Source organism: Secundilactobacillus pentosiphilus (genome assembly GCF_002217985.1).
GTDB classification, from domain to species: domain Bacteria; phylum Bacillota; class Bacilli; order Lactobacillales; family Lactobacillaceae; genus Secundilactobacillus; species Secundilactobacillus pentosiphilus.
Window position 1 is genome coordinate 1 of the sequence record NZ_BCMI01000002.1, and the last position, 57,671, is coordinate 57,671.

51 protein-coding genes, 1 riboswitch and 1 other annotated feature (1 of these 53 running past the window's edge) are annotated in these 57,671 nt (G+C 45.8%); of the genes, 19 read left to right on the forward strand and 32 right to left on the reverse strand.

The window, feature by feature from the left end; all coding sequences use genetic code 11:
* Positions 1 to 246: 246 nt before the first annotated feature.
* The gene (locus CES81_RS01150) at positions 247 to 693 is read right to left on the reverse strand and encodes a hypothetical protein (RefSeq protein WP_089120352.1); all 447 of its coding nucleotides are present in this window, start codon (positions 691 to 693) and stop codon (positions 247 to 249) included.
* Positions 694 to 972: 279 nt separating this feature from the next.
* On the opposite strand from CES81_RS01150, the gene CES81_RS01155 reads away from it, so the two are divergent.
* Entirely contained in the window at positions 973 to 1,632 is a 660-nt protein-coding gene (locus tag CES81_RS01155; RefSeq protein ID WP_089120461.1) for a DUF6198 family protein, read from the forward strand.
* Positions 1,633 to 1,667: 35 nt separating this feature from the next.
* Here CES81_RS01155 and CES81_RS01160 read toward each other — a convergent pair whose 3' ends face one another.
* Genes CES81_RS01160 through CES81_RS01170 form a run of 3 tightly spaced genes read right to left on the reverse strand, consistent with a single transcriptional unit; the run spans position 1,668 to position 4,858 of the window.
* Positions 1,668 to 2,315, reverse strand: coding sequence for a TetR/AcrR family transcriptional regulator (locus CES81_RS01160; protein ID WP_089120353.1), 648 nt, complete (start codon positions 2,313 to 2,315; stop codon positions 1,668 to 1,670).
* Between the two features lie 16 nt (positions 2,316 to 2,331).
* The gene (locus CES81_RS01165; RefSeq protein ID WP_089120354.1) at positions 2,332 to 3,951 is read right to left on the reverse strand and encodes an ABC transporter permease; all 1,620 of its coding nucleotides are present in this window, start codon (positions 3,949 to 3,951) and stop codon (positions 2,332 to 2,334) included.
* Positions 3,938 to 4,858 carry an ABC transporter ATP-binding protein gene (locus tag CES81_RS01170; RefSeq protein WP_089120355.1) on the reverse strand — a complete coding sequence of 307 codons (921 nt, stop codon included), beginning with the start codon at positions 4,856 to 4,858 and terminating at the stop codon, positions 3,938 to 3,940. The genes CES81_RS01165 and CES81_RS01170 overlap by 14 nt, the downstream gene beginning before the upstream one ends.
* A 197-nt stretch (positions 4,859 to 5,055) precedes the next feature.
* On the opposite strand from CES81_RS01170, the gene CES81_RS01175 reads away from it, so the two are divergent.
* Positions 5,056 to 5,895 (forward strand): aldo/keto reductase, encoded by an 840-nt coding sequence (locus CES81_RS01175; protein WP_089120462.1) that lies wholly within the window; start codon positions 5,056 to 5,058, stop codon positions 5,893 to 5,895.
* Positions 5,896 to 6,828: 933 nt separating this feature from the next.
* Entirely contained in the window at positions 6,829 to 8,196 is a 1,368-nt protein-coding gene (locus tag CES81_RS01180) for a uracil-xanthine permease family protein (RefSeq protein WP_089120356.1), read from the forward strand.
* A gap of 32 nt (positions 8,197 to 8,228) precedes the next feature.
* On the opposite strand, the gene CES81_RS01185 is transcribed toward CES81_RS01180, so the two are convergent.
* Together CES81_RS01185 and CES81_RS01190 are read right to left on the reverse strand one after the other, a co-directional pair.
* The gene (locus tag CES81_RS01185; protein WP_089120357.1) at positions 8,229 to 9,146 is read right to left on the reverse strand and encodes a DMT family transporter; all 918 of its coding nucleotides are present in this window, start codon (positions 9,144 to 9,146) and stop codon (positions 8,229 to 8,231) included.
* 517 nt (positions 9,147 to 9,663) lie between these two features.
* Complete coding sequence (locus tag CES81_RS01190) at positions 9,664 to 10,836, reverse strand: hypothetical protein (protein ID WP_089120358.1); 1,173 nt, start codon at positions 10,834 to 10,836, stop codon at positions 9,664 to 9,666.
* A 160-nt stretch (positions 10,837 to 10,996) separates the two neighbouring features.
* On the opposite strand from CES81_RS01190, the gene CES81_RS01195 reads away from it, so the two are divergent.
* The 6 genes from CES81_RS01195 (at position 10,997) to CES81_RS01220 (ending at position 18,039) form a co-directional block, all read left to right on the forward strand.
* A complete protein-coding gene (locus CES81_RS01195) occupies positions 10,997 to 12,913 on the forward strand; it encodes a heavy metal translocating P-type ATPase (protein WP_089120359.1) in 1,917 nt (638 codons plus the stop codon).
* 81 nt (positions 12,914 to 12,994) lie between these two features.
* Positions 12,995 to 13,240, forward strand: a complete 246-nt coding sequence (locus CES81_RS01200) for a heavy-metal-associated domain-containing protein (RefSeq protein WP_089088681.1) — start codon at positions 12,995 to 12,997, stop codon at positions 13,238 to 13,240.
* Between the two features lie 13 nt (positions 13,241 to 13,253).
* Positions 13,254 to 13,820, forward strand: coding sequence for a ferritin-like domain-containing protein (locus CES81_RS01205; RefSeq protein ID WP_089120360.1), 567 nt, complete (start codon positions 13,254 to 13,256; stop codon positions 13,818 to 13,820).
* A 536-nt stretch (positions 13,821 to 14,356) separates the two neighbouring features.
* On the forward strand, positions 14,357 to 15,538 hold the full coding sequence (locus CES81_RS01210) for an MFS transporter (RefSeq protein WP_089120361.1): 1,182 nt from the start codon (positions 14,357 to 14,359) through the stop codon (positions 15,536 to 15,538).
* 260 nt (positions 15,539 to 15,798) lie between these two features.
* Positions 15,799 to 16,161, forward strand: coding sequence for a helix-turn-helix domain-containing protein (locus CES81_RS01215; RefSeq protein WP_225356319.1), 363 nt, complete (start codon positions 15,799 to 15,801; stop codon positions 16,159 to 16,161).
* Between the two features lie 489 nt (positions 16,162 to 16,650).
* A complete protein-coding gene (locus CES81_RS01220; protein ID WP_089120363.1) occupies positions 16,651 to 18,039 on the forward strand; it encodes an amino acid permease in 1,389 nt (462 codons plus the stop codon).
* A gap of 454 nt (positions 18,040 to 18,493) precedes the next feature.
* On the opposite strand, the gene CES81_RS01225 is transcribed toward CES81_RS01220, so the two are convergent.
* The 7 genes from CES81_RS01225 to CES81_RS01255 all read right to left on the reverse strand — a co-directional run bounded on the left by CES81_RS01225 (position 18,494) and on the right by CES81_RS01255 (position 26,474).
* Positions 18,494 to 18,793, reverse strand: coding sequence for a hypothetical protein (locus CES81_RS01225; protein ID WP_089120364.1), 300 nt, complete (start codon positions 18,791 to 18,793; stop codon positions 18,494 to 18,496).
* A 125-nt stretch (positions 18,794 to 18,918) separates the two neighbouring features.
* Positions 18,919 to 20,244 carry a replication-associated recombination protein A gene (locus CES81_RS01230; protein WP_089120365.1) on the reverse strand — a complete coding sequence of 442 codons (1,326 nt, stop codon included), beginning with the start codon at positions 20,242 to 20,244 and terminating at the stop codon, positions 18,919 to 18,921.
* A 150-nt stretch (positions 20,245 to 20,394) separates the two neighbouring features.
* On the reverse strand, positions 20,395 to 21,801 hold the full coding sequence (gene brnQ, locus CES81_RS01235) for a branched-chain amino acid transport system II carrier protein (protein ID WP_089120366.1): 1,407 nt from the start codon (positions 21,799 to 21,801) through the stop codon (positions 20,395 to 20,397).
* A gap of 160 nt (positions 21,802 to 21,961) precedes the next feature.
* Positions 21,962 to 22,199 (reverse strand) — a binding site (T-box leader).
* Between the two features lie 103 nt (positions 22,200 to 22,302).
* Positions 22,303 to 22,884 carry a 3-isopropylmalate dehydratase small subunit gene (gene leuD, locus CES81_RS01240; RefSeq protein ID WP_089088009.1) on the reverse strand — a complete coding sequence of 194 codons (582 nt, stop codon included), beginning with the start codon at positions 22,882 to 22,884 and terminating at the stop codon, positions 22,303 to 22,305.
* On the reverse strand, positions 22,884 to 24,260 hold the full coding sequence (leuC, locus tag CES81_RS01245; RefSeq protein WP_089120367.1) for a 3-isopropylmalate dehydratase large subunit: 1,377 nt from the start codon (positions 24,258 to 24,260) through the stop codon (positions 22,884 to 22,886). Before leuC ends, leuD begins: the two co-directional genes overlap by 1 nt.
* Positions 24,241 to 25,311 (reverse strand): 3-isopropylmalate dehydrogenase, encoded by a 1,071-nt coding sequence (gene leuB, locus CES81_RS01250; protein WP_089120368.1) that lies wholly within the window; start codon positions 25,309 to 25,311, stop codon positions 24,241 to 24,243. Before leuB ends, leuC begins: the two co-directional genes overlap by 20 nt.
* A complete protein-coding gene (locus CES81_RS01255; protein WP_089120369.1) occupies positions 25,308 to 26,474 on the reverse strand; it encodes a 2-isopropylmalate synthase in 1,167 nt (388 codons plus the stop codon). The genes leuB and CES81_RS01255 overlap by 4 nt, the downstream gene beginning before the upstream one ends.
* Positions 26,475 to 26,986: 512 nt before the next feature.
* Between CES81_RS01255 and CES81_RS01260 the strand changes: the two genes are divergently transcribed.
* Both CES81_RS01260 and CES81_RS01265 read left to right on the forward strand, forming a co-directional pair.
* Positions 26,987 to 27,208, forward strand: coding sequence for an AbrB/MazE/SpoVT family DNA-binding domain-containing protein (locus tag CES81_RS01260; protein WP_089120370.1), 222 nt, complete (start codon positions 26,987 to 26,989; stop codon positions 27,206 to 27,208).
* Positions 27,208 to 27,591, forward strand: a complete 384-nt coding sequence (locus CES81_RS01265) for a type II toxin-antitoxin system death-on-curing family toxin (RefSeq protein WP_089120371.1) — start codon at positions 27,208 to 27,210, stop codon at positions 27,589 to 27,591. The genes CES81_RS01260 and CES81_RS01265 overlap by 1 nt, the downstream gene beginning before the upstream one ends.
* Before the next feature lie 96 nt (positions 27,592 to 27,687).
* Here the strand turns inward: CES81_RS01265 and CES81_RS01270 are convergent, their stop codons facing one another.
* Both CES81_RS01270 and CES81_RS01275 read right to left on the reverse strand, forming a co-directional pair.
* On the reverse strand, positions 27,688 to 29,721 hold the full coding sequence (locus CES81_RS01270) for a glycoside hydrolase family 31 protein (RefSeq protein WP_089120372.1): 2,034 nt from the start codon (positions 29,719 to 29,721) through the stop codon (positions 27,688 to 27,690).
* 2 nt (positions 29,722 to 29,723) lie between these two features.
* Positions 29,724 to 31,100, reverse strand: coding sequence for a glycoside-pentoside-hexuronide (GPH):cation symporter (locus CES81_RS01275; RefSeq protein ID WP_439951263.1), 1,377 nt, complete (start codon positions 31,098 to 31,100; stop codon positions 29,724 to 29,726).
* A gap of 198 nt (positions 31,101 to 31,298) precedes the next feature.
* On the opposite strand from CES81_RS01275, the gene CES81_RS01280 reads away from it, so the two are divergent.
* Together CES81_RS01280 and CES81_RS01285 are read left to right on the forward strand one after the other, a co-directional pair.
* Positions 31,299 to 31,607, forward strand: a complete 309-nt coding sequence (locus CES81_RS01280; RefSeq protein ID WP_089120374.1) for an AraC family ligand binding domain-containing protein — start codon at positions 31,299 to 31,301, stop codon at positions 31,605 to 31,607.
* A gap of 23 nt (positions 31,608 to 31,630) precedes the next feature.
* Complete coding sequence (locus CES81_RS01285; protein ID WP_089120375.1) at positions 31,631 to 32,209, forward strand: helix-turn-helix domain-containing protein; 579 nt, start codon at positions 31,631 to 31,633, stop codon at positions 32,207 to 32,209.
* Between the two features lie 51 nt (positions 32,210 to 32,260).
* On the opposite strand, the gene CES81_RS01290 is transcribed toward CES81_RS01285, so the two are convergent.
* Both CES81_RS01290 and CES81_RS01295 read right to left on the reverse strand, forming a co-directional pair.
* Positions 32,261 to 33,694, reverse strand: a complete 1,434-nt coding sequence (locus tag CES81_RS01290; RefSeq protein ID WP_089120376.1) for a flavocytochrome c — start codon at positions 33,692 to 33,694, stop codon at positions 32,261 to 32,263.
* Positions 33,695 to 33,727: 33 nt separating this feature from the next.
* Complete coding sequence (locus CES81_RS01295) at positions 33,728 to 35,116, reverse strand: class II fumarate hydratase (protein WP_089120377.1); 1,389 nt, start codon at positions 35,114 to 35,116, stop codon at positions 33,728 to 33,730.
* Between the two features lie 271 nt (positions 35,117 to 35,387).
* Between CES81_RS01295 and CES81_RS01300 the strand changes: the two genes are divergently transcribed.
* Entirely contained in the window at positions 35,388 to 36,209 is an 822-nt protein-coding gene (locus CES81_RS01300; protein WP_089120378.1) for a hypothetical protein, read from the forward strand.
* 85 nt (positions 36,210 to 36,294) lie between these two features.
* Here CES81_RS01300 and CES81_RS01305 read toward each other — a convergent pair whose 3' ends face one another.
* Together CES81_RS01305 and CES81_RS01310 are read right to left on the reverse strand one after the other, a co-directional pair.
* Complete coding sequence (locus CES81_RS01305; protein WP_089088021.1) at positions 36,295 to 36,897, reverse strand: hypothetical protein; 603 nt, start codon at positions 36,895 to 36,897, stop codon at positions 36,295 to 36,297.
* A gap of 214 nt (positions 36,898 to 37,111) precedes the next feature.
* A complete protein-coding gene (locus CES81_RS01310) occupies positions 37,112 to 37,546 on the reverse strand; it encodes a GNAT family N-acetyltransferase (protein WP_089120379.1) in 435 nt (144 codons plus the stop codon).
* Between the two features lie 516 nt (positions 37,547 to 38,062).
* Here CES81_RS01310 and CES81_RS01315 point away from each other — a divergent pair.
* Complete coding sequence (locus CES81_RS01315) at positions 38,063 to 39,007, forward strand: FAD:protein FMN transferase (RefSeq protein ID WP_089120380.1); 945 nt, start codon at positions 38,063 to 38,065, stop codon at positions 39,005 to 39,007.
* A gap of 93 nt (positions 39,008 to 39,100) precedes the next feature.
* Here the strand turns inward: CES81_RS01315 and cytX are convergent, their stop codons facing one another.
* The gene (gene cytX / locus CES81_RS01320) at positions 39,101 to 40,285 is read right to left on the reverse strand and encodes a putative hydroxymethylpyrimidine transporter CytX (RefSeq protein ID WP_089088024.1); all 1,185 of its coding nucleotides are present in this window, start codon (positions 40,283 to 40,285) and stop codon (positions 39,101 to 39,103) included.
* Between the two features lie 392 nt (positions 40,286 to 40,677).
* Here cytX and rpsN point away from each other — a divergent pair, with 392 nt between their 5' ends.
* The gene (gene rpsN, locus CES81_RS01325) at positions 40,678 to 40,947 is read left to right on the forward strand and encodes a 30S ribosomal protein S14 (protein ID WP_089088025.1); all 270 of its coding nucleotides are present in this window, start codon (positions 40,678 to 40,680) and stop codon (positions 40,945 to 40,947) included.
* A gap of 98 nt (positions 40,948 to 41,045) precedes the next feature.
* On the opposite strand, the gene CES81_RS01330 is transcribed toward rpsN, so the two are convergent.
* From CES81_RS01330 to CES81_RS13430, 3 genes are all read right to left on the reverse strand, one after another.
* Positions 41,046 to 41,870: a hypothetical protein gene (locus CES81_RS01330; RefSeq protein ID WP_089120381.1), complete on the reverse strand. Its 825-nt coding sequence runs from the start codon at positions 41,868 to 41,870 to the stop codon at positions 41,046 to 41,048.
* A gap of 197 nt (positions 41,871 to 42,067) precedes the next feature.
* The gene (locus tag CES81_RS01335; protein ID WP_089120382.1) at positions 42,068 to 43,270 is read right to left on the reverse strand and encodes an SAM-dependent methyltransferase; all 1,203 of its coding nucleotides are present in this window, start codon (positions 43,268 to 43,270) and stop codon (positions 42,068 to 42,070) included.
* Between the two features lie 384 nt (positions 43,271 to 43,654).
* Complete coding sequence (locus tag CES81_RS13430) at positions 43,655 to 43,822, reverse strand: hypothetical protein (RefSeq protein WP_179211598.1); 168 nt, start codon at positions 43,820 to 43,822, stop codon at positions 43,655 to 43,657.
* A 227-nt stretch (positions 43,823 to 44,049) separates the two neighbouring features.
* Here CES81_RS13430 and CES81_RS01340 point away from each other — a divergent pair, with 227 nt between their 5' ends.
* The gene (locus CES81_RS01340; protein ID WP_089120383.1) at positions 44,050 to 44,739 is read left to right on the forward strand and encodes a GTP pyrophosphokinase; all 690 of its coding nucleotides are present in this window, start codon (positions 44,050 to 44,052) and stop codon (positions 44,737 to 44,739) included.
* A gap of 304 nt (positions 44,740 to 45,043) precedes the next feature.
* Here CES81_RS01340 and ribH read toward each other — a convergent pair whose 3' ends face one another.
* From ribH to CES81_RS01375, 7 genes are all read right to left on the reverse strand, one after another.
* Positions 45,044 to 45,505, reverse strand: a complete 462-nt coding sequence (ribH, locus tag CES81_RS01345; RefSeq protein ID WP_089120384.1) for a 6,7-dimethyl-8-ribityllumazine synthase — start codon at positions 45,503 to 45,505, stop codon at positions 45,044 to 45,046.
* Entirely contained in the window at positions 45,506 to 46,714 is a 1,209-nt protein-coding gene (ribA, locus tag CES81_RS01350) for a GTP cyclohydrolase II (protein WP_089120385.1), read from the reverse strand.
* Positions 46,711 to 47,313, reverse strand: coding sequence for a riboflavin synthase (gene ribE, locus CES81_RS01355; RefSeq protein ID WP_089120386.1), 603 nt, complete (start codon positions 47,311 to 47,313; stop codon positions 46,711 to 46,713). Before ribE ends, ribA begins: the two co-directional genes overlap by 4 nt.
* Before the next feature lie 2 nt (positions 47,314 to 47,315).
* A complete protein-coding gene (gene ribD, locus CES81_RS01360) occupies positions 47,316 to 48,362 on the reverse strand; it encodes a bifunctional diaminohydroxyphosphoribosylaminopyrimidine deaminase/5-amino-6-(5-phosphoribosylamino)uracil reductase RibD (protein WP_089120387.1) in 1,047 nt (348 codons plus the stop codon).
* Positions 48,363 to 48,485: 123 nt separating this feature from the next.
* A riboswitch (FMN riboswitch) is annotated at positions 48,486 to 48,642 on the reverse strand.
* A gap of 71 nt (positions 48,643 to 48,713) precedes the next feature.
* The gene (locus CES81_RS01365; protein WP_089120388.1) at positions 48,714 to 50,519 is read right to left on the reverse strand and encodes a heavy metal translocating P-type ATPase; all 1,806 of its coding nucleotides are present in this window, start codon (positions 50,517 to 50,519) and stop codon (positions 48,714 to 48,716) included.
* Positions 50,520 to 50,694: 175 nt separating this feature from the next.
* Complete coding sequence (locus CES81_RS01370) at positions 50,695 to 51,132, reverse strand: universal stress protein (RefSeq protein WP_089120389.1); 438 nt, start codon at positions 51,130 to 51,132, stop codon at positions 50,695 to 50,697.
* Between the two features lie 13 nt (positions 51,133 to 51,145).
* Positions 51,146 to 52,717 (reverse strand): Nramp family divalent metal transporter, encoded by a 1,572-nt coding sequence (locus tag CES81_RS01375; protein ID WP_089120390.1) that lies wholly within the window; start codon positions 52,715 to 52,717, stop codon positions 51,146 to 51,148.
* 344 nt (positions 52,718 to 53,061) lie between these two features.
* Between CES81_RS01375 and CES81_RS01380 the strand changes: the two genes are divergently transcribed.
* On the forward strand, positions 53,062 to 55,803 hold the full coding sequence (locus tag CES81_RS01380; protein WP_089120391.1) for an HAD-IC family P-type ATPase: 2,742 nt from the start codon (positions 53,062 to 53,064) through the stop codon (positions 55,801 to 55,803).
* Between the two features lie 153 nt (positions 55,804 to 55,956).
* On the opposite strand, the gene CES81_RS01385 is transcribed toward CES81_RS01380, so the two are convergent.
* Both CES81_RS01385 and CES81_RS01390 read right to left on the reverse strand, forming a co-directional pair.
* Positions 55,957 to 56,187 (reverse strand): hypothetical protein, encoded by a 231-nt coding sequence (locus CES81_RS01385; RefSeq protein WP_089088036.1) that lies wholly within the window; start codon positions 56,185 to 56,187, stop codon positions 55,957 to 55,959.
* Between the two features lie 248 nt (positions 56,188 to 56,435).
* Complete coding sequence (locus CES81_RS01390) at positions 56,436 to 57,287, reverse strand: YitT family protein (RefSeq protein ID WP_089120392.1); 852 nt, start codon at positions 57,285 to 57,287, stop codon at positions 56,436 to 56,438.
* Between the two features lie 187 nt (positions 57,288 to 57,474).
* Here CES81_RS01390 and CES81_RS01395 point away from each other — a divergent pair, with 187 nt between their 5' ends.
* Positions 57,475 to 57,671, forward strand: partial view of a C69 family dipeptidase gene (locus tag CES81_RS01395; protein WP_089120393.1) — the start only. Its footprint extends 1,210 nt past the window's final position; 197 of the gene's 1,407 nt are visible here — the first part of the coding sequence; its start codon is at positions 57,475 to 57,477; the stop codon falls past the right edge of the window.

Sequence of the window (57,671 nt, forward strand, 5' to 3'; positions counted from 1 at the left end):
TCCCTGTTAAATATGCTTTAATAGCTATAATTTTAGTATCCCAGGAAATTTTAGTCATAGAAATACCCCCAAAGTTGTTTCCAACTTTGGGGGTACACGTCAATCAGCGCTCTTTTACTGTTCTCTTCTAACCGTGTCCGACAAGGCAGGGCCCTGCGTGTAAGGCGCTTATGCCACAAATCCAAGCCCACAATTTATGGCATAAGCGCCTTACACTCCGGTCCCTAAACGCCTTGTTTCACACTCTCAATACAAATTATCATTATGGTCATTATTATGATATGCCCACGAATCAAACCAGCCAGCGTCGTAGCTATCATCATACGAATCACCCGAGTAGCCACCGCCCCCACCAGTTTTATTATCCAGCCAGACAAAGAATTCAAGCATGAGCACTAGACCCAATATCATGAACAGTATCAGCCCGATGTCGATGACCCACCACTTGACGTATGGCCAGACCCACTTGATCACGTTAATCATCAGTATCGCCGTCCCAAGTGTGGTGAACCATGAACGCTTTTGCTTACGCCGAGTCCGGCGCCTCTCTTCTTGCTGCGCCTGCGGTTCAACCAGTGGGTGCTTAACTTTGGTGGTCGCACCAATGACGTATTTATAGTGAGACTGTGGATGAGACTCTGTTTTGGCATACATCTGTGGTGCTGGTTTTGCTGCTTTCAATTGAACGGTCATTCGTCCCGCTTCCTTTTACGTCTGTTCTGCCACTTCTAAGTTTACCCGCTAATTAAACTTATCACAACAGAATTCAACAGATGAATATGCTAAGCTTCACCTTAACGTTATCGCTTGTGATGATCAGCGAGAAAATCAAGCTGTCCTTCACAAAGAAAAGCCTGCTGTATGAATGATGCCGTCCGCAAAATCAAGAAATTAATTCGCACTGCGTATTACATGTGTCGTCTAAAAATGCTAAACTAATCAAGAAGTGAGGCGGAGAATGTGAAAAATACGATGAAAGAACGGTGGATTGGCTTAATTGCCGGTCTGATTTGCAATGCTTTTGGAAATGCACTATCGATTGCCGGTAATATGGGGAGTGGCGTTTGGTCAGCTTCCGCGGTGAACTTACATAACTGGACGAGCATCAGTTTGGGCGTCCTGCTTTTTGGTATTGGTGTAATTAACGCCCTGACCAACCAGCTTCTGATCCATCACTGGGATGGCAAGCGGTTCTTTGGCGAGGTCCTGTTCGTCATGTTTTTCGGGACCTTCGTGCAGTACTTCGTGCGCTGGTTCGATTCAATCGGTGTCAATACTGCGCCCATCATCTTGCGTTTGCTCTTAAGCTGTACGGGGATTGCGCTGTTTTGTGTCGGTATTTCACTTTACCAACGTGCTAATATCGTGATGCACCCCAACGATGATACGACAAATATCCTGCGCTTTATGTACCTTAAGGGAAACGCTACGGCGTCGCAGCTGCTAGACTTCATGCCACCGCTGATCGTTTGTGCCATCGCCTATTTCCCAACGGGCCGGATTGATTCAATCAACTTGGCAACCCTGTTTTCCATTATTTGCAACGGATTTATCATTGCTGCGTCCGACCGGCATATTTGGCCGCATCTCAAACACAACTTTAAAACTAAAACCGCAACCGCTACAGAGTGAAAAAAGACCGAAAGCAACTTGCTTTCGGTCTTTTTTTACTCTGCTTCAAATCCGTGTTCCAAGATTTCGTACTCTTCCCGAATTTCATTAATGATCGGTTCAAAATCCTCAATTTTCGCATCGGGGTACTGCTTCATAAACCCTTCAGCCTCCGTGAAAACCGATGTGCCGATCGCGTTTAGCAACTTCTTTAAGACGGCTTTATCAACACCTGGCCGGAGTTTCATCCGGTCAAGCACGGGTTCTTCTAATGTCGCCAAAGAAGTGGTGGTCTGCTTTTGCCAAAGGGCACTCATGGCTGGCCGAATCTCCTCGGGCAGCACGTTCATTTCACCAAAGGATTGGATGGACAGCCGAAATTCAGCTGGATATTCCAGTTGAAGCTGGATCTTATAGCGAACCGCCCGTTCGATCATGTCGCCGAGATCCTTGGCGTCGGTCCAGACGGTAAAGTCAGCTCGCTCTGTCAGCATCTCGATCACGTACGTTACGGTGGCTAAATAGAGGTGTCCTTTGTCGCCAAAATAGCGGAAAACGATCCCCTTTGAGACCTCCGCCGCCCTCGCGATGTCGGCAGTTTTAGCCTGTAAATAACCGTGTTCAGCAAAAATTTTAGTCGCACTGGCCATGATCCGGCTGACCTTTTCCGGATCCTTGGGAATGTCAGGATTCAACTCAAGCATACCGCTTTTTCCTCCTCTAATTTTCAATCAAATCGCGTCGCTGGTATAAATAATCACCAATCAATATTAACACCGCACTCAGTAGTACCAGCCAACCAGCCTGATCCCACTGAACCGTCTTCAAGGGAACCTTATTGATCCAGCCGAACGGGGTCAGCTTCTTGGTCCACTCCGGAAAGTCCAGCAGGCCGCCAAGGTAAATTGACAGCAGCGCGTAAATGGGAATGACCCAGGCAACTTGCTGCAGCTTCGGGAGCAGTCCCAGCACCACGGCAACAATGCCGATCACGACTAAGACTGCCGGTGCAAACGCCCAAAACGACCGCATCAGTCGGCTGATTGCAAACGGGTCTTTGGCGCCCTGGCTGCCCAACGCCATGCCAAAGGTACCGGCAAACAGCGCCAATACACCGGCAACCGTGCCAACTAACGTATAGGCACCAAATAAATGGCGTCGTGATACGCTGCGGGCGTGGATCGATTCCAGCCAGCCCTTCCGTTCGTCGCTGTTAAGCCGCAGCATCGTGGCAATCGCCGGCACGGAGGCGCCGATCGCCATTACCACGCTCATTAAAGCCGCAAACTGCAGCGTGGTGGCTCGGCCAACGGACGCAGCGGCTGCGGGACCAATAATTTTCGCAACCATGGGACTATTCGTCATCATGTCGCCAACGGTATTAAATAAGGTCCCCATACTGACACCGTAAACAGCCAGCCCAACAAACCAGGCGATCATACTGGTGCGTTCCAGCCGAAAAACCAGCGTCACGGGCCCTGCCAGCAAGGAACTGGCACGACCGCGCCCGGGCCGGTCTGGTAAGAGGCCGGCACCTAGATCCCGTTCTGAACTGACAACAACCGTCACGATCAAAACCACGACTGCTAACCCCAGCATCTCTAAAATCGGTACCACGCGATTCTTGCCGTAAGGGTCGATCTTTTCCACCCAGCCGAAAATCGTCCACCAGGTGTATTTAACGTTTCGCACGTCCGTCATCGCTCTGAAAAGATAGAGCAGTCCCAGTAAACTGTAACTCATCGTCGTTGCACCGCGAGCGTTGCTGGCCAACTGAGATAAAAGCAGGCTAAGGGTCCCAAACATGAAACCAAAAACTGCTAAGCCGATACCGAACAGCCAGTCACCGGTGATATCGGCACCGTCCATATTGATGGCTTGAAGCGTTGCCGAAGACAGTACGCCCGTTACGCCATTGATGATCAGTAACTCGTACACCGTGGCCAGCAAAGGACTTTGCCGGCCAACACTGTGTGCCCGCACCATTTCCAGCACGCCGTTGTCTTCCTGGGTTCGGGTATTACGAATGGCAAAGTAGATGTTCATGATGGCCATTAGTAAGCCCGTAAAAACCATCATTGAAGCCGCAAAAATAGCAGCGGTCGTATACGGCTTCACGGCAGTAAAGGGGCCAAACAGCGCGGCCATGGACGGTGTATCCAGTGCCGCCACTAGTGACGCTACTTGCTTATCGTTACCAGTAAGCCCAATAATTTTACTGGCACCGGCAGCCACCATGCTGACGATTCCTAACAGCCAAATGATAATCGCAAACCGGTCATGTCTGAGATACATCCGGGTCAGATAACCGGTTTGTGCCGTCTGATTACTTTGTGTCATGTTCCTCAGTCCCCTCCGTGTTGTAATACCGAATAAACAGATCTTCCAAGGTCGGCGGGGTGGTCTGCAAGGCGACAATGCCGCGTTGGGATAAATCAGTGATCACCGCACCAATTTGAGCCGTGTCAACGGCAAAACTGGCCTTGTTTGCTACCTGCTCATCGGCCTTGAAACCGTGCACGCCCGTTAGTCCTGCCACGCCTGTCAGTGCCTGCTCCGTTTGGACGCTCACCAGGGTCCGCGTCAGTTGACGCATCTGTTCCAGTGTCCCCGTTTCAACAATTTCGCCGCTACGAATAATCCCAATTCGATCACACATCCGTTCAACTTCGGAAAGGATGTGGCTAGACAGCAGCACACTTTTGCCCTGACGCTTTAATGCCAGCACCTGTTTTTGAAATAGCTCTTCCATTAATGGATCAAGCCCGCTGGTAGGCTCATCAAAGATGTACAGGTCGGCGGCGGTGGATAACGCGGCAATCAGTGCTACTTTCTGACGGTTGCCTTTTGAGTAGGTCCGTGACTTTTTCTTCGGATCCAGCTCAAAGGCCTTGATCAGTTCGTCTGTTTTCTGACTATGTTGCTGGTGGTTGAGTTTCAGTAGAAAGTCGATCATTTCTCCGCCAGTCAGATTGGGCCACAAATACACGTCACCGGGAACGTAGGCGATCCGGTTATGAATGGAGACAGCCCGCTGCCACACGTCTTCGTTAAAAATTGTCGCCGCCCCGCCACTCGCCTTTAGAATGCCCAGCAAAACCCGGATCGTAGTGGATTTACCGGCACCGTTCGGCCCGATGAAGCCAAATACTTCCCCCGCCTGAACGTCAAACGTAATGTTCTTTAAAGCCTGAAACTTACCAAACGATTTCTGTAGGTGATCGATCTTAACGACTGCCTGTGTCATCGTCGTCCCCTCCTTATTGCCGGCCTGAATAGACCAGACTTAGATTTCACCCAGAGTATATCTCCTATTAACCTGTAAGTCAATGACTAATGGGTCAATATTGATTAAAACTGAATTTCACCTCTTATTGACTTAGAGTAAGCTTTAACCGTTATAATAAAATGAGTTGATATATAAGGAGGATTATGATTATGACGATGACAATTCCAAACGTCTTATTAAATGATGGTCACCAGCTGCCTATGCTGGGATTCGGAACTTATCAAGTGCGCGGGGCCAAAGGCCTCGATCAGATTCTGTCAGCCATTCACGATGGCTACCGGTCATTAGATACGGCCACGAACTATGACAATGAAGGTATCGTGGGCAAAGCCATTCGGCAAAGCGGTATTCCGCGCAGCCAATTCTTTGTCACCTCTAAACTGCCGGGGAAATATCACCGTTACGACGATGCCCTAAACGCAATCACGGAGTCGCTTGCCCGGATGGGGTTAGATTATTTTGACCTGTTTTTGATTCACTGGCCGCTGCCCAAACGTGACCACTACGTTGAAGCCTGGCAAGCGATGATCACCGCTCAAAAACTCGGCTTGATCCACACGATCGGCGTCTCAAACTTTTTACCTGAGCACTTGGATCGGCTAATTAAAGAAACTGGCGTTACCCCTGCCGTTAACCAAATTGAAATTCATCCGTACTGGATCAATGCAGACGGCTTAAAGGCTGACCAGGACCGCGGCATCGCTACCGAAGCTTGGAGCCCACTAGGTCGCGGCAGTGCCTCATTGAAAGAACCAGTAATTCAAAAACTAGCCAAAAAATATAATAAAAATACTGGCCAGATCATTCTGCGCTGGCACACCCAGCGAGGCATCGTGCCGCTGCCTAAGTCCAGCAGTTTGATTCACCAGCGGCAAAACCTGGATATTTTCGATTTTAAGTTGACCGAAAGTGAAGTTCAGGCGATCAACGCCCTGAGTAAACCAGACGGTCGAACCGCAAATCAAGATCCTAATGAATACGAAGAATTTGATTGATTTAAGCCCCAAAAGGCGTGTTGAAACAGCGCCATTACGCCCTTTATAACAGATAGTTGACATTTACCGAATATCATTGTATTATGGCCTCAATCAAAAAAGGGGGTGATGCTTTGAGTTACGGAATATGTCTTAAAGCATCAGCTACGGAGCTTTCAGTTAACTAGCTGATACTTAAGAGAGGGTCCTGCGAAATCTAATCGCGGGGCTTTTTTAGTGTGCGGAGCAACACGGGGTGACCCCAGAATATAAGCGAGAAGAAACGGGTATTCCTGCACTTGGGAATGCCCGTTTCTTCTCGCTTATATGGCCGGGGTCAGTGTTGCGGAGCATGATTCGGCTATGTTGCCTCAAAGAACATCCCAAACTAATCAACTCACCCAATACTAATCACCAGCTTTTCTCATACCTAATAGCTGATTATGGCTGATTATGCATTTGGTGTTTGTTCATACCACACTCTGAAAACTGCGACTGCCCGACTAGTGGTCACGAAACCGCTCACAAGGAAAAAACTTTTTTGCATATTTTCAGCTTCAAAAATTAAGATTTAAATTGTTCGTGAAATACCATTGAAACCCCAGTAATATATGCTTATAATAACTCACAAGGTAATGAGACGAATGATGTTAACTGTTTAATAATTAACTTTCGTTCTTTCCACGCCCCTAACTGAATAATAAGTGAGGTGGTTTCATTTGTCGCAAACTAGCGAATGATTCACTAGGCATGTCGTATGACCGCTGCCTAAAATGCCAAGGAGGAAATCAGACTTGGCTACTTAGCCGCCTTATACCTGGTCTCACTGCCCACCCTCTATTCCACCTGACAGTGTTGCCAATCTTTGACATAACCGATATATCAAACGACTAAGCAGACGGTTGATGATGTTCAAGGAACTCAAGTCAATTCAAAGGGAGAATAACTTATATTATGGATCGCAAACAAAATGGCTTATTGTATGGACCAGACGACAAGGTTCCATACACCCAAGCTGGCTTCTTAGGCTTGCAGCACGTGCTGGCAATGGACGTCTACGTTGCACCAATTATTATGGCCGGTTTACTATCGATGTCCGTAGCCCAAAAGAGCGGCTTTTTACAAGCTGCCTTCATCGCCTGCGGTATCGGGACAATTTTACAGACGAAGTTCTTTCTAAAGTTGCCCGTTTCTCAAGGTCCATCCTTCGTTCCCGTGGGTGCCGTTGCCGGAATTTATCTCGCAAACGGCGGTGCCCATGGCGGAATGGCCACCGTTTTAGGGTCGTTAGTTGTCGGGTCATTTTTACTCATTGCATTAGGCGTTACTGGCGTCTTTCAAAAAGTCATCTCCAAGTTAGTCCCTGCCATTGTTGGCGGTACGATTATCACTTGCGTGGGCTTATCATTATTGCCAGGCGCTTTAAACGATAATATCTTTGATGCCCCAGGCAATATCAATGCCAATATGACCATTGCTGCTGCTACGGGTATTACTATGTTAATTGCTATTATTTTGAGTATGCGGGTACCGCAATTAAGAAAAGCGCTTAAAGTCAGCTCAATCATCATTGCGCTGATTGTCGGCTCGGTCGTTGCGACTTCAATGGGCCGCTTCGATTGGTCAACCGTTAAGGCCGCACCATGGTTCAGCTTACCTCAGTTTACGTCGGTACACTACGGACTGCATTTTTCACTTCCCGCTATTCTAACGTTTGTCGTCATCTATTTAGTGCTAACGACTGAAACAACTGGGACTTGGTTTGCTATGAGTGCCGTTACCGGTGAAAAAATCAATAAAAAGCAGTGGAACATGGGGATTATCGGCGAAGGAATCAGCTGCTTATTTGCAGCTCTGCTGGGCGCCACCCCTATGACCGGGTATTCAACTAACGCCGGGGTCGTTTCCGTTACTGGTGTTGCCAGTAAACGGGTCTTCATCTCTGCTGGTTTTTGGTTTATCATCCTTGGCTTCTGCGGCAAATTGTCAGCCTTCTTCGCTGCGGTTCCAGCACCCGTCATCGGTGGTGTTTATTCCATCATCTGTGTCATTATTATGCTGAACGGACTCAATGTTGTCCGTGACTTGAAGACCGGCGAAAGCGGCATCTATATCATTGGTGTGCCAATCGTTTTAACTATGGCCATGGTCTTATTACCAGCCAAAGTGACTAACGAAGCACCTCAGCTGCTGCAATACTTACTGGGCTCTCCAATTACGATCGCTGCCATTAGCGCGATCATCTTAAACCTATTAATGTCAAAAAAACAAGCGGTGCCGGCCAAGAATTCTGAAGCTGTACAAGCTCCTACCGGCCGGTAACCGTGGCTATATAAGTAAAGCGCCTCACTTGATCAGTGAGACGCTTTTTTAATACTTTCTTTTGGTATGCTAACAGCTAACGCTTGCAAGAAGGCGGTGGCTAAAATCATCGCCCCACCCAGCATTTCCGGTAGGCCAAAAGCAGTATGTAAAACAACGATCGATAAAAAGGTGGCTGTCAAGGGTTCAAAGGAGCTCAACATCCCCGTTGTTGCTGGCAAAATGTAATTTAGGCTCTTTAAATAAAGCATGTAAGCAAACATCGTACCAACCGTGGCAACGAAGATCACCCCCACCCAGCCACTGACATTTAAATGGGGCATCGGTGTCAATATCATGTGGGGAAGAAACACTAAGCTGCCAAGCAGCATCGCCCAGCCAGTCACAATTTTGGCATCGTATTTTTTCAGTAACCGAATTGGAATCAAGGTGTACAAAGCTTGGCTCATAGCAGCCACAAGGCCCCAAAAAACGGCCGTCGGTGCTAACTGGAGACTATCAAAGCGCCCCTTTGTGACCAGCAAGTATGTCCCGAATAGCGCAATCAGCATTGAAATCACATCGATTTGCCGGGGTAGGCGCCAATACCTTAACGCTAGAATAATAACAATAAAAACCGGGCCTAAAAACTGTAAAATGGTAGCGGTTGGGGCGTTGCCATACTTGATCGCCATAAAGTAGGAAAACTGAGAAGAAATCATCCCGAACAGCGCAAAAACCAGCAGTAGTAACCAATCACGACGATCTTGCCAAATCGCGATCAATTCATGAAAGTTGCTAAAAGCACCCCAGATGATGAGCAGCACGCCAGAAACCGCGAGCCTTACGCCAACCAGCCAACCGGGTTCGACGGGCTGACGTGAAAATAAGTACTGTGCAACAACGCCGGAAATTCCCCATAAGGTCGTTCCGGTGATGGCAAAAATTAAGCCCTTATACTTATTAGCCATGTTGATTATCCCCCCTCTTCCTCAGATTAAAGCTTTCTGAATATCTGAATATCATATTAGATTTATTTCAGTCTAAAGTAAACCTTCGTTTCAAGTTGCTTATTCGGTTAAATGAGGCGATTAGCGTGTTGCTGTCATAGTTATCCGAAACGTGCTCAAGCAGGCAGGGACTTGCGCCTAAGGGATTACCAGTTAAAATCCAAAACCGGGATTTATAGTGCATTGCGCTTATCTAGCCGAAACGTGCTACCCAAGGCAGAGACCTGCATATAACGGCGCCCCGCCACAAATCCAAGTTCGGGATTTATGCGCATTACGCTTATCTAGCCGAAACGTGCTACCCAAGGCAGAGACCTGCATATAACGGCGCCCCGCCACAAATCCAAGTTCGGGATTTATGGCGCATTACTCTTATCTAGCTGAAACGTGCTACCCAAGGCAGAGACCTGCATATAACGACGTCCCGCCATAAATCCAAAACCGGGATTTACGGCGGGACGTCGTTATACTCCGGTCTCTATTCGCCTTGGTCCGCACTCTGTTTCTTGGTCTTCACATAAAACACCCTCGTCCCCGTATCGATCAATTCCTGCAAATACTGCAACAACAATAACACCCAGCTAAACGCTAAGCCAAAGCCGATAATTTCATAGGCCGTTAACGATAAATAACCCACAAACTTAAACAGGACTTCAGCCGCCACCAAAATTAGGCCCACTGCATAAGACATCTGCAAGAACGCCTTTGGCATTTTAGGCAGCAGCCAACGAATGCCCACGATCAAAACGATGATGAAGTACACCAGAAAAGAAGCCAACCGATCATGAATAGCGTGAGACGCCGCGTTATTCGGAAAGAAGCCCACTGTCCCAAGGTCAACTGCCATGGCCGTTAACAATACCCGCAGAATCAGCAATCTAACTGAGTGCGGATAAATGGCATTTAATGAAACAAAGATGTAGTCAATCAGCGCCACCATGATCAACCCCGAGAACATCAGGGTGATATTAAATTGCCAGCTGTTGCTTGCCAAATTGGTGCCCAAAAAACTGAGGTTATACTGCCACCACTTCCGGGTACTATTAGTCGCCATCGCAATCACTGCGCCACTCACGACTACCAGCGTAAAGAGCCGGACTAGGGTTCGTGATGAAATTGCGAAGGCCGCGTAGATCATCAAGTAATTGATCATACTTTCAAAGATAAAGAAAATAATCGTCGACGTTAATCGGTCAAACGTTGCACCGGCAAAAATTGTGCCCAGAAGCCAAAAGACTCCTACCAGCGCTAATCCCAGAATAACCGCGAACGATAATATCACCACCGGGAAGTTCCGCCAGTAAATATTAGCCGAAAACGTATTCGTTTGATTGCGCCGTTCCCGGATGAAGAAGATGGCAAACATTAATGTACCAATGACGACGCCGCCTAAAATGACCGTCGTCCCTAACGACGTATTGCCAGTTAAGGGCACTTGATTCTTATTCTTCATTGCAAAAAAAAGGTTAAACGCCAGGGCACTGATCACTGCTGGCACAAGGTACCACCACAACGATATTTGCTGAAATAACGACATCTCACTGGCTTGAGTGGTCAAAACCGCATCCGTGTTACGCAACTCTATTTTGACACTGTCAGCGTCATTCACCTGCAGCTGTTTCACTACCTTATCTGGTAATTCAATTTTCATGTCAATTCTCCCAAAGATTATTGTCTGAACCCATTTTGGGATAATTCGCTAAAATTGGCAAGTTCTTTTGATTTTTTCACCCAACTTGACCTGCGTCAATTAACACTAGACCAATTCGCTCTAAACTATAGACAATCAAATGATTAAAGGAGCGATCGACATGAAATTTCAACGGTATATTCAAAAACATCAAAACCAAATCACACTAGCAAGTGCCATTTTAATTGCGCTTGGTTTTGCAGGTAAGTACCTTCTAAACTCAACGGTGGTCTATGACTGGGCGTTTATCTTAGCTTCCATCATTGCAGCCGTACCAATCATGATTCACGCTTATCAGTCTCTGCGCGTTAAGGTCATCAGTATTGAATTACTGGTCAGCATCGCCGTTGTCGGGGCTTTCATCATTGGCGAATATAACGAATCAGCGATCGTGACCTTTCTATTCTTATTCGGGAGTTACCTTGAACAACGAACCTTATCCAAGACTCGTCAATCCATCAAGTCACTCACTCAAATGGCACCAGAAACAGCGATTATTCTTCACGATGATGGTTCCCAAGAAGAAGTCGACATCGATGACGTTGACGAAGGCGACCACATCATGGTGAAGACCGGTGCCTCCGTTCCAGTCGACGGCAACATTGTTTCCGGTTCAGGCTACCTGGACGAATCCGTCATCACCGGTGAATCTAAAGCGGTTGCTAAAACCACTGGCGATGCCGTTTACTCTGGTTCGATCTTAGGCAACGGTACGTTAACAGTTGAAGCCACTAAAGTTGGCGAGGACACGACTTTCGGTAAAATTATCGAACTAGTGGAAGACGCTCAAGATGCCAAATCACCTGCCGAATCCTTCATTGATAAGTTTGCACAGTACTACACACCAGCAGTTTTGATTATCGCAACCTTGGTTTACATTTTCACTAGAGATTTTCCTACTGCCATTACCGTCTTAGTGCTTGGCTGCCCAGGTGCCTTGGTTATCGGTGCCCCAGTTTCCAACGTGGCTGGTATTGGTAACGGTGCTAAACGCGGCATCCTGCTTAAGGGCGGCGCCGTCATGGACGACTTCGCTAAAGTTGACACTTTCGTCTTTGACAAAACTGGTACGTTGACCCTTGGAAACACCGCTGTTTCAGCAGTTAAAAACTACGCTGATGATACAAACGAAGCGTTGGCACTAGTTGCCCGGGCTGAACGGTTATCTGATCACCCACTGGGTAAAGCAATCACCGACTATGCTGCTCAAAAGAAAGTTTCCTTTGAACAATTAGACGTTGCTGACAACGACACGGTTAAAGGTCAAGGCCTTACCGCTACCATTGATGGCCACCGCGTACTAGTCGGCAACCTGAAAATGATGAACGCTAATGACGTGGCTTTAACTGACACGCAACAAACTGATTTGACCGACGTTCAGCACACTGGCAGTTCAGTCGTGATGGTCGCAGTCGATGGTGCCCTGAAATTAATCCTTGGTGTATCTGACACCATCCGTCCAGGCATCAAAGAACAATTGCAGGCATTACGTGATCACGGTGCCAAGCACTTAGTTATGTTGACCGGTGACAACAAGATCACCGCCCAATACGTTGCTGAACAAATTGGCCTCGACGAAGTTCACGCGGAACTCCTCCCAGAAGAAAAGGTCGAATACATTAAGAAGTTCAAGGATCAAGGTCGTACCGTTGCCTTCGTTGGTGATGGCATCAACGACAGTCCGGCAATCGCTACCGCTCAAATTGGTATCGCAATGGGCAGCGGGACTGACGTTGCTATCGAAACTTCCGACGTTGTCCTCATGCAGTCCAGTTTTGAAGCACTGGTCCACGCTTACTCACTGTCTAAGAAGACCGTTATCAACACCAAGGAAAATATCGCCATTGCCATTGGCGTCGTTATCTTCCTGCTGATCGGTTTGATTCTCGGTTTCATTTACATGGCCAGCGGCATGTTCGTCCACGAAGCAAGTATCTTAGTCGTGATCTTCAACGCAATGCGGTTGATCAGCTACGGCAAGATGCCGACTCAAGCACAGCAAGCTGCCACTCAAAAAACTTCCGCTCACTTGATTTAGGTCAATTTCAAATCAAGTCAAAGCGACTAAACTATAGATAATCAAAGCAAACAAGAATTAATAAAAAAGGAGATCATTATTATGACAAACAAACGTGCGATTTTACAATTAGATGGTTTGACCTGCCCATCATGCATGACCAAGATTGAAAGTGCTTTGGCACACCAACCAGGTGTCGAAAAAGTTAAGGTGCTCTTCAACGCCAGCAAGGCTAAGGCCGACTTCGATGACAGCCAGGTCTCCGCTGAAGAACTCGGCCAAGTGGTTGATAAGTTAGGTTACGAAGTTAAAAAAATCAAAGTTAAAGACGAAGTAGCAGCCAAGTAGGAGGAATTTCGATATGACAACAGATGTTAAAGATTTAGTAGAAGAAAAGTACCAAGCCGAAGTTAAGCAAGCTGATATTGATCACCACACCCCCACTGCGGGTGCTATGACCGGCCACATCGTTGCCAACTTACGGATCTTAGATGTGAAACTTCACCAGGCTAAATGGTTCATGAAGGGCTTTGAAGCCGTTGCCGTTCGCCCACTGTACGACGAACTCATCAACCAAGCTCGCAAGGATTACGACATGGTTGCCGAAGCTTTATTAGACGAAAACGAGCTGCCACCTTCGACGACTGAAGAATACAGCAACTACAAAATGTTGGACGAAGACGGCCGAAACAAGTACTTGTCAACTTCTGAGATGGTCGATATTACCGCTCACGATTACAACACTGAAAACCTATTTGTGACCCGGGCCATCAAGTTAGCCGAAAAAGAAGACCGGCCAGCACTGGCTGCAACCTTAACCACCCTATTAAAACAAAATAACCACGCCATTCAACAGCTGCAAGCTCTCTTAGGTAAGACTGCCTGGGAAGGCTTAGTTGAAGAAGACGATGATGATGACGACGATTAAATTAAACGGCTGACAGTGAGTAGCCAATTTAATCCGCAAAAGCTCCGATACCAGAGATGGCATCGGAGCTTTTGCGTTTTTAATATTAGGGTTAATTGTCGTATAATTAATGATTGGACGTTAATTAAACGTCGGTAGACTGGTTGTTTCACATGGAACATGGCTGATTTACCGTAAATATTCAAATTCAACACTATAAGGAATTGAGGAAGTTAACATGACATACCAAATCTTTCACTGGTTGATTGTGAGGACGGAGAGCCCTTTTGTACTTTGATATAGAAGATTTTACCTAGTTCAAACGTGTTCAAGCAGGCAGGGACTTGCTCCTAAGAGCAGACTAATTAAAAGCCCAAACCGGGGTTTTTGTCTGTGCTCTCCTGTTACCTAGCTGAAACGTGCTCAAGCGGGCAGAGACTTGCACCTAAGAGCAGACTAACTAAAATCCAAAACCGGGATTTTTGTCAGTCTGCTCTTAGGCTCCAGTCTCTTAACGCCCGCTTTCGCACTCTATTCTATTTGAAAGAAGCCCTAAAATGAAAGAACCACAATCAATTTCTCGCAAAACCGTCTTACTTATGGCGATTGCCACTGGTATCATCGTCGCCAATCTAAACTTTATTCAACCCATCGAAGGCTTAATCGCCAATGATTTTCAACTTTCCAAAGCCATTGTCGGTGTCCTTGCCATGCTGACCCAGATGGGTTACGCCGTTGGGCTGTTACTCATCGTTCCCCTGGGAGACATTTTTGACCGTTATCACCTAATACAATTTATGATGGTCCTTTCTATAATCTCCCTACTGGCAGCGTTTATGTCGCCGAACGCAATCGTGTTTGCCATTGCCACTACGCTAATTGGAATCACTTCCGTGGCGCCGCAGATCATCATTCCCTACGCTGGTTTCCTGGCTCCCGCTATGCAGCGCGGGAAGGTACTTGGCACTGTCCTAAGCGGCCTTTTAACCGGGATTCTGTTATCACGATCCTTTAGTGGTTTGCTCGGCAGCGTCATTAACTGGCAATACATTTACTTAATTGCGGCAATCATGGACCTGATTTTACTACTGGTCGTTCATCAAGCAATGCCACGAGATCCTCGTGGCCATCAAAACTTGAGCTATGCCAACGTCATTAAATCATTGCCCCGTTTATTCACTACTCAGCGTCGACTGCGCGGTTCGTCCCTCAACGGTTTTACCATGTTCGCGGTCTCTAACGTCATGTGGTCAACAATTGCGTTCTACCTAGCCGATCAATATCATCTAGGCAGCAACGTTGCTGGACTATTAGGCCTGTTAGGTATTGCGGGTGTCTTGGCCGCCCCTTACATTGGTGATTTGGTCGACCACCGCTCACCACGCCTGACGATTGGTCTATCCGTCTTTTTCTCCAGTTTAGCCTTCCTATTATTCTGGTTGATTGGCCACTGGTTAATTGGCTTGATCATCGGGATCGTGCTGCTGGATCTGGGAACCCAATTTAGCCAGGTCTCTAATCAAGCTATCGTTCAATCGCTAAACCGCAAGGAAAGCAGCCGCAACAATTCCATTTTCATGTTCAGCTACTTTCTTGGCGGCTCACTGGGCACCTTATCCGCTACTTGGGCCTGGAGCATTGCGAAGTGGAACGGCGTTTGTCTTGTCGCCGTCGTCTTCTTAGTCATTGCATTGCTTGGCCATTTAGTTTTAAAAGAACCCGAAAAACTGCATGATTAAAAATTAACGCGCGCTTGTTTGCCGAAAGGTAGATAAGTGCGCGTTTTAAGATCGATAATTCCAGCAAGGTTACAAATCTGTTTCTGATTTCTCTTTTTTCCGCAACCGCCTGATCCCTTCTACAATCTAGTTTCACGCATATTTTGCCACCCCAAGTTGCGCAAATATCAGTTGATTCGAGCGTTATTTATCACTTAATTTGCGTGTTTTTTACTCGTTTGACGAGCATAATCAAACTAGAAAAACAGGGAGGGATTTCCATCATGAAATTTGCGGAACAACTCAAAAAATTACGTGCCGAATTACATCTGTCACAAGACAACTTAGCATCTCAACTTTTCGTCTCTCGTCAGGCCGTCTCGAAATGGGAAAATGGCGATGGCACACCAGATCTTAAGACATTAGTGAAGTTAGCCGAAATTTTACACGTTAGTCTCGATACACTGGTTCTGGGAACAAAACCGACTAACGATGACCACATTGATTCTTCAGTTTTCGTCTATAATCCGACAACTGGCTTGTATGAACGCCGCCGCGGTCAGATGAATTTTTGGGATTTCCTGGCGCAATACTGGTGGATACTGATCGCACTTGTCGCTACTATCGGTTTCTGGTTCTTTTAACACTATTATTAAAATAATATGTGAATGCGTTTGATTTTCTAATAATATGTGCTATTATTTATTATGTAAATTTAATACAGGATGCAATGAAGAGAAGAGTAGAGAAATTAGTAAGGTTGAAAAGCGACCATCGTTGGTGAAAGGATGGACCAGAACGTTTCTTGAAGATGAGCTCTGAGCAATTACCCAAAGTGAAAGCTTGCGGTACGTGGGAAGCACGATAAAATTCCGGGCATGTTTGTGCCTTAGAGGCAGCGATGGTAACACCGCTGCGAATAAATGGGTGGTAACGCGATTAGCAGTCGTCCCTGTACAGAATATTCTGTGCGGGGACGGCTTTTTTATTTGGAAAGCGGGGAAATGAGATGCTTAAATGCAATTTAAAAATCACTTGGAACGATGTACAAACTGTTTCGTGTTGGAGCACCTGAGCAAGACATTGCCTTTCTGGAATTATAAAAAGGGTTAGTGGCTTAAGGAGGTTAAAGTATGTTAAAAACGGAAAAAATTCAGGTGAATAAGGATGGCACCCGCCGTGGCCTATCCAATGTTGCGGTTCAGATGATCGCGTTTGGCGGTTCGATTGGTACCGGACTCTTCTTGGGTGCCGGCAGTACGATTCACCGGACCGGTCCTTCAATTTTACTAGTTTATTTAATCATTGGCGGTTTCTTCTTCCTCATGATGCGGGCCATTGGTGAAATGATGTATTCTGATCCGGATCAGCACACCTTTGTGTCATTCATCAGAAAGTACGTCGGTTCAGGAGTAGGTAAATTTGCTGAGTGGAGCTACTGGCTTGAATTAATTTTAGTGGCCAATGCCGAATTAATTGCCCTGTCAACCTACGTCAAGTTCTGGTTCCCGCATATTTCCGCTGGTCTAGTTCAACTGGGCTTCTGGGTAGCTTTAACCGGTGTTAACATCGCAATGGTCAGTTCGTTTGGTCACTCCGAAACGTTCCTGTCTGGCATTAAAATTTTGGCCATTATCGCCCTGATCATCGTCGGCATTTATTTGGTGTTCACGCATCACCAAAACCCCGCTGGCACTCATGCCTCCTGGGGAAATTTAACCAACGGCTTCACAATGTTTCCAAACGGTTTCCACCAGTTCATCATGGCGTTCCCAATGGTCTTCTTCGCCTTTCAAGGCATGGAATTCGTTGGGATCACTACCGCTGAAACTAAGGATCCCAAACACGTTTTACCCAAAGCCATCAACCAAATTATTTTTAGAATCCTGCTATTTTACATTGGTTCACTGATCGTCATCATGGCAATTACCCCATGGCGTTCACTGAATCCGGCTCAAAGTCCGTTTGTCCAAATTTTCACCCTTGCCGGATTGCCAGCTGCTTCTCAAGTGATCAACGTGGTGGTTATCGCCGCCGCAATGTCGACTCTGAACAGTTCTATTTTCTCAACGGGCCGTCACTTATACCAACTGGCATTGGAATCACACGCTAAACAGATGAAGCCGTTTACCAAGGTTTCGACCAACGGCATCCCAATCGTCGCGGTACTCTTCTCAGCAGCCTGCATGCTGTTCGCCCCAATCATCAGTGCATTCAACGCGCTAAGCACGGCGTTCACCTTCATGGCCTCCGTTTCCAGTGACATTTACATTCTGGTCTGTATCCTGACGATGGTGGCCCACTACAAGTACCGTCGTTCCGCGGACTTCCAAAACGATGGGTTCAAGATGCCTGGCTACAAGTGGTCTAACCCGCTCACAGTCGTTTTCTTTATCGCCATCTTTGCCAGCCTATTCTTCAGCCACGCGTCAACTTTGCCAGCTATCGGTGCCATCATTTGGGCGGTGGCGTTTAACCTGCTGCTTAAGCGCAGCGATGGTCTGAGCATTAAATACCAGTAAGACGCTTGAATTCAATTTAAAAAACCGCTAAAGCTCGTTCACTCAGCTTTAGCGGTTTTATTATTCTGCTTGGATTTGACACAGCAAAATCTCTCTGGGAGACCACCTAGAAACGGGAGCTGTAGTTGAAAATACGCCTTACAAGTTATGGTATGAAAGGAAGTTTAGATAGAACTGCCGCTGCGCGTAGTTCTCCTGCTTATAGTTAGCCTTATCAGAGGGATTTTTAAATACGAAGTGCTTTTAAGTTAAGCGCTTACACTGTGATTATAACACGGTTATTATGATGATGTCTAAAGTACAAGTTATCGTTTTTATTAGGATATCGTTACTTTCCACTTAAAAAGTACTGTTTGACCACTACTGGCCTAGCAGAACGGCCACCTATGCCGTGTAAAATCATTATGTGTACTATTAGTTGTAAATTTAAAAATCAAAATGACTGCCTAATTTTCTAGTTAAAAATCACGTGATTGATTCCCATAATATTCATCACGTATAAAATGAGTACCAGTGCGTTGATGGCCGCTGACATCAAAATAATGCCGTAAGAAAACGTGGCTGTGAAGAAGCCAAAAAACATCGGGTTGCGAAACTTTTTTCGGTGAAACGTTAAGCTCCAGATGATCAAGATCAGGGTGGCTACAGCTTGAACAACGATGCCGACAGCATAAACTGGCATTGAACCCACTTTGACCTGAAACAAATACGCCGCGAATGTTAGCACATCGATGAGAATTGTTAAAAATGCCATGATTTACCCTCCGTTTAAATTATCTGTCTATTATACACAATCTTCGTCTAAATGGGCGGAAATCACTCTTAATCAGTAGCTATTATCCGTTAAAAAAGTGCCCCCCTCTTTCGAGAAGGCACTTCTCAGTTTTCATCATGTTGCTTGTGCCAAGCTTTGATTTGAGCGAGACGTTTTTTAAACCGATCTTCGTGGCCCTCATCCGTCGGAAAGTAGTATTCATGGCCATCCACAGATGGCGGCATGGTCTTCATCGTGGTCAGCTTATCTTTGGCGTTATGAGCCAGTTCGTAGCCCTTACCGTAATCCAGATCCTTCATCAGTTTAGTCGGTGCATTGCGGATCTGTAATGGCACTGGATCATTAGCCGTTTGTTTCACATCTTTAGCAGCTGCTAAGCGTGCCTTATAAATAGCGTTTGATTTCGGTGCTAACGACAGATATGTCACTGCTTCTGTTAGATGAACGTCACACTCCGGCATACCAAGAAATTGGCAGGCTTGAAAGACGTTGATTGCGACGTTCAGTGCATTCGTATCTGCTAGACCAACATCTTCGCTGGCAAACCTCACTAACCGTCTGGCGATATACAGGGGGTCTTCCCCGCCGTCTAACATCCGTGAAAGCCAGTAAATGGCGGCGTCCACGTCGCTGTTGCGCATCGATTTATGCAGCGCTGAGATGATGTTGTAGTGCTCTTCACCGTTCTTGTCATAAAGTGAAAACTTTCTGGTGATCAACTGGCTGAGGTTATCCATAGTGACGGTTGTTTCATCATCCTGCTTATCGCCGTTCAGCACCGCCATCTCTAACGTATTTAAGGCAGTTCGAGCATCGCCATCAGCAAAATTAGCGATGGCTTGAATCTCATCATCGCTGATCTTGATAATTTGCTTGCCATAACCAGCGGGATTTTTGAGCGCGTTATTGAGCAACGTGACAATGTCTGTTTGCTTCAATTCATGCAGCACAAAAACTTTGCAGCGGGAAAGCAGTGCTGAATTAATTTCAAACGACGGGTTCTCCGTGGTGGCCCCAATTAAAATAATGCTGCCCCGCTCCACGTATGGCAAAAAGGCATCTTGCTGGGCTTTATTGAAACGGTGAATTTCGTCAATAAAGACCGTTGTGCGCTGACCAACTTCCCGGTCCAATTCCGCCTGCTTCATAATTTTCTTGATTTTGCTGATACTGCTATCCACGGCACTGAAGCTCAAAAAACCGGAATGTGTTTTATGAGCGATAATTTCAGCCAGCGTCGTTTTTCCGACACCAGGCGGGCCCCAAAAGATCATTGATGAGACTTGATCCGTTTCGATGATTTCACGCAGGATCTTGCCCTTGCCTAACAGGTGCTGTTGGCCGACAAACTGGTCTAAATTTTTGGGCCGCACCCGACTGGCAAGCGGAACGTTTTGCGACTGATTAGAAAAAAGCGATTCTTGATGCATGAGTGACGCCACCTGCCTTCCTCTTCAGGGATAAAACCTATCTGTCTTAATTATACACGCCTCGTCCGAAGCCCGTTTCTTTTGAAGCCGTACAAAAAAGGAGTCAGCCAGCTGGCCAACTCCTTTCAACTATAATAATGTCATATCTAATTAGTGATTGTGAACCTCTTCTGAGGCAACACTACGATGTGCTGCCAAGACGGGACGTAATACGTGAACGCCTAAGCCTAATACCAAACCAACTAAAGCAGGTACGACCCAGTCCATGCCAAGGTTTGCGAATGGCAGAACGCTTTGCTGGAAACCAGCGAGTGCCTTACCAAATGCGCTTTGGCTGACAACTGCTGGGAATGCAGCCACCATGTCGAAGAAAGCGGGCACAGCAGTGAAAGCAACAACGAAGGCATAAACGACACCGTCACGATGGAACAGCGGTGAGAAGACTGACAACAAGATCAGTACCATGGCAAATGGGTACAGGAACATGAGCATTGGTGTGGACCATGCGATGATGGTATCCAAACCGAAGTTAGCGGTTAAAAACGATGCCACACACATGAAGCCTAACCATTGACGGTAGCTAACACGACTGAAGTGTTTGTGGAAATCCTGTGCAAAAGCGGCAACCAAACCAATAGCAGTTGTCAAGCAGGTGACAGTCAAAAGCGTTGCCAGCAATGCGTGACCAAAGGTACCTAAGTAGTAAGTAACCAACTGGTTAAAGGCAACCCCGCCATCTGCAGAAACTTTATATCGACCTAAAGTCGTTGCCCCTAAGAAAATCAAACCAACGTAGATCACACCGATCATGCTGGTAGCGAGTACCCCAGCACGGGCAGTCACTTTAGCGTTGCTCTTTGGCGTTGTCTTACCAAGTTGACTAACGGCAGTAACAACGGTCACCCCAAAGGCTAAACCGGCTAAAGCATCCATTGTGTTATAACCTTGCAAGAAACCGTTAAAGAAGGAAGCGTGCTGGTATGCAGTGGTAGCAGCCATCTTGCTGACGTTCCCCATTGGATGAGCAAAGCCCATTGCAAAGACGGCGAAAAGCATTAACAGGAAAACCGGGTTAAGAACCTTACCAACACTAGTCATAACGTTAGATTCCTTGTATGAAACGAGGAAAGCAGCACCGAAGAAAAGAACTGAGAAAACCAGTAGGCCAGCGTGCGCCCAGCTTGCAGGCAGCAGTGGCTGAACCCCAACTGAAAATGGAATCGTCGCCGTCCGGGGTGTCCCGAATAACGGACCGATGGTGGCGTGAATCATGATCATAAATGCCAGTGCGAATGCTGGACCTAGAGGACGGCCAATGTCATAAACACCCTTTGAACGGGTAACGGCCACGGCCAGTACTGAAAGCATCGGCAACAGTACCGCGGTAACGAGAAAACCAACCGTTGCCATGCCCCAATGAGCACCGGCTAACTGCCCGAGATGAATTGGGAAAATCAAGTTCCCAGCACCGAAGAAAAGCCCGAATAGCATTGAGCTGATGACGAGATATTGTTTAACTGATAACGGTTTTGGATTTAAATCTTTGACCTGTTCCATGATTGAAGACCTCCGTAATATGTGTATAATTGCTAAATAATTTGATGTTCGTTTGGAGCTGACTAATGTGTCCAATCTGACCTTCCACGGAAACCACCACCTTTATGTGTTTGATACGCTATATAAACTAAAAAGCACCCTTAATCCACATTCTGTGTGAACTAAGGGTGCTTCTGCACTGTACCACCTTATTTTGTTATTTTATCGCTAAAATAACCTCTTCACGTACGGTCGCAAGGACGATACGCTAACTCGATAATGGGAGTGCCCAACGTACGTTACTTAAATTCGGTACGTCGCTCAAAAGGGATGTTCGCTGTTCAACTCTGGCTTCCTCTCACCAACCGAAGCTCGCTTACAGGTGCTGAACAGCTACTTAACTTTCTCATAGCGTTTTTTAATTTATTTAACAGTCCTTATACTACCCGCAGTAAATGAGATTGTCAACATTAAATTTTAATCTTTTTGCCACCACATTCTTAGCGTGCCGATTTTAGCACCTTAAAACTGCGGTATTTTAGCCTCATAGGCTTCAATCTGGTCTTCATACTGCATCGTAATGGCAATATCATCCAAGCCCTCAATGAACTTATGCTTCCAGAGCGGATCAATGTCAAAGCTGAACTTATGGTCGCCATAACGCACTTCTTGATTGGGCAGATCAACGGTAATTTTAGCATCCGCTGGTGCCGCTGCCAGAATCTCCCGCTGATCACGGGGCAAGGTAATGGCAAGAAAACCGTTTTTAGTACTGTTCATGTAGAAGATATCACTGAAGCCGCCGGCGATTACGGCCTTAAAGCCGTAGTCTTTAAGTGCCCAAACCGCGTGTTCACGAGAAGAGCCGCAGCCAAAGTTATCACCGGCAATTAAAATCTCGGCACCTTGACGTTCAGGCTTGTTCAAAATGAAGTCGGGATTTGGCTGACCATCTTTTTCGTAGCGCCAGTCAAAGAACAGGTGTCTGCCATAACCAACCTTCAGGATATTCTTTAAAAACTGCTTAGGAATTAGCTGATCAGTATCAATATTATCCTTCATGATCGGTACTGAAGTACTTGTAATTGTTGTAATGGGTTCCATTATGCAATGCCTGCCTTTCTGATATCTACGAAGTGACCGTTGATGGCTGCCGCAGCAACCATTGCCGGACTGGCTAAATGCGTCCGTGAGCCAGCACCTTGACGGCCTTCAAAGTTTCGGTTAGACGTTGACGCGCAGTGAACGCCAGCCGGCACTTGGTCGGGATTCATGCCCAGACAAGCTGAACAGCCGGGTTCGCGCCAGTCACAGCCGGCATCCTTGAAGATCTTGTCGATACCCTGCTTCTCGGCTTCTTCCTTGATGGTGCGAGAGCCCGGTACGACCAGTGCTGTCACTTGCGGTGCAATGTGGTGTCCCTTTAAAACGGAAGCGGCAATCTTCAGGTCGGACAAACGACCGTTGGTGCAGGAACCAAAGAAGGCAAATTCGATTGGGATCTCCGGTGCCGTTTGGCCCGGCTTAAGGCCAACGTAGTCGTAGGCTTTTTGATCGTCGGCATTTTTAATTTCTGGGAACGGCTGATCCACCGGTACGGCCATGCCGGGGTTGGTCCCCCAGGAAACAAACGGCGCCAAATCACTCACGTCAAAGTCCACGATCCGGTCAAAGGCCGATTCATCATCCGTGTAGTACTGCTGCCAGTATGCGATGGCCTTATCCATGTTCTTAGGCGCGTACTTCCGGCCGGCAACGTAGTCAAAGGTCGTTTGGTCAGGCCGAATCGTGCCCACCTTCGCGCCGCCTTCAATGGCCATGTTGCTTAACGTCATCCGTTCTTCCATGCTCATCCGTTCAATGGTATCGCCGTAAAATTCTGCGGCATATCCAGTTCCAAACGAAACCCCTTCACGGGCAATCAGACCCATAATGATGTCCTTAGCGTACACGCCTTTTGGCAGTTGCCCATGAATATGGATTCCCATCGTTTTAGGCTTTGTCTGCCAAATGGTTTGGGTGGCTAGAACGTGTTCCACTTCCGAAGTTCCGATACCAAACGCAATTGAGCCGAACGCACCGTGAGTAGCAGTATGCGAATCCCCGCAAACGATGACCATTCCGGGCTGAGTCAGTCCTAATTGAGGCCCAATAACGTGGATGATACCCTGATCTTCATCACCCATACCGGCTAACCGAACGCCGAATTCCTTGGCATTTTTAGCTAAGGTGTCGATCTGTTTACGCGAAATTTCATCCTTAATGTTAAAGATATCCTTCGTCGGCACGTTGTGATCCATGGTTGCAAAAGTTTTGTCAGTTCGGCGCACTTTCCGGTGATTTTCACGTAGTCCTTCAAAGGCTTGCGGTGATGTCACTTCATGAAGCAAGTGCAGATCAACGTAAAGCAGCTGCGGATCCCCTTCTTTTCCCGTAATCACGTGCTGATTCCAAATTTTATCAAACATGGTTTGACTCATATGAATGCCTGCTTTCCTTAATATGATTAATAATTGCTTTTGTCATTTCGGCAGTGGTGGCTTTCCCGCCTAAATCAGGGGTTACAATACCCGCTGCCACCGTTTGGTTGATGCCCTCAGTGATCTCAGCAGCCAGATCCGCCCGGTCAAATGAATGGGTCAGCATCATGGCCACTGACCGGATCATGGAGATCGGATCAGCGATCCCTTTACCGGCGATGTCGGGTGCCGAACCGTGAATTGGCTCGTACAGTGACGGCCCGTCAGTCCCACGGCTCATGGAGGGAATGGTGCCGAGTGAACCGGTAGTTTCAGCCGCTTCGTCACTAAGAATGTCGCCAAACAGGTTTTCCGTCAGGATGACATCAAACTGACTCGGTGCAGAAATGATCTTCATTGAGGCTGCGTCCACGTAACTGGTATCGTAAGTGACTTCCGGATATTCAGCGGCAATTTGAGCCACGATCTTCCGCCAGCGTTTACTGGTAGCCAGCACGTTGGCTTTATCAACCAGCGTCACGTGCTTCCGACGCTTCATGGCCATTTCGAAGGCCACGTGGGTGATCCGCTCGATTTCTTCGTTGGTGTACCGCATGGTATCCAGGGCGTAGTCAGCAGCGGTCTCGCGGGGAGTCCCAAAGTAGATCCCGCTGGTGAGCTCACGGACGATTACAAAATCGACGGGTTCAGTGTTTTTAAGCGGTGAGTATTTTTGCATCGCGGGACTGATTTCCGTTGGCCGAATGTTGGCGAACAAGTTGAGCGCTTTGCGAATCGCCAGCAGCCCCTGTTCCGGTGTCTTGGGGGCGCCATCCCACTTCGGCCCGCCAATAGCTGCTAACAAAACGGCGTCGCTTTGCTGAGCGGTTTTCAACGTTTCGGCCGGCAATGGGTCGCCCGCTTGATCGATACCAGCACCGCCAAACGGTACCTCGTGAAGCTGGTAGTCAAAGCCCTGACCTTCACTGACTGCGGCTAACACCTTTAAGCCCGCGGCCATAATTTCTGGACCGATATAATCACCGGCAAGAACTGTAATATTTGCTGTCATGATGCTTTCGCCTCGCTATATTTATTCATAATCACTCGAAGATCATCTTCCGAAACAATGTCGGTATGATCCGCCTTATCCTTGAAGTGCGGGAAAATCACTTTCATGTCATCACGATCAACGTTGAAGCCCATTTCGTTAAGCTTAGTCATCACAGCGTGTGAACCGGAAAGTTTACCCAGCGGCAACGTGGTCTTATGGGCACCGACACATTCAGGCGTGAGGATCTCGTAGGTTTGCGGATTCTTCAGCATCCCGTCTTGGTGAATCCCGGATTCATGAGCGAAGGCGTTGGCCCCAACCACGGCTTTATTGTGCGGCACTGGCATTTCAGCAAACTCGCTGATCATGTCGCTGGTTCGCTTCGTTTCTGCCAACTTAATGTTGTCGGTTGCCTCGTAGTAGTCCTTGCGAACGTATAGCGCCGCTGCAACTTCTTCCAACGCTGCGTTGCCAGCACGTTCACCGATGCCGTTAACGGTGCCTTCAATTCGAGTCGCGCCGTTTTCAATGGAAGCTAGGCTGTTAGCAACCGCCATGCCAAGATCGTCGTGGCAGTGAACTGAGAAGGTGTATTTGTCGAAATCAGTGACGTTTTCGCGGAGGTTCTTAAAGAGCTTGGCGAATTCGGCAGGGTTGGTATAACCGACAGTGTCCGGAATGTTGATCACGGTAGCCCCCGCAGCCGTTGCCGCGTTGATCGATTCAACCAGAAAATCAGGTTCGGTCCTGGTAGCATCTTCCGGTGAGAACTCTACGATGTCAAAGAACTGGTGCGCGTATGAAACGCAATCGGTGATTGCATCAATAACCTGCTGCTTTGTCATATGTAATTTGGAATCACGGTGGATCGGACTAGTTGCAATGAAAACGTGAACTTGTTTATGTACAGCGTCAGCGGTTGCCTTTACACAGGCATCAATATCACCTTTTCGAGCCCGCGCCAAACCGGTAACACAGGTCTGCTTCACGGCACGTGATACTGCTTGAACCGCCTCAAAGTCACCCTTAGAAGCCACTGGAAAACCTGCTTCGATCACGTCAACACCCCATGCCTCAAGTTGTTTAGCGATCGCTACTTTTTCGTCAATACTGAAGTTGACCCCAATGGTCTGCTCGCCATCGCGAAGCGTGGTATCAAAAAACTGAATCCGTTTAGTCATGATAATCATCCCTTCAAATTTGAGTTTTAACCAAAAACAACACCCCATTCGCATTGAATGGGGTGTTGTTTCGACAAGCCCCATTCCATAACGCAAATAGGACTTGACGTGTTACATTGTCAAATCCTAGGTCATAATAATAAGGCTAATAAAGAGGTTGCAAGTGTTGAGTTGTTATTGAATTGAACAGTCATCAGATGTACCTCCTTATCTTTCGGTCGTTTTTAGTATGCTCACAGACTAGCATGCAAAATGAGAGTTGGCAAACCATTTTCTAATATTCCTGTTAGCTGATCGGTTAAAATGACGCCTCATACCAATTACCATCGGAATTTCAAGATGACATCGTTTCACAATATTCTTTTTTCTCATGAATATATTCCAATATTTGTCATATTATATTAGAATATCAGCTAACCCACCACAATTTTGTAGGTTTGATTCTAACAAATATGCTATACTGCTTTTATAGAATTATGAATTTGTTATAACGAAAGGAAACATTTGAGCTCATGAATGAAATTAAATCTCAACGTCAAATTATTCAAGTTGGCAATTCATTGGCAATTACGATCCCCGCAAACATTGCTCGAAAACTGGACGTTCAAAAGGGAGATGCTATCGACGTCTCCTTCCGCAACGATATCCAGCTCGATGCTCAATTTTTCCAAAGTTTGGAAACGGTCATCGATCAATTTGAAGGTGCACTGAACCAATTGCGGGGTGGCGAATAATGCGTTATCTAACAGCAGACGAATTAATCGCTATTAATAGTCGTTTAGCCATCAGAGCTGGTCAGCAGCCAGGCATCAATAACTCTGAACAGCTGGGCAAGGTCATCGCGGTGCCGCAATCTAACGCCTACGACCAAAACTTACGTGAAATGGTTGCTAATAAAACCGGTTTTTTGATGGAAGCCATCATTGCCGGCAAACCGTTTGTCAACATGAACCTGCAAACGGCTGCAATCGCAGTTGCCACGCTGGCCGATCTAAACGATTATGAACTGACCTTTACTAACGACGAACTGGTTGATTTAGTCGACCGCGTCGATAAAGACCAAGTTGAAGCAACCGACCTGTTCGCAATTTTTAACGGTCATTTAAAACAGAAATAACCGCTTTACAAGCTCCGGGATGATTTATAGGCCATCCTTTTGCGACAAAAAACACAGCCACGAGAATGACTGTGTTTTTTGTTGTGTTCTGAAAATTTAATTATTTTTTTCAAAATCGAGTAGAGATTGAACCGGTTTATCAGCGCGTGTGAATACTGGCATACTTTCAATAGGAGCATCTACAGTAACTTTATTCCCACCTTGATACTGTTTACCATCACGAACATCAATCCATTTAACACCTGCTGGCAAATAGACTTCTTTGCTTGTTTCACCAGAATGAATGATTGGTGAAACGAGAATGTCTGGTCCAAACATATACTCATCCGCAACATCCCATGATTCACTATCTTTAGGAAAATCATAGAACAACGGGCGCATTACCGGTGTCCCTTTTTCATGGGCATTCGTCATTTGTAGTTTAATATAATCACGCAATGCTTCTCTCATAAACAAATACTTTTTTAAGATCTTATAAGTTGACTCTGGGTACTTGTAAATTTCATTAAAAGCTCCTGACCCGAACGGCTGATTGAACATTCGATCAGCATGCTCAATTGTTTGTTCAGCGGGTTCACGAAAACCGTGAATTCTCATAACCGGACAGAACGTTCCAAATTGGAACCATCTGGTCAGCAGTTCATGGAACTTGGGATCCTCGACATTTCCACCAGTAAAACCGCCAATATCCGTCGTCCACCACGGAATACCTGACAAACCCGCATTAAGGCCTGCCACTACCTGTTTTTGTAATGATTCGAACGTTGAATGAACATCACCAGACCAGAGTAATGCGCCATATTTTTGACTTCCAGCCCAAACACAGCGAACCAAATTTATAATGGCTTTTTGGCCTTCTGCTTTTTGACCGTCATAAAAGGCTTTGGCGTAGTATAGCGGATATATATTACTTAACTTAAGTGCCGGCCCCATGTGATACCTAAAGTGGTCAAAATCATACATAAACCCATATTCCGGTTCAGCCTCGTCTAGCCAAAATAATCTGACACCGTTATCGAAGTAGTTCTTCTTCGCTTTACTCCAAATGTACTTTCTAGCTCCTGGATTGGTTGCATCAAAAAATGTTTCATTCCCCATGAAATGGTAAGAATCCCCATACATTCTTTCGGTACGAACTAAATAGCCCTTATCTTCCATTTCATCGTAATTTTCACTATTAATATCGACAGTTGGCCAGATTGACACCATCAATTTTATTCCCATCTGTTTTAGTTCTTCAACCATTGATTTAGGATCTGGCCACATTTTGGGATCAAACTTCCATTCCCCTTGTTGTGTCCAGTGAAAGAAGTCAATCACAATAACACTAATGGGTAAGCCACGATCTTTATACTCATGTGCCACTTTCAATAATTCAGCTTGGTTCCTATACCTTAACTTACATTGCCAAAAACCACTTGCAAAGTCAGGCATCATCGGTACTTTACCGGTCACATTAGCATATTGTTCTTCAATTTTTGCTGGTGTTTCGCCTGACGTAATCCAAAAATCAATTTGATCAGTGTCATAAGCTTCCCATTTCGTTTCATTATTTGCGAAGGTGACTTGCCCGATAGCAGGATTATTCCAGAGAAAGCCATAACCTACGTTTGAAACAACTAGTGGAACATTGGCTTGAGTATTACGTTGCGCTAATTCCAAAATGCACCCTTTATAGTTCAGCTGCTTTTCTTGACGTTGACCCATCCCGTAAATTTTCTCATCTTCATGAGGTTCAAAACGCATTGTCGCACTGTAATCGCCACCAATAATTGGTTTTAATTCTCGTCCTGGAATTCCAAGCGGACTTGTTTTATGACCACCCGGCTTAACCTGCCAACGTTCCTCCAGCAAAGTCTTGCCTTTTCCATTTGTAAATTTCAACCAACCAAAATTGTTAATTTCAGCTTTGATGTCGCCATTAGTGATCTCACATGAATCATCATTAATACTCGTTTTGGCTTGAATATCTTCAACTGGCAAACTGAGCGCCCAATTTTGCTGTTTAGTAAAATCAGCGTTTTTGGTAACACGTACTCGAAAACTGTTTTTGCCCCATGGTTGAATTAAAAGCTGTTCTCCCGCATGTGACCATAACAACCCATTATCTTGTTCTTTAATGACTGCCATACTTATTCCCCTTCACTTTCTTTTTGTGCTTCATGCCGTTGCTTTAAATCACTTGCAATTTTAGATTCCATTTTCTCGTACTTTCCGTAGAAGAAGACTGGGATCATAGCACATGCAAATAAAGCAATAGAAACCCAGATAAAACTAAATTTAATTCCGAAAAGCGAACGTGCAGTTTGTGCTTTATTCGCAACATAGCCAAAATGAGCCAATATCATAGATGGGATAAAGCCAGCAATCCCACTGCCCATCTTGATGCAAAATGAACTACCCAACGCGGTCAAGATTCCGGAAGAATGAATTCCTGTCTTCCATTCACCAAAATCAACGGCTTGGCTTAACATTGAAAATGGCATCGTTACAGCAACACCTGAACCCATGTTACCGATAATCCAGCCAGTTAAAGCAAGTGGGATACTCGTTCCTGCAGCAAATACAATCAGTTGTCCGACAATCGCAATTGAAAATCCAGCAATCCAAATTTGCGTCTTTGTAAATCTCTTATTCAACCAAGGAATCAGTAAAATCATGAATAATTGTAGGGAAGCCAGTGAGTTAAATATTGAGACCAAATTTTTATTACCAAAGTTATAAGTAAAATAATAGACTAGAGTCGAATTTCGATTGGTGTATGCCATCCAGTAAAACAGATTACTGATAACGATGATCACCCATGGCCAATTCCCTTTAATAGCTTTAACACTCTTATTAATTGGCACTTTTTTGACGGAAACTGGCACTCTTTCTTTAACAACGGTAAAAGCATGTAAAGTAATAATTAAAAAGATAACCGCTACAATTAAAATAAAAATTCTAAATCCTACAGTATCATTACCCTTACCTAGTATGCCTACTAATGGTAAACATGCCGCATTAATAATGAATCCGCCTAACTGTGATCCAACCAGCCGCCATGAATTTGCCTTTAGCCGTTCACCAGGGTTAGGAGAAAGCGTTGGTAAAATTGAAGTTAGTGGAGTATTAATACCTGTATACAGCACACCGGTTAAAATATACGTCACTGCGCACCAAATAATTTTCGTCTTGTAAGGTAACCCAGGATTCCAAAACATCATAACTGCTGAAATAGCAAACGGAAATGCCACCCACAAAAAGTATGGCCGTGACCGACCGTATTTAGAATGCGTAATATCGATTAATGCTCCCCAAATCGGTGCATCAATAGCATCAAAGCCACGAGCAATCAACAATATTACACCTGCGACTGCAACTGGAATCTTTGCAACGTCAGTATAAAAGTACAACAGATAACTACTAAGCAAGAAATATATTAAAACTTGGGCAAAATTCAAGCTAGCGTAATTAAACATTTCGTAGTTACTTAAGAACTGCTTAGTCTTTTTTTTCAAAATGTTCACTCCAAACCTTTTAATATTAGTTACTCGAGTAATTAAATACATTGTATTCGCTTACATTGCTATGGATAAACTGCTATAATTGCATAAAGAGTGGACTTTTTGAAAATTCGTCATTTTTTTGGTTCATAATTTAGCACAATTAAGGTCATATAGTGGACTTTTTCTCATTGAATAAAATAAAAGGTGGACAAAATAAACATGGATACTGATTCGAACAATATTTATCTATTAAATAGTGATAGACCATTTCATTATTTTGTATCAGGAAAATACATCGCTAAAGCTGGATGGAAGCATGAACGAAGTATGCTAAGTGAAAATTACGAGCTAGTAATCGGTATTAAGGGGAAAGCATTTATTACTATTAACGGTAATGATCATATTCTTCAAAAAGGGACATGTTTGTTATTTCCGCAAAATGCAAGTGTTGAAGGCTATAAAAAATCAGACACAGATATTGAATTCTATTGGTTTCATTTTTCCCCAAAGATGAACATAAAAAAATAACTGTAGAGGAGCTTGATGACTCCTTGGGGGATAGTAATAAGCTAAGCAAAATAATCAACTACGCTATTTTACCTGAGGAATACTCAATTGAAGAGTTTGATAAAATTCTAACCTCTGCAAACGAAACATTAGCCCTCTCCCAAGAATTAAATTACACTGATGCCATAATGTCTTATGCCGTTACCAAACTCGTTCTCCAAATTTCTAATGATTACATCAATTCCTTGCATAAACTTGTAGCCGAAAATCCAAAAGCTCACATGATTAAAGATTGGATTAAGGCCAATTTAAATAGCAACCTATCCGTAAAAGACGTCGCCGCTAACTTTGATTTCAACTACCGTTACCTAAGCCGTTTATTGAAAGCAGAAACGGGATTCACCGTTGAAAATTACATCCTTTTTTTGAAGATCAACATTGCCAAACGCCTACTTTTAGAGTCAAATTTGCCACTTAAAGTAATATCAGATAGGGCCTATTTTAATGATGAAAAATACTTTTTGCGACTGTTTAAAAAAAAGGTTGGCATTACGCCAACCTCCTATCGAAAAAACTTTATGAAAGAATTCTTAATCAATGGCAAAACAGATAAGGATAATTAAAAACTAAACTGTATCTATCCCCAAGTTGTTTCAAGCTTTGGGGATACTTTTTTAACTATTATTACCCCTGGTCTTCAAATTTAAAGTGTCTTTTTCATTAATATATTTAAACACCTGTTCACCCGCCTGACGGCCAAAAACCACCGTTTCGGCAATGGAATTACCGCCAATTCGGTTATTACCGTGAAGGCCGCCAGCAATTTCACCCGCAGCGTAAAGTCCCTTAATGGTTGCGCCATTTTGGTCGAGCACTTCCGTTCGATGATTAATGGCAAGGCCCCCCATGGTGTAATGAACGGCCGGTGCAATGTGAATGGCAAAGAAGGGCGCCGTTGAAATGTCACGGTCCATGCCGGTGGTCCGGTTAAATGCCGGGTCATTTTGATCGGCAACAGCGGCGTTCCAAGCGGTAACCGTCTGTTTCAGTGCATCCGTGCCAAAGTCTAACTGCTTTGCCAAGTCTTCCAATGACGCACCCGTATGAACTAAACCGATCGAATCGTAAAATTCAACCGCCTTAACACGGTCGCGAATACCCTGATCAAGAATCAGGTAAGCACCGCTCTCGTGTAAGCTGTCAATCGCTGCAGTGACGTTCTTTCGCGTGTCTAATTCGTTGACGAAACGGTCACCATGCTGATCAACTAGAATGGCGCCTTCACCGCGAACGGCTTCGCCAATAAGGTAAGCGTGCGGTGTATCTTGCTGGACTGTGGGGTGGACCTGCACCTGATCCATATCGACCAGTTTAGCGCCCAGTGCCTGTGCCAGCTTGATGCCATCACCGGTTGCGCCGGGTTGGTTAGTGGTCTTCATGCCCTTTAAGTCAGGCCGGTATTTGGCTAGCATCTTTGGGTTAGCCCCGAAGCCGCCGGTGGCCAGAATAACGGCATCCGCAGTTAGCGGTCCGCTTTGTCTGCCCGTGGTGGCCCGCACGCCGCTGACTCTGCCATCCAAATCAGTGGTCAGCTCAGTGACTTTTAACCCAGCAAACAGCGGAATATGGGCTTTTTGGACTTGCTTAAGCAGCTCGGTAACCAGAAAGCCGCCGATTGCTGCAAGTGAACTGGGTCGATGTGTCCGCATTTTACTCATCCCGCCAGTGATTGTGAGCGCGTCCAGCCGAATATCATGGTCAGCCAGCCAATCGATGGCTAAAGCGGCGTGTTCGGTAAAGTACTTCAGCAGTTCCGGGTTATTTTGACCGCCGCCGCCCTTTAAGGTTTCATCGTAGAATGCTTGATAACTGTCCACCACATGGTGCTTTAACTGTACGTTGGTTTCCGCGGCGTTCATGCCTGACGAAGCCCGGTTCGTGTTGCCGCCCAGCTGCGCCATCTTTTCAATGATCACGGGTTTTAAACCTAACTCGTGTGCCTGAATGGCCGCTGTCATCCCGGCTGCGCCTGAACCAATCACGATCACGTCATAGTGCTTACGCAGCTGCGTGAGTGAAGTCGGTTGAAAATGAAATTTTTCCGCCATTATTGTCCCCCTGTCTTTAAATCAATGAACTGATCACTTATTTTTGTCAATATTCGTCATGTCGATCGGCACGACCCATTTATCGTATTCTGCTTCCGTCAGCAAGCCTGATTTTAAGGCCGCTTCTTTCAAATTAGTGCCTTCTTTTAGAGCTTTCTGGGCAATCGTGGCACTTTCGTGATAGCCGATATGCGGTGATAACGCCGTCACGATCATTAACGAACGGTCCACTAATTCAGCCATCCGCTTGGCGTTAACGGTCAGCCCATGGATCATCTTATCAGCAAAGCCGCGCATGGTTCCGGTCAGTAATTCAGCCGATTCAAGGAAAGCTGCGACCAAGACCGGTTTGTAAACGTTCATTTCAAAATTACCTTGGCTAGCGGCCATATCAACGACCACGTCATTACCCATGACCCGGACCGCCGCCATGGTCAGGGCTTCCGCCTGCGTTGGGTTTACCTTGCCGGGCATGATGGAAGATCCCGGTTCGTTTGCCGGAATGTTTAATTCACCGTAACCGGCACGCGGGCCAGATGCCAGGAACCGCACATCGTTAGCGATCTTCATCAGATCGGCGGCCAGCGTTTTAATGGCGCCGTGAACCACGTTTAACCCGGAATGGTGAGCTAGACCGTAGAATTTATTGGTCTCCGCGGTAAAGTGCAGATGATAAACCTGACTCATCTTATCGGCAATGATATCCGCAAAACCAGGAGCAGCGTTTAGGCCGGTTCCAACCGCGGTACCGCCCATCGCTAATTCACTCAGAGTCTTCCCCAGTGTTTGCAGGTAAGCTAAATCGTGTTCCAAAGCACTGACCCAGCCAGAGACCTCTTGGCCAAAAGTCAGCGGCGTGGCATCTTGCAGGTGGGTCCGGCCAATTTTAACCGTCTGCCAGTACTTTTCCTGCTTCACTTTTAATTCATCAATTAAATGCTGGGTGGCTTCTTCCAAGCGGCTGACTGCCTTGGCCGCCGTGATGTTCATGGCCGTTGGGAAAATGTCGTTAGAACTTTGGCCCTTGTTAACGTCATCGTTTGGCAAGATCTCGATTGCCGCGTTGAGTTTAGCCGCCTGGTGAGCAACTACTTCGTTGACGTTCATATTGGTCTGCGTCCCGGACCCGGTTTGGTAGACCACCAACGGGAAGTCCTGGCGCAAGTCTGCGTCACTGAGTGCCAGTAAGGTATCAATTGCTTTCACGATTAAATCGGCCTTGGCACTGTCAAGCGTCTTTAATTCCTTGTTGGCAACAGCGGCCGCCCGTTTGATTTGCAGCAACGCCTTGATGATTTCAAGCGGCATTTTTTCGCCAGTGGGAAAGTTCTGCCGGCTTCTTTCGGTTTGCGCGCCCCAGAGTGCCGCGGAAGGTATCTCAACTTCGCCGATCGTATCTGATTCAATTCTGTAATCTGCCATTTTTTAACCTCCATTGATCTTTGACTGCTATGTAGTGATCCTTAACGCCATATCAGGATAGTCTAAATTCTACACCATTAAAACCACCGTTTGCCATCCCGTTTAAATTTTCACGTACGAGAAATAACTTCAATTTACCACTCGTTTAGAACCGTTTTACCGCAATTTCAACCGTAATTTAGCCAGACTCATGTTAATCTGTCTGATTCTATAGTAGAATTGATTTCTAATTAAGTTCGTCTTTAACACGCTATTTTTAGGAGGAAAATTTTTGTCCCGTTTTAAATCCTTATTTATCGGTTTTTTAATTTTATTTACCGGCTCGATCACCACTGCTTGCGGCAACCAAAAGAAACCAACGCAGCCAGTCGAAAAAGTGGCACTGGTGAAGTCTGGACAAACGGCTCGGCCACGGATTTGGTATCATTTTTCCCTGCCTCAAAGCCGGGTAACGGCAAAGGATCCCGTCAACGCCCTCTTTGTGCTCAAAAATGGTAAGGCCACCACCTATATGCTGCCGACTGGTAACCATCAGGCGACCCTCAGCCGCCTCTCTAAAATGTCCACTGCTAAACAAATCAAGTGGGCTAAGGCGCAGGATCGGTCCGCCTTTCAATCCGGTGTTAAGGCACAGCAAGCCAAGGTTAAAGACAGCATCCGCGGTATTAAAACGGATTTGAAACGCCTGCAGCAGGCCAAAAGCGATCCGTCACAGATCAAAGCCTTACAGCAATATTTAAAAATCAACGAGGCCATTCATGATAATCCCAGCAAATATGCCAAACCTGTCTCCTACCCGCTAACGGCAAACCAACAAGTTCACGGTGAACAGTTCGGCCTAAAGCTCTACCCCGTAAAGACCGTCCAGTACGGTGACGCCAACGTGATTATGGCTAGTGAACTTTCCCTGACTAATGACACCTTTAGTCAGCGGATCCAACCACGTAAAATCGGCAGTCATTACTATGGCGGCTACGGTTCTGATGTGAACGCCGATCACTATTTGATCCTGGCACAGGTTCCTAAGCAAACCCGCATCGTTTACGATCAGCAAAAAACTACCGGTGTTTCTAAACCAGCTACTGCCGAGTAGCAGTTATACTTGTTAGCTAATAAAAGCCCGATAAGCATTTATTTGACATGCTTATCGGGCTTTTATTTAGTCTTAGACGATCCCTTTACTTTTGCTGACCTTCATTCATCATAGTGGCTTCACCGTTCTTGACAGAAAGAATCACGGGACCGCTCTTTGATTGCTTCACTTTCAGCGTATAACTGCCGTTTAATGACTTGTCAATGGACCGTGACATCTTTAAATAGTTATCAGACATGGTCTTAATCGACTTGGCATTTGTCTTAGGATACTTCCACATGGTCGTCACGGCCTTCACGTATTTAGCGTTAGTCGGTGTAATTGTATACGTTTTGGTTGCCTGATTAAAGCTGACATCCCCGACATTTTTGCTATACGACTTTTGCAGCTGCTGTAAAACGTTCTGCTCACTTTTATGTTGTTGCGCAATTGATGCAGATTCTGAACTCTTTTGTGCAAAGTATTGGTTGGAGTGCACGTTGGTCGTTCGTGACGACGGCTGAGTTGGTTTAGGCTTTACCCAACCGTTTTTATAAACGTAGCCAAAGCTGAACAGCAGCCCGACCACACTAATGATCGTCAAAATCTTAGTCGTACCAACCAATCCGTCATAGTGAGCGGCGTACCACCAAGAAAATCCCCCCATGACAGTCATCAAAACAAATATAAATACCAAAATAATCCCCATTTTAGTTTGCCCCCTAGTTATAAAATCGAAAAGCTTCAAATCGAACCTCTTCAATTCTCGTTAATATACTTATTCATTATAATCCTTTCACCCTAAGTAAGACTAGGGGGAAGCACGCATCTAAACGATAAGCAGCGATTCATACAAAGCCACAAATTTGTATCAGCCAATAGCACAAAAAAGGTGACCCCGCAATTGAGATCACCGTAAATTCCTATTCCTGCCATTTCAATGTTAGTTCAACTTCACCCGTATCAGAATCCACCGCACGATCAGTTTCATCAAAATCGTGCTTTTGGCAGAAACGGACGGCCTTAGCATTTTTTTCGTAAACGTTTAGCCGAATTTGTGAATAGGCCGACTTTAGTGCAAACAATAGAAGGCTGCCAATCCCCTGATCCCGATGACCCGCTTTAACGAAGATGCCCGCTAAGTAATGTGTCATCATCTCTGCGAAACCAACAATCTGATCATCCTGGTAAACCACGTAGATGATCGCCTTTGATAATTGTTGTGATCTTTCAGCAACCTGGTTTTGCCAATACTTAGCAGCAATAAACGGGTGAGAATCTAAATTACCTGCGAGCCAAATAGCCATCAACGCCTTCTGATCTGCTTCAGTCAAGTTCTCCAGTTTTTCAACTTTCACTTTTGACCCTCTCTTCTCATTTTCTCTTCTAACGCCACTTCTAAGTTACGCCGCTGAGTGATAAATGGCAAGTTTTCAGTCATTTGAAAGACCCGTTTTAGGCACAATTAATTTAACCCCAAATTAATGTTGCACTCATTTATTTTTAATGTTATAGTAATTGCAATTCAACGAAGAAGGCAGCTTGCACGCGGTTCCTTCCGAGTTGAAGAAGTAGTATGTAACTGTCTTACATAGTGGATTGCTTAGACTAAACTGGAGGACTTGCGTATGAAAGAAATTAAGGTCAATTGATTATGGTGCTTTAGTGACCACTACTAATTTTGCTCATCAAGCAATAGCGGTTCTATAGCAACATAGTTGAGCCATTTGAACGAACACTTGACGTACAAGTTTCATTCTCACAACATTCAACTTTTTAGGATTTGACGTCGCGCGTTAGCTGACATATTCAGCTAACGCGTTTTTTGTGTTATCTTGGATTTAAACGATTTTTATGGAAAGCGTGACTTTTAGATGATTCAAAAACAATACTATGGTTTAGGTACCACCATTACTCTTTCGGTAAACCCGCCAGCAACCGAAGCAGACTTAGACGCTGGCAACCACTTGATTGAACACTACGAAGATATTTTAACGGTAAACCGGCCCGTTTCCGAAGTGATGTCTGTTAACCACGCAGCTGGTCAAAAACCCGTTCCAGTATCAGAAATCACCTATAACTTAATTAAGCGTGCAGTAGAAGTCAGCCAATGGCACCTGGGCTTTAACACGGCCATTGGCCCACTGGTGAAGTTATGGAAAATTGGCTTCGACGGCGCTAACTTACCAGCTGATTCAGACATTAAACAGCGGCTTAAGCTGATTGACCCAACTGATATTCAGCTGGATGATACCAAGCGAACCGTTTTTCTCACCAAAGCCGGTATGGAAATTGACCTGGGTGCGATTGCTAAGGGATACATTGCTGATGCCATTAAGGCGTTATGGGTTTCCCGCGGCGTTAAAAGCGGCATTATTGACCTGGGAGGAAATATTCTGTTAGTGGGCGACAGTACCCACGCAAACGGTTTGTGGCGCATTGGCGTACAAAATCCGTTGAAGCAGCGCCACGTGGCACTGGGCGTTCTGACCACCCCTGCCAAATCGATCGTGACCTCGGGTATTTATGAACGTTACCTGGTGATCAATGGGCATAACTACCACCACATGTTTGATTCCAAAACCGGCTATCCCATTCAAAACGACCTGGAAAGTGTCACCATCATCAGCGATTTATCCATTGATGGTGATATCTGGACGACCGAGGCCTTCTATCAGGATATCGACAAAGGGATTCCGCTCATTGAAAAGCAGCCGAACCTAGAGGCCATTTTCGTCACCCGTGACTTCAAGGTAGCCATCACTTCAGGATTAAGGGACCGTTTCGCGTTAACGGACGAGCAGTACAAAATCATTTAACGTTAATAATGCCCATTCCAGCAAGCCTCGCCGGAATGGGCATTATTAACGCTAAATTCTGAAATCTATCGTGTTTGTTACACACGTTCATTATTAATCCGTCATCAACGGATACTTCTTCGTGACTAACCCGGTGAGGTAAACCCCTAGTCCAAGCACTAACAGTAAGAAGAAGGTCGTCCCCAGGAAGAAATCTAATTTCTGCAGCCACGAATAGCCCACAAAGCCGATCAGCCACCAAATAAAGTTAAGCGGCAACGACAGCCGCTGGTGCATCAAAAAGACGCTGACAAATAAAATGGCAAACAGCGGCGTAAAGACTGCTCCGATAGCAGACAGGAAATTTTGATAGTACGCCATCGATACAAACAGTGCGATCAGTAGGCCCAGAACCGTGACCCCCACCGCAAGCAAATTAACCGATTTCGTTTTTACCACGTTAGCAATGTTAGTCGCGGCTGAGTAAGCATCCATGAAGGTCGTTGTCACCGTTGAGAAAACGATCACCAAAAGGGCCACCATTCCCATACTGGAATGGGAAAGCACCGTGGTAAAGTCTGATTGTCCAGTTAAAATAACGGTGAACAATCCCAGTGAAAACATGGCCACACTGGCAATAAAGTAGCCGCTGACACTGGCCATACTCGTTTTAAACGGCTGCTCAGTATGCTGCGTATAATCACCGATCAGCGGTAACCAGGAAAGCGCCATAGTCACGTTCAGTTCGACGGCACTGCCGAAACTCAGCGGTGCTAGGTTAGCACTGTTCTGCAACCGGCCTTCCTTGATAATGGTCCACAGCATCAGCAGCATCCCGATTGCTAACAGGACAACAATGACGTTGTTGACTTTAAAGAGCCATTCGTGATCCATTAACAGCCAAACAACGATCAGAACCGCTACGATCAGTGACATGACTAAAACTGAACGATAGTTGAATAACGCTTTTGACAGGCCGTTCATTGCCCGTTGTGCGTTAACGATCATTACCGCTGTCCAGCCCAGCAGCTGCAGCGCATTCAGTAGTGAAAACAACCAGACACCTTGCTGACCAAAGACCGTTTTAGTGGCTTGGATTGCCGTCCGGTTTTGCTGTGCCGATAAGTAACCAGCTGGCAGTAAAAAGACAAAGCAGCCGATAACGTGGCCGATTAAAATCGCCAGCAGTCCACTTTTCCATCCTAACGGTGCAATCAGCGTTCCAGTCACGATTTCAGCAATTGAGATCGCCGCACCCATCCAGAGCAGAAATAAGCCGCTTGGTTTAGTATTACCCATTAAAGAAACCCTCTTCCAATAAAAAAGCCTTCCAGCCGCAGTTGGTTCCGCGCACTGAAAGACCATCATTAAGTTTGATGTTCACGTACACTTTTTCTTGCAAGTATTAACGCTACAGGTTCAAAGGGACCAGAATCATCTATCTCAGCCAATGGCGTCCCTAGTGTATTTTATAACCACTCATATTTTAACATACTTACGGAAATTTCGAGTTCGTTGTAAACAGTAATTATTACAGTTTAATTAAATCAAGTCAAAGTAGTAGCCTTTTGACCCGATTATTGGTAAATTAGAAACGTTGTTGTGACGGTATAAAATACTACTAACACCATTGACCTGGCAATTACTTAATGAATTTGGCGCAACATATCACTAAGTTATTGGAGGCAAATATGGCCAAAAAGTCAAAGATTGCAAAGTACAATAAGCAACGCAAACTCGTTGCAAAATACGCCACGATTCGGCGTGAATTAAAAGCTCAGGGCAACTACGAAGCCCTGGCACGCTTACCAAAGGATTCTAATCCTAACCGGTTACGAAACCGGGACGGGTTAGACGGCAGACCGCGCGGCTACATGCGCAAGTTCAACATGTCGCGTTTGAACTTCCGAAAATACGCTCACCTGGGTCAGATTCCGGGTGTCCGCAAGGCATCCTGGTAATCAGCTTGCAAAATCAATATAGCTAAAAAGATCTCCTTGGAACTGAGTGATGCATTTTGCATTCATCGCTCACTTCTGGGAGATCTTTTCGGTTGTGCTTATTTTTCATGAACCCCTTTGCTAACCGTAAAATGAATGAGACTGCGGTCATCAAACGACCGGTTACCCGCCACAACACCCTTAGTCGAACGATACTCATGGCTGCAACCCGGATCATGTTTTAAGACTGCTGCTAAGCCGGCTTCCGAAGCCGCTAAATCAGCCGCTGCTTTGGGATAACCGTCACTCGCCAGCACAATTTGGTGGGGTTGATTGGTTAACGGATAAACTTTCAGTAACGCCTCAGGAATCGACTGTCCGTTAAAAATAGCGTAGCCCCACTCACTATCAGCTGAATTGGCAAACCGCGTTGCCTTTAAGATCCACGGTAAAATGGCTTTGCGGCCAGGATCAGACTGGCTGCCGTTTTCAGGCGACAAACGCAGAATCAGACTGCGCATATTCGACAAGACTAGGTCACTGGGTTTGGGGTTCGTCAGTAATTTGCCGTCCAGGTTAATCTGAGCGTCACCCACTTGCCACAGTTCATTACGAAAGCGCGAATAAATGACCGCCACTGCCTGCAACCCTTGACTCTGACGGTCCGCCGTAAAGTTAATCCGATCGTAAAAAGCCGCAAACTGCTGGTTCACTTGCCCGATCAGTGCCGCTAACGTCGCATCCTTAGGTAAGCGCTCGATCACACCCGCAATCATGGTAGAGGCTAATTTGCCAGTTGTCTTACCGTGATATTCAAACTTGGACTTACTGGTGACACCATCAACGATAGCAATGAAATCAGGTGTATTCACAATGGTGTCTTCGCACTTTTCATCACTCACTTTACCCCGCACAAACGCTTCTTGAACTTTAACTGATACCACAAATATCGCCTCCAACAATTGCTTCTAGGTCCATCATAGCGATACGATGATGAGTTTGTTAAGTCAGACAACTCAATTCGTGTCTTTTACTTGGCGATTCAGGTCCAAACCGTATACGATAAAAAACGGTATTCCCGCGTACGGAGAATACCGTTTTTCTTGACGTCTATTTTGGCACTTAAGCGAGTTGCTTTACACTACGCTTCTTTGGCCACTTCTCTATTATCAGCATTGTAAATATACTGACGGGTCATCGGCAGACCAGTACCGCTTGGTGCTTTGACCAATAGGTATTGCATGACGTCAATGTTACCGCCCTTAAAGGAACCGGCGCAGGCTTGTAGATACATGTCCCACATCCGGGCAAATTCCTTACCGTACTTTTCTTCAGCCTTATCTTGAACTTTCATGTAGTTTGCATGCCACATTTCAAGGGTTCTTTGATAATGCCGCCGAAGTGGCTCAATGTCGGAAAATTGCAGCTTCGCATCCATAATGTGCTTCAGGTTTTCAGCAACGTTAGGAATGTAGCCACCAGGGAAAATGTACTTAGTAATAAATGGGTCGACCCCGGCGCCTTCGTGCTGACCAGTGATACCGTGAATCAGTGCCCGGCCGTTTGGCTTCATAAAGTCGGCAACCTTCTTGAAGTACAAGCCGAGGTTTTCCTTACCAACGTGTTCAAACATCCCAACGGAAGTCACATAATCAAACTGATCATTCACTTCACGGTAGTCTTCTAACAGTACGTTGACCTTACCTTCAAGGTGACGGTCTTTGATCTGCTGCTGTGTGTAGTCGTACTGTTCCTGACTAAGGGTGATTCCAGTAGCTTGCAAATCGTATTCTTCAGCTGCCATAAACAACAAAGTTCCCCAGCCGCAGCCAATGTCTAATAGGCGTTTACCGGGTTCAGAATTCAATTTGTTTAAAATATGATGCATCTTGTTTACTTGGGCTTCTTCCAAGGTGTCATCATCATGTTCGAAGTAGGCACATGAGTAAGTCATGGTCTTGTCCAGCCACATTTCGTAGAAATCATTCCCAATATCGTAGTGACTCTGAATGTCTTTTTGACTATTCTTTTCGGAATGGGACATTTTTGGAAAATGCTTGATGAACGGGTTATTAGTTAAAAAACTATGGTCAGTTCGATAGGCTGAAGCAACTAATTCTTCAATACTGCCATCAATTTCAATAGCACCTCGCATATAGTCTTCAGCTAAAGTCAAAGTCGGCTTGTCAGTAAAGCTCTTCAACGGAAGTTCTTCGTTAAACCGAACCTTAACAACCGGTTCGCCGTCACCATAAGTTTCTTCTTTGCCATCCCAATAAGTTACTGAAACGGGAATATCAAATGCACGGCTCAATAATTGTCGATACACGGTCTTCTCTAACACGTAAATGCCTTCTCTCTTATAGAAATTAATATTGCACAATTAATTAATATTGTTAACTTAATTGACATCCAATACTAACTAACTGGTTAGATTACAAGTCATCGCCTGTTTTGTCAACGATTCTGGCCCTCATTAATAAACGAATAGAGTCGTATGATCTGTGCAGTATAGTGAATCTACGACCATCATTGTGGGAGCTGGGATTCCCCCCTAAATAGCGGTAATGATATAAATTCTAATTAACTTCTCATTTAAGGCATCCGTTTTGAACAGGGGCGCCCGCAGTACTAACACGTCTTACTCGCCCCAATAAAGCTTGACAGATACAAAAAAGCAGAACCCAACTGGATTCTGCCTAGCTTATTATTAATTGTCTAATGACGCTCAGCCGCGCAAATTGATCATTAAATCAACCTGGCCTTGATCGCGTGATTTAATCTTTAATTCATTCTGGGCATTCGTTGTTGCCAGCTTACCCTTCTTGATTAAGTTTTGGATCAGTCGCTGACCAAAGCTATTGCTCATTCCTGTAATCATCCAAGTTCGTTTCATATGCCCAGCTCCCTTCAAGCATGCATTAATTGGAGAATATAATACGCCTAATTCCTATGAAGTCAAGCCTAAAAGTCAACCTTTAAAAATTCGTTAATTGACTACTATATTGTGTACCATTCAAATACTGCTTCCCCCGCTTAATCCCTCCCGACGTCTAATGATTGATTTCTCTAGAAGATTTTTAAGTGCTAAAATAGCGGCATTAACACCAAAGGAGAGTTGCTATGATTTTACAACGCGATAATTTGCCTAATATCGATCAGATTTCTGAAGAAATGAGCCACGTGTTAGGTGATTATGACACCACTGAACTGCGTCAATTCTTTGTTTACTATCAGCAGTGTCAGGCAGGTGCCAAGGAATTTGGCACTAAATTAGAGAATCTTGACAGTGAATTTGAAATGCTTGATAACCATAATCCCATTCACCATATGGAAACGCGCATGAAATCTCCACGCAGCCTCATCCGTAAACTGGCTAAAAAGGGGCATGACTTCTCTTTTGATGCCATTAAAAACAATATTTTTGATATTGCTGGTATTCGGGTGATCACCAACTATCTTGACGACATTAACACCGTGGAAAACGCGCTGACCAAGCAATCTGACGTTACTTTACTGAAACGTAAAGACTATATTTCCCATCCTAAGCCCAGCGGTTACCGGAGCCTTCACTTGGTCGTTTCCGTACCCGTTTTTCGTGCTAACGGCCCCGTTGCCACCCCTGTCGAAATTCAGCTACGAACAGTTGGGATGGATATGTGGGCGAGTTTAGAACACAAATTGCGATACAAAACTGACGTTAAAAAAGCAAAAGTTGAACAATTCAGTGATCAACTAAAGAACTACTCGAGTGAACTTAATCAAATTGAAACGAATATGCAGCATATTTTCAATCATCTGCAAGAAAAGTAGTTCCCATGTTTCACATGAAACATTCTACCAATGATAAGGGTGCACGATAAGGACCTGTGACTTAAGTCTATATTGATAAGGATGCCATTTAATTTCCTGACTAAAACACAACGTAGGATTGACTTTTGTTCACTCCTTTAATATAGTCTTAACCCGCTCCATAACTCAGATTACGGCCATTTAACAGTCAAAAGCGCTCTCCCGATCAAAACCATCGGGAGAGCGCTTTTGACTGTTAAATTCTGGAATCTACCGAGTTATGTCACGGCTTCTAAATAACTATCTTGACCAGTTTCTCTACTGATCAAAGCTGCTTTTCCAAATTGATCATCTCAATTAAACCATCCGCACAGTCAGCCCCCTTATTGCCGCCTTTACCACCAGCGCGGCTGATGGCCTGATCCAAATTATCAGTGGTCAGCACCCCAAACATGACGGGCACAGGGCCATTCAATGACACCTGGGCAAGGCCGCTAGCCGTCTCAGCACACACGTAATCGTAATGCGAAGTCTCACCTCGAATAACCGCGCCCAGGGCAATAATGCCGTCCACTTTACCGCTATTAGCGACTTTTTTAGCGATCCGCGGCAGCTCTAATGCGCCAGGGACGGCAGCTACCAGGATGTCTGCACTATTGACGCCGTACTTTTCGAGTTGTGAAACGGCACCCTGCTGTAATTTTTGCGTTACCAATTCATTAAACTGCGCGACAACGATACCGACTTTAACATCGTTGCCAATCCTTGAATGTGTCAGTATTTGCATTTAGTTGACCTCCCTTAGTAAGTGGTGGAACTTATTCTTTTTAGTTTTTAAATAAGCTTCATTTTCCTGAGTTAATCCAGCCTCAAGGGAGATGCGCTGATTTACTCTGATGCCGTACTGCTCCAGCTGCTTAATTTTATCCGGATTATTCGTCATCAAATTGACGGTCGTCACACCCTCCTGACGTAAAATAGCAGCGGCCAGACCGTAGTTCCGATCATCTGCAGGCAAACCTAAATGTAGGTTCGCCTCAACGGTATCAAGGCCCTGTTCCTGCAATTCGTAGGCTTTTAATTTATTAGCTAAACCAATGCCGCGACCCTCCTGCCGCAGGTATAGGACCGCTCCACGGCCTGCCTGTTCGATCCGTTTTAACGCCTCAGCAAGCTGGGCACCGCAATCACAACGTTTTGATCCAAATACATCTCCCGTTAAACATTCGGAATGAAGCCGAAGCAGCAGTGGCGCTGCCCCGTGAATATTGCCCTTGGTAATGAGCAGTGTCGGCTCACCGTCTTCACTGGTTTTCAAAGCTTTCATCTTAAAGGTGCCGTAGCGAGTAGGCAACGCAACGTTAGCGATGGTTTCAATCATTTTAAGCTGGCGGTACTGCTGCAGTTCTTCAATGGTGATCAAAGGGGTCTGAGTGCCTTCCGCGTACGCTTTAAGATCCTTACGCCGAGCCATCGTGCCGTCTTTTTTCAGAATTTCACAAATGTAGGCAACCGGCTGACTTCCGGCCAGTCTAGCCAGATCCACCGCGGCTTCAGTGTGCCCGTCGCGCTCTAGTACCCCGTTATCACGGGCGATCAGCGGAAAGATGTGACCCGGGTGATAAAAATCAGCGAAATGACTATCGGTTTTTGCTAAGGCCCCAATGGTGGCAGCCCGGTCATAAGCCGAAATCCCGGTAGTCGTCGTACGAACGTCAGTACTAACGGTAAAGGCCGTTCCGTATGCATCCGTGGCATCCGTCACCATGGGTTTCAGCCCCAACCGTTGCGCCACCGTTGCACTCATTGGCACACACAGGAGACCGCGGGCTTTGGTCACCATCGTATTCACGTTTTCAGGCGAGACGTATTCAGCAAGTCCCACCATGTCACCTTCGGCTTCCCGGTCTAGTGAGTCTGCCACAATAATCAATTTTCCCTGTTTAAGGGTCTCAACTGCTGCTTCAATTTTTTGCGTTAACACTTGGTTTGTCATTGGATTGCTTCCTTTCGCTGCGCGCTCACAATGTATTTGCCTAAAATATCCGTTTCAACGTTGACTAACGCTCCGATTTGCCGCTTTCCCAACGTTGTTTGATCCTGCGTATAGGGAATAAGACTGACTGAAAAGTGTCCCGGTGTGGTTTGTGTCACCGTTAAGCTGATGCCGTCGATGGCGATCGAGCCCTTTTTGACAATGTAGTCGTCGTATTCTGAACTAATTTTGAAGGTCAATACCGTTGCGTTTTGATCTGCTGTTCGTTGGACTATTTTGGCCGTTGTATCAACGTGGCCTAAAACAAAGTGCCCGTCTAATCTTTCACTGGCAGCCAGCGCTGGTTCTATATTGACGGCATCACCCGTTTTTAACTGACCCAGATTGGTTAACCGGATCGTTTCCGGCATCGCTTCAACGGAAAGTTGTCCGGACGCCACGGCCGTTACTGTCAGGCAAATGCCATTAATTGCAAAACTATCGCCAAGTTGCGGCTTGATCGTGCTTAACATGGGAGATGCAACAGTGAGTTTCGCCGTCTCCGCCAGTTTTTCAAACGCCACCACGTGACCCACACCCTTAATAATGCCTGTAAACATCCTTACACCTTCTTTGTTTGAATCCGAATGTCGGGACCCAGCATTGAAATTGTTGGTGTTTCAAAGCGCGTTGGTCCGGATAACGCCTGCCCGACTGCTGCTGGTAAACCGTCGCCGCCTAAGATCGTCGGTGCGACGTAAACAACGAGTTCATCCACTAGATCAGCAGCTATAAAATCCGCCTGCAAGTGGCTGCCGCCTTCAACCAGCAACGACTGAATCCCGTGGTTAGCGAGGGATTGAACAACGGCAGCCGGCGTCCAGTTGGCTTTAACGAACACGTGGACATTTTCAGGCAGTTTCCTAGCTGACATGGTTTCACTGAAGAACCACGTTGGTGCGGACTGATCAAATAGATGACTATTGACGTCTACCTCATCGACATGATGTACAACAGCCGCTCTGATTGGCGGAAAGGCCATTGGCAAGGAAGTCCTCACCGTTAAGTGGGGATCATCGATGGTGAGGGTGTGCTCCCCCACTAGGATTGCCTGCTGCTGCCTTCTTAACTGCTGGGCATCTTGCTGAGCAGCGGTTTCTGTCAGCAGCGTTCGCTTTCTTTGGGCACCATTAATTTTGCCATCCAGTGACATGGCGTACTTCAACGTGATCAGTGGCCGCTGATGCTGGTAGAAATAGTTATACGCTTGGTTTAAGCCCAGGCTGTCACCCAGTATGTCAACTTTTATCCCATGACTCTTTAGTATTGCGACGCCCTTGCCACTAACGATCGGATTAGGATCCAGCTGACCAATGATCACCCGAGCAATGCCTACCTCTGCCAACCGTTTCGCACAAGGCGGCGTTTTCCCGTAGTGGCTGCAAGGCTCCAGCGTGACGTACATGGTGGCACCCTTTGCCTGGCTAATATCATCCAGTTGCGCCAGTGCATCGATCTCGGCATGGTGCTGCCCGTATTGATGATGGTAACCAACTGCTAAAACTTGCTGATCTTTAACGATCACCGCACCGACTTGGGGATTCGTCCAGGTGTCCGTTCCCCGTTTAGCAGCGGCAACTGCCATTTGAAAATACTTTGATTCGATCAAACCTCATTCACCTCACGAAAAAAGGCCTCGCATTAAAATGCGGGGCCCCGTTTATTGATAAGCTAAACAAGATTTCATACGGTAATGGTACACAAAAAGTGTCCACCAATGGTACGAAATAGTTCTTTTCTTCTCCCATCCAGACTTTAACTGTCGGTCCCAGACTCTCACTGGGTCAACCACGCGTAACGTGGGTCACGGACTTCAGCCATGTAGCGATTGCTTGTTCAATCTAGCTGTCACCATCGGTCGGGAATTACACCCTGCCCCGAAGAAATCTATTCAGTTTTCAAGAGTCATCGTACAATGATTCTTTTTAAAATGCAAGCGCTATTATTTAGCCGATCAAGCCTATTCTTTGATTGCAATGCTCCGCGCCCGCAGTGCCCAGAGAATGGTCACGGTATCGACCACTTCTTGCAGCATCGCGCCAATAATCGCTGGAATCACCCCGAAACTCGCGATCAGCATCAGCACCGTACAGATAACGATTCCCGCCATGACGGACTGGCGAGCTACGTGCATGGTTGAACGGGAAATTCGGACTGCAATGACGGTTCGACGCAGGTCGTCCTTTAAAATAACGGCATCGGCTGATTCACTGGCTGTCGTCGCACCACTGGCACCCATTGCAATACCGACGTCCGCCGTCACCAGTGATGGTGCATCATTTACACCGTCACCCACCATGGCAACTGGCCGTTGATTTTCGGGTACCCGTTTAAGGACTTCGATTTTTTCACCTGGCAGACATTCTGCATGTACCTGGTCGATTCCCACGGCTTTGGCAATCTTTTCAGCGATTGACTGCCGATCACCAGAAATCATCATCAAGTTCTTAATCCCCAGTTCGTGTAACTCAGACATGGTAACAACCGCTTCTGGCCGCAATTCATCCGTAAACGTCACGCAGCCCAGGTACTGATCGTCAGCAGAAACGTAAACCGCAGTATCTTCAACCTTTTGAATTGATCCATCCGGCATGGCAAAATCCGCCTTGCCAACCCGTACTAAATGACCGTCGATTCGCGCCTGAACACCGCCGCCCGTGGTTTCTTTAACCTCACTGACCGTTGGCAGCTGCTCGGGTGCCGCCTGCATGAGGGACCGCGCTAAAATGTGGTTAGACTGCTGTTCCGTTGCTGCAGCCAGCATCAGCAACCGTTTTTGATCAACGTTTGGCTGCGTCAAAATCTCGTTTACTTGTAAGTGTCCCTGCGTAATCGTCCCGGTTTTATCAAACGCCATGGTTTTAACCTTAGCCAGTCGTTCAAGGGTCGTCCCGGTTTTAACGATGATGCCACTTTGACTGGCCCGGCTCATCCCGGCTACCAAAGCGATCGGCGCTGCTAGAATTAACGGACAGGGTGACGCCACCACGAGTACTTCGGCAAACCGGACTGGATCGCCCGAAACGATCCAAGCAGTCCCGGCAATCACGTACGCTAAAATCGTAAACGGCAGTGCATACCGGTCGGCCATCCGAACAAAGTGGGCCGGCTGTGCTTCAGCCTGCTTAACTAAGCGAACGATATTTTGAAATTGACTGTCAGCTGCCTTTTGATCAGCGACCATTTGAACGGAAGCATCACCATTGATGGAACCCGACATCACCGTTTCGCCTACCGCCCTGTCAACTGGCCGGGATTCACCCGTCAGTGACGACTCGTCTAACGTGGTACTGCCAGACGTGATCGTACCGTCAACGGGAACGACCTCGCCCGGCTTAACTAACAGTTTATCACCCACGTTAACTTGATCGACCGCGATGGCTTTAACAGCCCCTGCTACCATCAAATGAGCCTGCTGCGGCGATTTATCTAAAAGTGATTGCAGATCCGCATTAGCCTTATGGGCCGCGTAATCTTCTAGCGCATCGCCCCCGGTCAGCATCAGTAAAACGATCAGTGCTGCCCAATACTCACCGATAGCTAAGGTCGCGATAACAGCCGTGATCGCCAGCAGATCCACGCCAAATTTACCGGAACGTAACGTTTTGACCATATCAATAAACATCAGCAGGGCAATTAACGAACCAAGGACGGTCACTAAGATTTGCGCCCACAGTGATCGGTGCAACCCAAATGCTAAAATCAAAGAAACCGCACCAACACCTACCACTGCCCATAACCGCCGATAATTAGAAAGTTTTTGCATGACGTCACCTCCTAGGGGATACTTTTCTTCCATTATAGCTGAAATGCCTATTATTCAGATAGTAATAAGGTAAAATTTATAATCATTAGAATCTATAATCAATATCAAGGCACAATAAAAAGCAGTTCAATCATCGTTTGCGCGATCATTGAACTGCTTTTTCCCATAGTATGCTTTAACGAATGACTAAAACTGAGATGGGTGCGTACTTAGCCATGTAGGCAGCTTGAGAACCAACGCGGCGTTTCAAGCCTTTTTTAGCAATTGAACCAATAATTAAGACATCTGGTTTAACGTGCGGAATAACATCCTTAACGATTACTTCAGCGGGTTTCCCCTCAGAAACCACGGCGTTAACCTGTTCAACACCAGCGTCTTTAGCCTGCTGAACATACGTATTAATATGTTCCTCAAGCTCACTGCGTTCCCCATGGATATAATCTTTATCCATTGCTTGAAAAACATTAACGTCACTATCTTCACGAATTGAAACGATGGTCAATGCTGCATGACGCTGCTTAGCTGTAGCAATAGCATACCGAAATGCCAACAGAGCATCCTCGGAGTCATCAACACCAACTAAAATATGCTGAAATTCAGTCTTTTTAGTCATTATGATCCCCCGTCTATTCTTCTACGCCAAGCTTAGCTTTGAGCCGCTTGTTACCCTTATGCAAATCGATAATCATCCAAACAAGCAAGGCAACAACACATGCAATCAGGAAGTAAGCAATATCGTCAGCCATTGCAAAATCTGCAGCAGAGGCATTTGCAGGTAAGAAGGCTTCGATGTTATTGGGTAGGCCTTTCATGTTCAGAACGGTTAAAGCGATAACTGAGAACCAGCCAAGAATCTTGATAACCAAGGTGTTCTTGAACCGTTCACCCATTTCCAACTTACTATCTGTCATCATTAACAAAGGCAGCATGGAGAATGGTAAGGCAAACGCCAAGAAGACTTGTGAGTTGTTCATCAGCGTGTTCAGCGCCTCGTGTTGTTGAATAGGCGTTTCACCGCTGGTCATCCCAACACAGATCAGAACAGGAATAACTGAGATCAAACGGGTAACTAACCGACGTGCCCATAGAGGCATCTTCATGTGAATGAAACCTTCCATGATGACTTGACCAGTTAAAGTCCCAGTAATGGTAGAGTTTTGACCTGAAGCAAGCAATGCAACGGCAAACAGTACTGACAATGCACCAGACTTAGCAACACTAATTAAAATGGGATTGCTAAGCATTGATGAATTAGATAAGGCCTGGAACAAACCGAAGAATGAAGGGTCTTTAACAGCACCAGTCTTAAAGACGGCAACACCCATAACCAGCAGCAAAGAGTTAACAACGAATGCCAGTGATAACTGAATGTTTGAATCCCAAGTGGTAAACCGAACGGTACGTGCCACATCATCTTCATCGGCATGATCGATTTTACGGGTTTGTGAAATAGCAGAGTGCAAGTATAAGTTATGTGGCATAACAGTGGCACCAATGATACCTAAGGCACCAGTCAATGGTGTACTGCCACTAACCTTAATTGAACTTGAGAACGTATTTCCGGTAGGAATTAAGCCACCAAAAACACCGGCCCAGTTAGGGTTTGACAAAGCAACTTCATAAGCAAAAACCAATAAGATAACCATAATCAAGCAAACAACGATTGCTTCAATCTTACGGAACCCGATTTTGGTTAATAATAGCAAAATCAAAACATCAAATACGGTAATGAAAACCGCGTATACAAGTGGAATATGGAATAATAGATACAACGCAATGGCAGCCCCGATAACTTCCGCAATATCAGTCGCCATAATGGCAAATTCTGTTAGGAGCCAAAGTACGATTCCCAAAGACTTGCTAGTACGGGCCCGAATCGCTTGTGCTAAATCCATCTGTGTCACGATGCCAAGTTTAGCTGCCATGTATTGCAGTAACATCGCAATCAAACTTGACATTAAGATAACAGACATCAGCAAGTACTGGAAGTTTTGACCACCAGTGATTGAAGTTGACCAGTTACCTGGATCCATGTAACCAACAGCGACTAGTGCACCAGGTCCTGAGTACATAAATAACGTTTTCCAAAAGCCTTTCCCTTTTGGAACATCAATTGAGCCATTGATCTCTTCCAACGATTTCCCGTTGGCGTATTCGATCAAATGGTGTTTCCGTGGTGTTTTTTGATCCTTCAAAATATGTTGCCACCCTTCATGAATTTGTTAAGCGTGTTTATTGTACAATTTATTTTAGATTTGTAAAATAGAATTTAGGCATTCCTTAACATTATCTACTACTTATGGGTACGCTTCCATGTATAAGGATACTCACTTTAGCCAACCCGTAAAAATAAATAAAACTTTTTTTGATCAGCCGGTAAAATATCCGATTTTACGGCTTTTTAGCTTGTATTTCCCATTACTAATATTTAATCTAAGACATAGAAATACTGAAAGAAGGGATCAATATTGAGAGACTTATCCATCAATTTGGCATTACCAGACCGCTAATCAAACGTTAATTACGAAAGGATGATTTATTTATGGCAACTCAGTCAGATAATAATCAGGTAACATCCACGGCAACCGACGAGAAAAAGGACGCCGGACCCAGCCAGCAACAAATTTGGCGCCAATCGACTTCTGAACTGGAACAGCAATGGCAGACCAACTGTGAAGACGGCCTCAGTACAGCTGAGGCTAAAAAGCGCTTTACGGAACATGGTCCCAACGAGTTGGAAGCAAAGAAAGAATCAAATTTGTTGCGGTTTATTAAACAATTCAATAACAGTATCATTTACATTCTGTTAGCCGCGGCCATCATCACTTTCGTGCTGCACCGCTACTCGGATTCAATTGTTATCGGCCTTGTGATCATCGCTAACGCCTTTATCGGCTACTTTCAAGAAATCTCAGCAGACAATGCGCTAGCTAAAATTAAAGATTTGCTCGTCTCCGAAAGCTTCGTTATCCGTGACGGTCAAAAAATCACGCTGCCTTCACGAGAGGTTGTTCCTGGCGATATTGTCAGACTGGAAGCGGGCGATTCCGTGCCGGCAGATCTCCGGTTAGTCCAAGCAGATAACCTGAACATTCAGGAATCAGTGTTAACCGGTGAAACCGACTCAGTGGAAAAGATTGAAGAACCCATTGACTCTGATGACATTCCCTTAGCCGAACGGCAAAACCAAGCCTTTGCTTCCACGGCCGTCACCAGCGGGTCCGGATTAGGCATTGTCACCGCCACCGGTAGACATACCCAAATTGGTAAGATTCAGCAGGATGTGGCGGAGGTTAAAGCTAAGCCGACGCCCCTCATGCAAAATTTAAACCGCTTGGGTGTCGGCCTATCCATCGCCATTGTGGTCGCTGCCGTTTTACTCTTTATCCTGGGTATGGCGATCCACGTTTACAGCTTACCGACCCTCTTAATTGCGGTCATTACCATGGTCGTCGGTTCAATGCCCGAAGGCCTGCCAGCCAGTACTTCCGTTGTGCTGGCCATGGGAACACGACGGCTGACCAGGGAAAACGCCATTGTCAAAACCCTGCCCGCGGTTGAAACACTTGGCGCCGTTGATATTGTTAACACTGATAAAACGGGGACTTTAACTAAAAATGAAATGACGGTCACGGACATTTTGACCCCCGAACATCAATACCAGGTTTCGGGAGTTGGCTATGATGCAGCGGGCCAGATTCAAGACACTGATGGTAAAACTGTTGATTGGCGGCACAACCAGCACCTGAATTGGTTAGTGCAGATTGCTGGTCAAACTTCCGACGCTGTCTTTAATGAAGAAGATGGCCAATGGGTGCTAACTGGTGAACCAACTGACGGTGCGCTAACAGCGCTGTTTCATAAGCTCAATCGCGCTGAGCCCGCGGTCAACGAAATCGATTCATTACCGTTTGATTCTGCCTTTCGCTACTCCGCCCGGCTAGTAGATTACAACGGTCAGCGGGTACTGATGGTAAAAGGTGCACCGCAGACTCTGGCAACTTTAATTCAAAAGCACGGCGGCGAGATCAATGCCGGCGTCATGGCGGATCAAATGAGTCAGCTGACTCGCCAAGGTAAACGGGTTGTGGCCTTAGGTTACCAAATCATTTCCCAGGAAATAACCGAAATTGATCCGGAAATGATTGGCCAAGGATTAAAACTAGTGGGCTTGGTTGGGATTATTGATCCGCCGCGGCCAGAAGTCGCTAACGCGGTGAAAAAGCTGAGATACGCTGGTATCCAAGTTAAGATGATCACCGGTGACGACCCGGAAACCGCAGCGGCAATTGCGCAGCAATTAAACCTGGCAGATTCACCTAAAGCCATCACGGGACCAGAATTAAACCAGTTATCGGACGATGAATTGGCTGACGTTATCGATAACTACACGGTATTTGCCAGAACCACCCCTGCGGATAAGCTCCGTATCGTTCGAGCTCAACAATCTCTGGGTCACGTTGTTTCAATGACTGGGGACGGTGTCAATGATGCCCCTGCTTTGAAACAAGCTGACATTGGTGTTGCCATGGGGATCAAGGGAACCGATGTCGCCAAGGGTGCCGCGGATATGGTCCTTGCCGACGACGATTTCACTACCATCCTGGCAGCTGTTAAGGAGGGGCGCCACGTTTTCGATAACATTCGTAAAACCATCCGGTTCCTGCTACCGACGAGTTTCGCTGAAGGCCTTATCGTGGTCTTAAGTATCATCATGGATCAGTCATTACCCCTATACCCGACACAGTTACTGTGGATCAACATGGTCTCGGCCCTGACGATTCAATTTGCCTTTATTTTTGAACCAGTCGAATCGGGTATCATGTTCCGGGGACCCCGAGATGTGAAAGCCGGTATTTTATCCAAAATGGATGTCGTAGAAGTCATCTACGTTGCTCTCCTGATTTCCGGTTTAGGGATCTTTGCTTACGATCGTCTGGTTGGCCACGGGATTACCGCTTTAATGGGCAGCACCATGACACTGAACGTTGTGATCTTTGGTAAGATCTTCTACTTGTTCAACTTGCGGAACAACCATCCCGTTGTTTCTAAGTACTTCTTTCAAAATAAAATGGCCTTCTACATTATTGGCCTACTGATTCTTCTGCAATTAGCGATCATTTACCTGCCGTTCATGCAAGGTGTTTTCCATACGACTACCATTAACTTCCACTATGGTTGGGGAATCCCAATTATGATGGGCTTTATTGTTCTGGTCGTAACGGAAATCGTCAAACTATTCAGACTGCGTTGGGATCATCTTCATAAATCGCGAATCAGTTAAAATTTAAAGCACCACACAAAAAAGTATGGGTATCAACTAAATAATTGATACCCATACTTTTTATTTCCCAGGACATAAGTCCCTTGTCTTCAAGCTGCTATTCTGAAATATTCCCACATATCTACTACCAACATATGACCATGTTTCAACCTATCAACGTATTTTAATTTGAAACTTCTCCGGCCCATCAATGGATGACACATTGATCGTTTTTCCATTTTCAATGGGTTGATCACACCAGAAATTAGCATGCGCGTGACCGTCAAACAAAAACTGATAACGTTGCCCTTGGGGGGTCTTTACGACATCGACTGCTGCTTTACTGCCATCGGATAAATTAATCCTTTCAAAATTTGTCGTCGGATGCATGTAAATAGTTGTCATTATTTCCACCTCCATGTAACATCATAACATATTTTAGGAATGCCTAAAACTACTTGACGAAAAAAAGGTTGCTTAACTAAAACACAGCTTAAGATTTACTTTCGTCCACTCCTTTAATGTAGGCTTAACCCGCTCCATAACTCAGATTCCGGCCATTTAACACCCAAAAACGTCCCCCCGATCAAGACCATCGGAAGAACGCTTTTGGGTGTTAAATTCTGAAATCTACCAAGTTATGTCACGGCTTTTCATAAATCCGGTAAACGAAAGCCACGGACACTGCGAATTTGATCTGTCACCACCAGTGCCTCCGGGTCTACTGACATGATGATTGGCATCACTGCTGTCCAATCACGGTTACTGCAGACATAGAACAACGCATCCATATCTTGCTGGCTATAAAAACCGGTTGCCTTCAACATGGTGACTCCCTGACCCAAATTGTCAGATAACGCCTCCCCAATTGCTTGATTCTTCTTTGAAAGCACAAGCACGGAACGTTTTGCGCCAAATGCATCTAAGTACTTATTCAGCACAACAGCTGAAATGTACAATTCAAGAACCGTTAACAGCATGTTTTGAAAGCCAATCACAAATCCTGAAGGGATGGCCACGGTCAAATCAAAAAACAGCATCGCCGAACCATTGCGAATACCCAAGTAGCGATTAACGATTTTAGCCAGTATCGTGCTGCCGGCAATCGTTCCCTTGGCGCGAAAAATAAGGCCCATTGAAATCCCCATGAGTGTCCCGCCGGTAATGGCAGCAATTATTGTCTGGCTCGTGTGAAACGGCAAGAATACCGGTACCCTCAGGAAAATACTGATCCAAAGGACCGCCCACAAAGAATAGAACACCGTTTCCCGCTTTAAAAATTTAAACCCGACCAAAATTAAAATACCGTTTAACACAAAGTTGGTCAGTGCAGGTGGAATTCTAAGGGTGTAGAATCCCAACGCGGTTAAACCGGTAACGCCACCCTCACCGATACGGTTAGGAATCAGAAAATAGTTAATTGCCAGTGCATAGACCATGGCGCCCATGATTATTTGTATGCCATTTTTAATAACTGATTTCAATTGAAAGCTCTCCTCAACCATCTTTACTACCTACTCTACGCTATGAAGATTCTTTAAATCAACCTCATTTCTAAGATATTTAAGTCATCTTGTAATCAGCATTCAAAAGATTGTTTCACATGAAACAATTAAGTATCAGCGCTAGTTACGGTTGTTGCCACCCAACGTGATACAATGGACTAGTAATCAAATTAAAGGGAGTGTTTGCATGACTAAACGGATCAAGGGCTCTTGCACCACGATGTTAGTGGGTAAGAAAGCCTCAATTGACGGTTCCACGATAATTGCAAGAAATGAGGATGGTGCCGGTCCGCTAAACCCGCAGAAGTTTGTCGCCGTTAACCCCGAAGACCAGCCTCGTCATTACAAGGCTGTTTTAAGTAAAGTCGAAATGGATTTGCCTGA

Coding starts and splice junctions, on each gene's coding strand:
- CES81_RS01160 (WP_089120353.1), bottom strand. CDS start 2,315: ATGCTTGAGTTGAATCCTGACATTCCCAAGGATCCGGAAAAGGTCAGC.
- CES81_RS01265 (WP_089120371.1), top strand. CDS start 27,208: ATGCGTTATCTAACAGCAGACGAATTAATCGCTATTAATAGTCGTTTA.
- ribA (WP_089120385.1), bottom strand. CDS start 46,714: ATGACAAACCAAGTGTTAACGCAAAAAATTGAAGCAGCAGTTGAGACC.
- CES81_RS01370 (WP_089120389.1), bottom strand. CDS start 51,132: ATGACTAAAAAGACTGAATTTCAGCATATTTTAGTTGGTGTTGATGAC.
- CES81_RS01155 (WP_089120461.1), top strand. CDS start 973: ATGAAAGAACGGTGGATTGGCTTAATTGCCGGTCTGATTTGCAATGCT.
- CES81_RS01305 (WP_089088021.1), bottom strand. CDS start 36,897: ATGGGGATTATTTTGGTATTTATATTTGTTTTGATGACTGTCATGGGG.
- CES81_RS01295 (WP_089120377.1), bottom strand. CDS start 35,116: ATGGCAGATTACAGAATTGAATCAGATACGATCGGCGAAGTTGAGATA.
- CES81_RS01385 (WP_089088036.1), bottom strand. CDS start 56,187: ATGACAACTATTTACATGCATCCGACGACAAATTTTGAAAGGATTAAT.
- ribE (WP_089120386.1), bottom strand. CDS start 47,313: ATGTTTACAGGCATTATTAAGGGTGTGGGTCACGTGGTGGCGTTTGAA.
- CES81_RS01195 (WP_089120359.1), top strand. CDS start 10,997: ATGAAATTTCAACGGTATATTCAAAAACATCAAAACCAAATCACACTA.
- brnQ (WP_089120366.1), bottom strand. CDS start 21,801: ATGGAACAGGTCAAAGATTTAAATCCAAAACCGTTATCAGTTAAACAA.
- CES81_RS01260 (WP_089120370.1), top strand. CDS start 26,987: ATGAATGAAATTAAATCTCAACGTCAAATTATTCAAGTTGGCAATTCA.
- CES81_RS13430 (WP_179211598.1), bottom strand. CDS start 43,822: ATGAAACGAACTTGGATGATTACAGGAATGAGCAATAGCTTTGGTCAG.
- CES81_RS01230 (WP_089120365.1), bottom strand. CDS start 20,244: ATGCATCAAGAATCGCTTTTTTCTAATCAGTCGCAAAACGTTCCGCTT.
- CES81_RS01150 (WP_089120352.1), bottom strand. CDS start 693: ATGACCGTTCAATTGAAAGCAGCAAAACCAGCACCACAGATGTATGCC.
- CES81_RS01365 (WP_089120388.1), bottom strand. CDS start 50,519: ATGCAAAAACTTTCTAATTATCGGCGGTTATGGGCAGTGGTAGGTGTT.
- CES81_RS01185 (WP_089120357.1), bottom strand. CDS start 9,146: ATGGCTAATAAGTATAAGGGCTTAATTTTTGCCATCACCGGAACGACC.
- CES81_RS01290 (WP_089120376.1), bottom strand. CDS start 33,694: ATGGCGGAAAAATTTCATTTTCAACCGACTTCACTCACGCAGCTGCGT.
- CES81_RS01190 (WP_089120358.1), bottom strand. CDS start 10,836: ATGAAAATTGAATTACCAGATAAGGTAGTGAAACAGCTGCAGGTGAAT.
- ribH (WP_089120384.1), bottom strand. CDS start 45,505: ATGCAAATACTGACACATTCAAGGATTGGCAACGATGTTAAAGTCGGT.
- CES81_RS01340 (WP_089120383.1), top strand. CDS start 44,050: ATGATTTTACAACGCGATAATTTGCCTAATATCGATCAGATTTCTGAA.
- cytX (WP_089088024.1), bottom strand. CDS start 40,285: ATGGGTAATACTAAACCAAGCGGCTTATTTCTGCTCTGGATGGGTGCG.
- CES81_RS01220 (WP_089120363.1), top strand. CDS start 16,651: ATGTTAAAAACGGAAAAAATTCAGGTGAATAAGGATGGCACCCGCCGT.
- CES81_RS01315 (WP_089120380.1), top strand. CDS start 38,063: ATGATTCAAAAACAATACTATGGTTTAGGTACCACCATTACTCTTTCG.
- leuD (WP_089088009.1), bottom strand. CDS start 22,884: ATGGAACCCATTACAACAATTACAAGTACTTCAGTACCGATCATGAAG.
- CES81_RS01390 (WP_089120392.1), bottom strand. CDS start 57,287: ATGGTTGAGGAGAGCTTTCAATTGAAATCAGTTATTAAAAATGGCATA.
- CES81_RS01180 (WP_089120356.1), top strand. CDS start 6,829: ATGGATCGCAAACAAAATGGCTTATTGTATGGACCAGACGACAAGGTT.
- CES81_RS01280 (WP_089120374.1), top strand. CDS start 31,299: ATGGATACTGATTCGAACAATATTTATCTATTAAATAGTGATAGACCA.
- CES81_RS01170 (WP_089120355.1), bottom strand. CDS start 4,858: ATGACACAGGCAGTCGTTAAGATCGATCACCTACAGAAATCGTTTGGT.
- CES81_RS01175 (WP_089120462.1), top strand. CDS start 5,056: ATGACAATTCCAAACGTCTTATTAAATGATGGTCACCAGCTGCCTATG.
- leuB (WP_089120368.1), bottom strand. CDS start 25,311: ATGACAGCAAATATTACAGTTCTTGCCGGTGATTATATCGGTCCAGAA.
- CES81_RS01225 (WP_089120364.1), bottom strand. CDS start 18,793: ATGGCATTTTTAACAATTCTCATCGATGTGCTAACATTCGCGGCGTAT.
- CES81_RS01200 (WP_089088681.1), top strand. CDS start 12,995: ATGACAAACAAACGTGCGATTTTACAATTAGATGGTTTGACCTGCCCA.
- CES81_RS01210 (WP_089120361.1), top strand. CDS start 14,357: ATGAAAGAACCACAATCAATTTCTCGCAAAACCGTCTTACTTATGGCG.
- CES81_RS01255 (WP_089120369.1), bottom strand. CDS start 26,474: ATGACTAAACGGATTCAGTTTTTTGATACCACGCTTCGCGATGGCGAG.
- leuC (WP_089120367.1), bottom strand. CDS start 24,260: ATGAGTCAAACCATGTTTGATAAAATTTGGAATCAGCACGTGATTACG.
- CES81_RS01165 (WP_089120354.1), bottom strand. CDS start 3,951: ATGACACAAAGTAATCAGACGGCACAAACCGGTTATCTGACCCGGATG.
- rpsN (WP_089088025.1), top strand. CDS start 40,678: ATGGCCAAAAAGTCAAAGATTGCAAAGTACAATAAGCAACGCAAACTC.
- CES81_RS01380 (WP_089120391.1), top strand. CDS start 53,062: ATGGCAACTCAGTCAGATAATAATCAGGTAACATCCACGGCAACCGAC.
- CES81_RS01270 (WP_089120372.1), bottom strand. CDS start 29,721: ATGGCAGTCATTAAAGAACAAGATAATGGGTTGTTATGGTCACATGCG.
- CES81_RS01205 (WP_089120360.1), top strand. CDS start 13,254: ATGACAACAGATGTTAAAGATTTAGTAGAAGAAAAGTACCAAGCCGAA.